This window comes from Allostigmatella hybrida, from assembly GCF_020103775.1.
Lineage (GTDB): Bacteria > Myxococcota > Myxococcia > Myxococcales > Myxococcaceae > Hyalangium > Hyalangium aurantiaca.
Genome location: NZ_JAHXBH010000009.1, coordinates 171,865 through 228,035 on the forward strand (window position 1 = coordinate 171,865; position 56,171 = coordinate 228,035).

Sequence of the window (56,171 nt, forward strand, 5' to 3'; positions counted from 1 at the left end):
TGGAACTCGGTAATCATCCCGCGCATCTCGGACATGAACATCAGGGTCTTCGGCAGCACCACGTCCCGGTGGTACTCGAGCTCCGCGATGGTCAGCCCGCGCGAGGTGCGGCCCGGGTGCCCGGAGATGAACGTCAGATCGCCTTCCTTCACGCCCGACTTGGACCACTTGAAGTAGTGGTTCTGGGGGGCCGGCTTTCCGTCCTGGTAGACGCGCACGAAGCTGACGTCCAGGTCGTACCGGGGGAACTCGAAGTTGTCCGGATCGCCGCCAAAGAAGGCGATGGCGTGCTCCGGGGCGAACACCAGGCGCACGTCCTGAAAGCGGCGGTACTTGTAGAGGTTGTACTTGCCGCCCTGGTAGAGCGTCACCACGTCACAGCGGAGCTGGTCGCTGGTGGCGCATTCCTTCTCGATCTTCGACATCTCGGCCTTGAGCGTGTCGCTGTACTCCTTGCCGGTGCGGCCCTGGGTGGCCGTGTTGAGCCGGTCCGTGACGTCGGTGATCTCCGCCAGCTGGTTGATCTCCATCGCGGGGCACTGGATTTCGTCCGCGAGCGTCTTCGCGTAGAAACCGTTGGCGATGTAGTCCTTCTGGGCGGTGGAGAGCTGCTCGATGCAGCCCCGGGTGCAGTGGTGATTGGTCATCACCAGGCCGTTGGCGGAGACGAAGCTCGCCGAGCAGCCGCCCGCCAGACGCGCCGAGGACAAGCGCACCTTGTCGAGCCACTGGGGCGTGGGCTCGAAGCCGTACTTGGACTTCACCGCGGCGGAGGGGAAATTGTTGTAGGTCCACATGCCCTCGTCGGCGAGCGCGGGGAGCGCTCCCACCAGGGCGGCTACGACGGCCAGATGCCTCATTGCGAAAATCCTTTCCGGCAACGACGGGTGCCGGGCGTTCTGCGGGAACCCATCCAGCCGGTCAAGCGGGGAAAAATTCCCGGACCCGCTCAACGGCCCAGCCGGCCGCCGATTGCCGGGGGCAGTGGGGGCCGCGAACAGGAACCCCCAGCCCCTCGGGTCCGCGAACGCTTAGTTTACATAACGCATCTTATCAGACTCCACGTATGGGCCGTTTCCCGAGGGGAAATCCCCGGTCCTCCTTAGGACTTCTCGGTTCCCGGCCTGGGACGTAGCTTGTCCGGCCTATGCGCCTGGCCCGGTTTGGTTCCCTCATTCTCTGCACCTCGGTGCTTCTGACTGGCTGTCCGGACAAGCCGTCCGCGGGTCCGCAGGATTCCGGTATCGCCCCTGTTGCCGCCCCGGATGCGAACCTGCCGCCCGAGGCCACCGCGTTCACGCTCCGGTATCAGCTCAACGACGCGGGCCTGGAGCCCATCGCGATGACCGTCGATGAGCGGCCCTCCATCGAGTCCACCTCGGTGCTGGAGCTGCGCAGCTCGCGGCCGCTTCGCAATTACCGCATCCGGCTGTTCGACGAGGCCGACCGCGCCATGATTTCCGATGACTCCGTCGAGGAATCCGCGGACGGCGTCGTCTATCGAATCACCCTGCCGAATCCGCTCAAGACCGGCCACCGGTACACCCTGGTCGCCGATGCCCAGACCGGCGCGTCGTTCACGGATGACCTGGGCCGCGAGCTCGAGGATCTCCGCTTCGAATTCCAGGTGGCCGGCGAAAAGGAAAAACCGGCCCCACCGCCCGCGAAGAAAAAGCGCCGGTAATTCGGCTCAGTTCCCGCCCATGGGCAATTCCAAGGCGCCCTGGAGCTCCCGGAGCCGGTTCTGGACGAGCTGCATGTTCCGGGGCCCCATCCGCAGCAAATGCTTCTGGGCGCGGCTCAGCCCCTCCAGCTGCGGATCCGCGTACACGTAAATGGCCCCCCGTCCGGTGACTTCCACGTCGTCCGGAGGCACCGGCACATCCAACAGGTGCTGAATCGCCTGGGCCAGGGTCTGCTCGAAGGAACGTCCCGGCGGCGCGATCTCCACGTAGACCCGGTCCGCCAGCGGCTTGAGTTCCTTCCAGGCGGCCACCGAATTCTGCACGTCCAGCGAGCCAATCACCCGGGCCACCGGATCGTACCGCTCGTAGCTGCTCGGATTGATGGTCGTCTTTCCCTCGTCCTCCACGACCTGGAAGCCCTCCGTGGGCCCCATGAAGGACAGCACCATGCGTGGGCTTTCACCGTCCGAGATGTTGCTCACCGCCGTCGTGAACCGCTGCAGCAGTCCCTCCACGCCCAGCCACTTCGCGAATTCGGGATCCGAGGACAGCGCCGTCATGTTCTGGCGGACCCGGGAATCGCCTTCCTGAACCGAGGGCGGCGGCGCCAAGGGAGCCGCCCCCGCGTCCGCCTGGCCGGATGCCGGCCCGGGAGCTGCGGGAACCTCCGGAGGCGCTGCCGGCGCCTGCCGCAGCACATGCCACGCGCCGGCACCGATGCCCACCAAGGCCCCGAACGCCAGCAAGGCCCCCACGATGCGGGCCCGGGCGGAACCCGGCCGGGGGGGCTCGCCACCGGAGGTCTCTGGTGGACCTCCGGAAAAGGACTGCTCGCTCATGGGACCTCCCGCACTGCGTTTCCCGATGGTGAATCCTCGCTGAGTGCCGGAACCCCCGGCTCCTGGCGGGATTCCCAGGACCCGGAAGTGAACAGCCCCGGTCACCCGTCGCGCAAATCGCGGTCCTGGCGGCGCACCCGCTCGAGCGTCTGCAAGTCCCGCTCGGACGGCCCCAGCTCCAGGATGATCTTGCTGACGTCGTACAGCACGTCCCCCCGGTGGAACACCGGCAGCCGGGGCACGTCCTGGTTCAGGTCGTCCGCGCCCCGGTTGTAGGCCATGTCCATCAGCGTGCGGAGCTGGAACGCGTCGTAGAGGTTGTACTCCACGAGGAACCGCAGGGCCTCCACGTCCGCCCGGGCCTGGTACGCACGCCACAGCAGCACCGCGTCCCAGCCGTTCACGCCCTTGAGGTGCGGCGGCCGGCCGAAGCCCAGCTTGTCCTCGATGTCCTTCAGCCCGCCGCCCATGCCCAGGCGCCGCGTCACGAAGCGCAGATCGATGTGCGCCTCGGGGCTCGGGAAATGCTCGGCGCCAAAGTAGTTCCGCAGCACGGGCGCATCGAAGACGGTGCCGTTGAACGTCACCCACAGCCGCCGCGCCGCGAGCGCCTCGGGCAGCGCGTCCATGTTCCGGCCCTGGATGAAGACGTGCAGGCCCACGCTGTCGAACAGGCAGACCACCGTGGGCACCTGCGTCTGGCTGCCGTCCGTCTCGATGTCGAAGTAGACCGCGTCCCCGGCGAACTCCGGGTACAGCCGCCAGTGCTCCCGGGATGGGAGGAGCTGCGCCAGCGTCCGCAAATCCTTTCGCTCCAGCGCCTCGCGGGCCCGGAGAAGGTACTCGCGCGCCACCTCGTCCGTCTTCTTGCTGATGGCGACGCCGGTGCCCGCGGCCGGGAAGTCGTCCCAGGTCCGGATGCCGTCGGCCCACAGCTCCTTCTCGCGGAACGGCCCGACCCCCGGAATGAGCTGGAACGTCCGAGCGAGCATCACCCCAGGGTCCCCATCCTCCCGGCCACCAGGTCCTCCAGCAGCGGGATGTCCGCCTCGCAGAACGGCAGCGCCCCCATCTCCGCGGGCGTCAGGAACCGCAGCGCGTGGGCGCCCAGCGGCTTGGGCTCACCGGACACGAGCCGGGTGGCGTACAGCACCAGCTCCACCGTGAGATCCGGGTACGTGTGCCGGCCCTCCCACAGCCGCCGGCCCACCTCCAGCGCCACGTCCAGTTCCTCGCGGCACTCGCGGGCCAGGGCCGCCTCGTCCGTCTCCCCGGGCTCGACCTTGCCGCCGGGAAACTCCCAGAGCAGGGCCCGGCTGCCGCCCGGGAGCCGTTGCTGCACGAGGAACCGGGAGCCGTCCTCCGGGTGCGGCAGCAGCGCCGCCACCACCCGGACCGTGCGAGCCACCCTCCCCGTCAACCGCCGCCCCCGCGCAGGTGCAGCGCATAGAGGTAGCCGTTGTTCGACAGGACGTAGGCGTTGGAGCCCATCACCCGGGGCGGCGCGCTGATGCCATCGCCCGGGTTCCATTCCATGCGGGACTTGCCCGTGCGCGGATCCACGAACAGCAGCGCCCGCTGGTTGGCCAGGAGAATCATCCCGCGCGCCAGCACCGGCGAGCGTCCCGCCCGGTCGCCCAGGCTCATGGACCAGAGCAGCCGGCCGTTGTCGCTCAGGTAGGCATCCAGCCGGCCATCCCCGCTGGCGATGACCACCTCGCCGGCCGCCATCACCGACGTCAGGCCGCTCACCGCGTAGTTCCACTCCACATCGCCCGTCTCGGCGTCCAGCGCGTACAGCCCGCCCTGGTAGGACGTGACATAGAGCCGGCCCGCATCGTTGATGACGGGCGTGGAGTCCACGTCCAGGAACTGGGTGGCGCCCGAGGACAGCGCCTTCTCCCACTTGCCGGTGCCTGCCTCCACGTCGAGCGCCACGAGGTACCCGTCCGAGAAGCCCAGGTACACGGTGCCGTCCTTCACCAGCGGGGAGCCCGCGCCGTGAATGGTGAAGCCGGTGGGCGTGTCCCGCCGGTACTGCCAGGCCCAGGTGCCCGTGTCCGCCTTCACCGCGAACAGCGTGTCGCTCTCGGAGGCCACCAGCACCAGCGTCCCGGCGACCACCGGGGTCGTCGCGAGCGCCTCACCGGCCTCGTATTTCCACTTGAGCTTCCCGGTGCGCACATCCAGCGCGTACAGGAAACCGTCCCCCGCGGGGACATAGGCGATGCCCTCGTGCACCGCCGCGCCCGCCGAGAAGCGGTTGCCCGTCTTGTAGCTCCACTCCAGCGTCCCGCCGGGGGCCACGCACCGGATGACGCCATCCCGGGTCAACGTAATGACGCGCCCGGAGTCCGGATCCACCGCCGGGCTGGCCAGCTCGCGCGGGCCATACTCCAGGGCGATCGGCTCGACGAGCGGGGTCCACCAGGCCACCTCGAAGAACTTCGAGGGCGCCTGGCGGGGACTGGACGTCACCGGGTTGCCATACAACGGAACGGAGCTGCACGCGCCGAGCAAACCCACGGCCGCCGCGGCCCCGATCCAACGCTTCCACGCACGCCGCTTCATCATTGCCGAGGGTCTATCCCGCATCCTGCGCGGAGTCAGCGGGCGCCGCCGGGGTGGGCACCTTGACGCCCTCGGCCGCCAGCAGGGCCAGCCGCTCGGTGGACAGCCGCGCCGCGGACGAGGCCGCGTGCTCGGTGGGAATCTTCGCCAGCACCGCCGCCGCCTCGTCCTTCTTGCCCTGGAGGATGAGGATGCGCGCCCGGTGGTACTGGCCCATGCCGGCCAGGAACCCGCCCGAGTTCAGCTTCGCCATCTCGTCGAACGCCGCGAGCGCCGGCTCATACTTCTGCTGCGCCTCGTAGGCGTAGCCCTGGCCCTCGAACGCCGAGGCGCGCAGCGGGTCATTCTGCGCCGCGCCCTTGAGGAACTCGCCGAAGGCGGCGACCGCCCCGTCGTGGTTGCCCAGGCGGTACTCGGCCTTGCCCAGCGGCAGGGCCGCGGCCGCCGCGGCGCGGGTGCCCGAGTGCTCGGCGCGGAACGCCGTCAGGGCCTTCACCAGCGCGTCATCCTGCTCCTGGGCGGTCTTGAAGGGGGCAGGCTCTCCGGGAGCCACGGGCGGCTGCTCGCCCTCGGAGGCCGGGACCACCGGCCGGTCGAGCACCGCGAGCGCCGCGCCCAGCGCCTGGGCCGCCTTCGCCTCGCCGCGCGCGGAGGTGTAGCTGAACAGGGCCGCGCCCAGGCCGCCCACCAACAGCACGCCCACGGCGATGACGACGATCCGCTGACGCTGGACCAGCCAGTCCTCGGCTTCGGCCCCCACACGCTGGAAAGCGTCCGGCTGCTTGAGCTCCTGCTTGGGCTCCTCGGGAGGAATCTTCTCGGGCTTGGCCACGTCGCTGAACCTCTTCTTCTCTGGGGCGAAAGGCGGCGCAATCTACGGAGCGCCCGCCGGGGGTGTCAACGCGAACACTCAGCTCTTCTTGCCCTTGCCCTTCAGGTGGGGCTTCTTGCGGGACTCCCGCTTGGCCTGGCCCGGCCGCGCCCGGAAGAGCAGCCGCAGGGGAACCCGCAAGTCGAACGTCTTGCGAAGCTGGTTGGTGATGTACCGCTTGTACATGTCCGGCACGCGCTCGGGGTTGTTGCACGTGAGGGCAAAGGTGGGCGGCGCCGTGGCCACCTGGGCGATGTAGTACAGGCGCAGGGGCTTGCCGGCGACGATGGGGGCCGGGTTCGAGTCCACCATGTGCTCCAGCAGCCGGTTGAGCTGCGGGGTGGGCGCCCGGTACCGGAACTGCTCGGCCAGCTCCACGGCGATGTCCACCACCTTCTCCACCTTGGAGCCCGTCAGCGCCGAGGTGAAGATGATGGGCGCATAGCCCACGAACTTCAGCGAGTGCTTGAGCGCCTCGCGGTAGGCCTCCTGCCGGCGCTGGTCCGTGCCGATGAGATCCCACTTGTTCACCACGATGACGAGCGCCCGGCCCTTGTCCTCGGCCAGGCCCGCCAGCTTCGCGTCCTGGTCCACCGCGGGCTCGGTGGCGTCCATGATGAGCACCGCCACGTCGCTGCGGTCCATCACCTTGAGCGCCGACACCACGGAGAACTGCTCCACCCGGTGCGCGATGGAGCGCTTGCGCCGGATGCCCGCCGTGTCCGTGAGGATGAGCTTGTGGCCCTTGTAGGTGAGCGCCGAGTCGATCGGGTCTCTCGTGGTGCCCGGCACCTCGCTGGCCACCACCCGCTTCTCCTTGAGGATGGCGTTCACCATGGTGCTCTTGCCCACGTTGGGCCGGCCGATGATGGCCACCCGGAGGGTGCCGTCCTCGGGGAGCACCTCGGCGTCCTCGCCCTCCTGCTTCGGGGGGAGCCGGTCCAGCACCGCCTCCACGAGCTGGGGCACGCCCAGGGCGTGCTCGGCCGACAGGGGCATCACCTCGCCCAGCCCCATCCGGAAGAACTCCGCCGAGAGCGCCTGCATGGCATCCGAGCCGCTGTCGAGCTTGTTGGCGGCCACCAGCACGGGCTTGCCGCTCTTGCGCAACAGCTCCGCCACCGCCTCGTCCGCGGCGGTGAGCCCCGCGCGCCCGTCGGTGACGAAGAGGATGACGTCACACTCCTCCACGGCCAGCTGCGCCTGCTCGCGCACCTGCTTGAGCAGCGAGTCCTTCTCGCCCGGGACGAAGCCGCCCGTGTCGATGAGGGTGAAGGTGCGGTCCCCCCACTGCGCGTCCGCGTAGTGGCGATCCCGCGTCACGCCGGGCTCGTCCTCGACGAGCGCGAGCCTCCGCCCGGCGAGCCGGTTGAACAGCGTGGACTTGCCCACGTTGGGGCGACCGACGATGGCGACCAGCGGTTTCATTACTCGTAACCCAGCTTCTTGAGCCCTTCGGGGCGCTCGCTCCAGCGAGGCTCCACCCGGACCCGGAGCGAGAGATAGACGTGCGCACCCAGCAGCCGCTGGATGGCCTTGCGCGCATCGGTGCCGATGGTCTTCAGCATCTGGCCCTGCTTGCCGATGATGATGGCCTTCTGGCTGTCGCGCTCCACGTAGATGGAGGCGGCGATGCGGATGAGCCCCGCGAGCGGCCCGGGCGGCGAATCCGGCCGCGGCTCGCGCTCGGACTCGTCGAACACCTCCACCAGCACCGCGGTGGAGTACGGGATTTCCTGCCGGCAGTGCCGGAGCACCTGCTCGCGGATGTACTCGGAGACCAGCATGCGCTCCTGCTGATCGGTGAGCATGTCCTCGTCGAAGATGCGCTCGCCCTCGGGCAGGTGCTGCAGCACCACCTGGAAGAGCCGGTCCACCCCGTCCCCCTCCCGGGCGGAGATGGGCACCACCTCCGCGAAGGGGAACTCGGTGCGGTACATGTCGATGAGCGGGAGGATGAGCGCCTTGGGCAGCGTGTCGATCTTGTTGATGACCAGGAAGGTCGGCTTGCCCATCTTCTGCAGCCGCTCGAGGATGGTCCGGTTGCCGGGGCCCACCTCCAGCTTCTCCCCGCCGGGGATTTCCACGACGAAGAGGACCAGGTCCACTTCCTCGGCCGCCTGGAGGGCGGTCTCCACCATGTAGCGGTTGAGCTCGCCCTTGGCCTGGTGGATGCCCGGCGTGTCGATGAAGGCCACCTGGCCCTCCGGGCGCGTCACCACGCCCAGGATGCGGTTGCGGGTGGTCTGGGGCTTGGGCGAGACGATGGCGATCTTCTCGCCCGTCAATTGGTTGATCAGCGTGCTCTTGCCCACGTTGGGGCGGCCAATGAGCGCGGCAAAGCCGCTGCGGTAGGTGTTCGAGGCCATCGGTCTGGAGATGATCTGGGGACCGCCCTCTCGGGAGGCCCCGTGGGACTGCGGCGACTGAGGCTCCCCTGCCCGCCTTCCCGGCGGGCGAGTGACTGCGGAGCCCTGGAGATGGTCAACTTGCGGATACGGATGTCCTGAACGGGCACCTCAGAGCCCTTTACCACCTCGCCGAGGACAGTGTGCCGATTGTTGAGGTGGGGGGTGAACCCCACAGTCCTCCCCGGCGTCTCCTCAGGGCTTGGGGGAAGCCTTCGGCGCGGGCTTCGGCGCGGCCTCCGGGGCCTTGGCGGCGGGGACGAGCCCCTTGGGGGGCTTCTCGCTCAAGTCGATCTGGGTGAGCGTGACGGGCGTCTGCGGGCGGTCCGCGGGGCCGCGGGGGACGTTGGAGATGGCCTCCACCACCTCGTAGCCCTTCACCACCTCACCGAAGATGGTGTGGCGGTTGTTCAGGTGCGCCGGGGTGGAGGTGGTGATGAAGAACTGGCTGCCGTTGGTGCCGGGGCCCGCGTTGGCCATGGCCAGGATGCCCGGCTTGTCGAAGGTGCGGCCGCTCTGGAACTCGTCCTCGAAGCGGTAGCCCGGGTCGCCCCGGCCGGAGCCCAGCGGGTCCCCGCCCTGAATCATGAAGTCCGGAATGACGCGGTGGAACACCGTGCCGCTGTAGAGGGGCTTCTTGGACATGTCCCCCGTGGCCGGGTCGCGCCAGGGCTTCTCGCCGGTGGCCAGGCCCACGAAGTTCGCCACCGTCTTGGGCGCGTCCTTGGAGAAGAGCTTGACGGTGATGTCGCCCTGGCTCGTCTTGAGCGTGGCGTAGAGATCCTTGCCGGCCTGGACCTTCTTCGTCCATTTGCCAGCAGCGGGCTGGGCTCCCGCGAGGGAAGCGGTCAGCAGGAGGGCGGTCGCGAGCATCCGGAACATGGGTTCAGAACCTACTCGCCCCCCTCCCCCCGTCCAAGGGGTTTCACTTCGGGGTGTCGTCCTTGCGAAGCATGTCCAGGGTGGCCCGGGCGGCTGCCTGCTCGGCTTCCTTCTTGTTCCGGCCGGTGGCGCGCGCGTACAGCTCCGAGCCGATGGAGACCTCCACCTCGAAGGTCTTCTCGTGGTCCGGCCCCGCCTCGGCCACCACCCGGTAGCGCGGGGGCACCTTCAGCCGCACCTGCGCGTCCTCCTGGAGCTTCGTCTTGTAGTCCAGGCCGCTGCGCCCCTGGGCCACCCCGTCCAGGGCCTCGGCGAAGTGCTGATCCACCAGCGTCATGACGGGCTCCATGCCCCCGCCCAGGAACACCGCGCCAATCACGGCCTCCAGGGCGTCGGCGAGCAGGGAGTTCTTCTCCCGCCCCCCGGTCATCTCCTCGCCCCGGCCCAGCAGGAGCATGGCCCCCAGCCCCAGCCGCTTGGCGATGCGCGCCAGCCCCTCCTCGTTGACGATGAGGGCGCGCAGCTTGGACAGCTCCCCTTCGGCCGCCAGGGGGAAGCGCTCCATCAACCGGTGGCTGATGGCCAGGTCCACCACCGCGTCCCCCAGGAACTCCAGCCGCTCGTTGTCCTGGAGCCCCGCGTCCCGGTGCTCGTTGAAGTAGCTCTTGTGGGTGAGCGCCGCGAGCCCCAGGTCCTTGCGGAGAAACGGCACCCCGAGCCGGAGCTCCAGCGACTGGACGCGCTCTTGGAGGTTCTGCTTGTCCACGCGCTACTCCGAGAGCTGACTCGCCAGTTCCTCGGCGAGCGCGTAGGGGTCCGCCTGCCGCTCGGCGATGCGGCTGGCCACCTCGTCCAGGCGGCCCCGCTCCCGCTCCAGCCGCCCCAGCGCGCCGCGCAGGAGCCGCTCGCGAAGCAGGGCCACGAACTGCATGGCGGCCCGGGCCCGCTCCCGGTCCCGGCGCTGGCCCGTCTCGTCCAGGAAGAGGCGGTGCTGCTCCACCGCCTCCACCAGCTCATCGATGCCCTGGTTGCGCGCGGCCACCACCTTGAGGATGGGCGGCTCCCACTCGCGCGCGGATGGGGGCTCCTCCACGTGGTGCCCCTGCGCCTTGGCGAGCACCATCCGGTGGTGCGCGTCGTGGTCCATGGCGGGCGCCTTCACCGCGTGGCGCAGCTCCAGCATCATCCGCAGCTCGCGCACCATGCGGTCGGCGCCGTCCAGGTCCGCCTTGTTCACCGCGAACAGGTCCGCCACCTCGAGGATGCCCGCCTTGATGGCCTGCACGTCGTCGCCCATGCCCGGCACCGCCACCACGATGGTGGTGTGCGCCATCTGGGCGATGTCGATCTCGTCCTGCCCCACCCCCACCGTCTCCACCAGGACGATGTCCTGGCCCATGGCGTCCATGACGCGGATGCAGTCGCCGGTGGCGCGCGACAGGCCGCCCAGGTTGCCGCGCGTGGCCAGGGAGCGGATGAAGACCCCCGGGTCCGTGGCGTGCTCCTGCATGCGGATGCGGTCGCCGAGGATGGCGCCGCCGGTGAAGGGGCTCGTCGGGTCCACCGCGAGCACGCCCACGCGCTTGCCCTGCTTGCGGTAGCGGGCGATGAGCCGGTCGGTCAGCGTGGACTTGCCCGCCCCCGGCGAGCCCGTGATTCCGATGATGTAGGCGCGGCCCGTCCGGGGAAACAGGGCCTGCAAGTCCGCCGTGGCGCTCTGCACGCCATCATCGATGTTGCGCATCAGGCGCGACGCGGCGCGGATATCCCCCGCGAGCACCCTCTGGGACAGTTGAGTCGCCGTAGCCAAGCTCACTCCTGTGGCGTGTCCGGGCCGATGAGCTTCACGGCCTCGGGGGGGACCTTCAGGAGGTCCGCCACCAGTTGGACAATGCCGGGGAAGTCATCCAATTCGAAACGCTCCGCCCACACCTTGCCCCGCGAGCCCGCCAGCAGCCCCCGGAAGGTGCGCCCCACCAGCCGCGCCGCGGCGAAGCGGTAGGACTCGCCGTTGACGGTCATCTGCACGAGCAGCTCCAGGTGGCTGCGGGGCGGCACGATGGCCTGGGCCCCGAAGTGCTCCGCCAGCTCCGCGAAGCGCACCAGGCCCCGCGAGGCCAGGGGCGCCGGCGCGGCCCGGGTGGGCGGCTCGTCGAAGAGCGCCACCAGGTAGCCCGCGAGCACCTCGCGCTCGCGGAACTCGGACAGCTCGAAGCGGTGCACGGCGCTGTGCTCCAGCGGCGTGCCCTGGCGCAGCACCTGGCCCACCCGGAAGCCGCCCTGCCGGTCCGCCGCCAGGGTGAAGGTGAAGGCGCCGGACACCAGCTCGGCGGACAGCTCCAGCGTGTCCGGGTTCACCTGCGGGTGAAGCCCCAGGGCGTTGAGCTGCGCGGAGCGGCGCTCGACGTGGAACAGGTGCTCCTCGAAAACTTCCCGCACGAGCAGGCCCAGCTCCCCGGCGCTGGCCACCGAGCGCCAGGGCAACGAGGGCAGGCCCGCCACGGCCGGCGGCGCAAGGGGCGTCAGCCGGTCCGGCCCCACTTGAAAGGTGACGTGGGAGAGGCGCTGGTGGGTGACCGGGTTCTCCGGAGCCACCTGAGGCTCCAGCGTGAGCGTCGCGCGGGCGCCGTCCTCGCTGGTCTCCACCGTCAGTCCGAGCTTCTCGAGCTGGGCTGTGTCCATCCTGGATTAACCCTTGAAGATCTCGCGGGCGATAACGCTGCGCTGGACCTCACTGGTCCCTTCGCCAATCTCGCACAACTTCGCGTCGCGAAGGTAGCGCTCCACAGGGAACTCGCGGGTGTAACCGTAGCCGCCGTGAATCTGCACGGCCTTGTTGCAGGCGCGCGTGGCCGCCTCGGAGGCGAACAGCTTGGCCATGGAGGCCGCCTGGGTGTACGGCTGGCCCTGGTCGGCCATGACGGCCGCGCGGTGGACGAGCAGCCGCGCCGCGTCCAGCTCCGTCTTCATGTCCGCGAACATCCAGCGCAGCCCCTGGAACTCGGCGATGGGCTGGCCAAAAGCGGTCCGCTCGCGGGCATAGCGCAGGGACTCCTCCAGCGCGCCCCGGCCCAGCCCCACCGCCAGCGCGCCGATGGTGATGCGGCCCTTGTCCAGAATCTTCAGCGTGTCGATGAAGCCCCGGTCCACCTCGCCCAGCCGGGCCGAGTCGGGCACTTCCACGCCCTCCAGGATGAGCTCCGCCGTGTCCGAGGAGCGCATGCCCATCTTGCCGTGGATGGGGCGCTGGCTGAAGCCCTTGAGCCCCTTCTCCAGGATGAAGGCGGTGATGCCCTTCTGGCGCTTCTCGGGGCTGGTGAGCGCCAGCACCACGAAGACATCGCCCACGGTGCCCTGGGTGATGAACATCTTGGCGCCGTTGAGCACCCACGCGTCCCCGTGGCGCACCGCGGTGGCCTTCAGGCCGGAGGCATCCGAGCCGGATCCGGGCTCGGTCAGGCCCCAGGCGCCCAGCCACTCGCCGGTGGCCAGCTTGGGCAGGTACTTGCGCTTCTGCGCCTCGTTGCCGAAGACGCGGATGTGGCTCGTCCCCAGGCCGTTGTGCGAGGCGACCGTGAGCGCCAGCGAGCCGTCATAGCGGGCGATCTCCTCGACGGCGACCGCCACGGCCAGGCTGTCCATCGCGGCCCCGCCGTACTCCTCGGAGACCAGCATGCCCAAGACGCCGAGCTGGCCCAGCTCCCGGACCACCTCCATGGGGAACGTCTCGTTCTTGTCCCACTCGCGGGACGGAGCCTTCACCTGGCGCTCGCAGAAGTCCTTGAGGGAAGCCCGGAGGGCGCGGTGGCTTTCAGGAAGTTCGAAGTCCATGGTTTTGAGAGGGATCTCATAGCAGGAGAGCCCCCGGTGAGGGGGTTCCTAACGGGCCCCCTCCCCTTTTCACACCCCGGAGTGTTCGAGCCTTCCTGATGGCAGGAAGCAGAAGCGTCAACAGCCGGACGCTCGCCGGGCCTCAGACCGGGTGAACGCCGTGCTTCTTTTCCTGCCGCGGTGCGTTGCTCCGGGCGTACAGCTCGAAGCGCCGGTCCAGCTCCTGGCGCAGGCGCTCGCCCGGCACCACCTCGTCCACCACCAGCTCGCTGGCCAGCTTGGCGATGTCCACGTCCGCCCGGTACTCGTCCCGGAGCTGCTGCACGTAGGCGGCGCGCTCGGCCTCGGGCTTCTCCTGGATCTTGTTGAAGTACACGGCGTTGACGGCCGCCTCCGGGCCCATGACGGCGATCATCGCCTGGGGCAGCGCCAGGGTGGCACTGGGGGCGAACCCCGGGCCGGACATGGCGTAAAGCCCCGCGCCGTACGCCTTGCGCACCACCACGCAGATGCGCGGCACGCTGGCCTCGGACACCGCGGAGATCATCTTCGCCCCGGAGCGGATGATGCCCGCGCGCTCCACCTTGGTGCCGATCATGAACCCCGGCACGTCCGCCAGGTAGAGCAGCGGGATGTTGAAGGCATCGCACAGCCAGATGAAGCGCGCGGCCTTGTCCGCCGAGTCCACGAAGAGCACCCCGCCCTTGTACTTGGGCTGGTTGGCGATGATGCCCACGGGCCGGCCGCCGATGCGCGCCAGGCCCGTAATCAATTCCTGGGCGAAGAGCTTCTTCACCTCGAACCAGCTCCCCTCGTCGATGAGCTCCTGGATGAGGGCGTGCATGTCGAAGGGCTTGTTCTGGTCCGCGGGGATGATCTCCTCCATCCGCTTGCCGCTCGCCTTGGGGGCCTTGGGCGCCACCTGGGGCGGAAGCTGGCTGAAGTTCTCCGGGAAGAAGGAGAGGTACTGCTTGGCGGCCTCGATGGCCTCCGGCTCCGTCTTCACCAGCACGTCGCCGCACCCGGACACGGAGCAGTGCATCTTCGCCCCGCCCATCTCCTCCAGCGTCACCTTCTCGCCGATGACCATCTCCGCCATGCGCGGGCTGCCCAGGTACATGGAGGCGTTGCCGTCCACCATGATGACCAAGTCACAGAAGGCGGGGATGTAGGCGCCACCGGCCGCCGAGGGGCCGAAGAGCAGGCACACCTGGGGCACGTACCCGGACAGGTGCACCTCATTATAGAAGATGCGCCCGGCGCCCCGGCGGCCCGGGAACATCTCGATCTGGTCGGTGATGCGCGCGCCAGCCGAGTCCACCAGGTAGAACAGCGGGCAGCGCATGGCGCGGGCCGTCTCCTGGATGCGGAGGATCTTCTCCACGGTGCGGGCGCCCCAGCTGCCCGCCTTCACGGTGGAGTCGTTGGCCATGATGGCCACGGGGCGGCCGGCCACCTTGCCCAGGCCGGTAATCACCCCGTCGGAGGGCAGCTCCGGGTCCTCGTTGTTGGCGAGCTTCGCATCCTCGACGAAGGAGTCCGCGTCCACGAGCAGCCGGATGCGCTCGCGCGCGAACAGCTTGCCCGTCTCGCGGTTCTTCGCGTGGTACTTCTCCGCGCCGCCCTTCTCTACTTCGGCGATCTTCTCGAGAAGCTTCTGGTCGTAGGACATGGCTGGGGGCACATAGCAGAAAGGCGCTCGGCTGGCTGCCCCCTCTCTGGAATGTCGCCAGGAAGCCAACGCCCCAGGGCCCGTCTGCCTGCCTGGACAGAAAGACGGTGGGAGGGGATGGCGCGCCCGGCCCCCCTCCCTATTTTCCAAAGACAACGGAGAGCATGACCGGCGGGGCGCGGTGCTCTCAGCATGTGTCAGGCCCTGGAGGGATCACCCATGTTCACGACGAAGAAGGCCAAGATGCTGGCGAAGAGCGGGGTCTACCGCAAGTGGCTGGCGCAGAAGCTGATCAACGACGTGCCGCGTGTCGCCAAGAACAAGTGGGACGACTTCGATCCGGATGAGCTGCTGCACATGGTGGGGCTCACCACCTACAAGCCCGCCTCGACGGGCATCGGCGGCCTGGGCGCGTTCGTGATTGGCGCCGCGCTGGGCAGCGTGGTGGCGCTCCTGCTGGCCCCCAGCCCGGGCGTGGACCTGCGCACCACGGTCAAGGACAAGGCCATGGGCTACCTGAACAAGCAGAACATCAACCTGGGCCAGGAGAAGACCGCCCACGCGTAGGCGGCTTCCCGACAGTCCAAGGCGGACGCGCGAGGGCGGGGGGAAACTCCCGCCCTTCGCCGTTCGAGGGCTGGCATCATGGCGGCATGATGGCCCTTGCGGTGCCCGATGTGCGTCAGCGGCTGCGCTCCATCTTCGGCGGCTCGGTGGGCAACCTCATCGAGTGGTACGACTTCTACATCTACTCGGCCTTCTCGCTGTACTTCGCCAAGGCGTTCTTCCCCAGCGGCAACCCCATCGTCGAGCAGCTCAACACCGCGGGGGTGTTCGCCCTGGGCTTCCTGGTGCGCCCCCTGGGCGGGTGGGCCATGGGGCTCTACGCGGACCTCCGGGGACGACGCGCCGCGTTGACGCTGTCCGTCACGTTGATGTGCCTGGGCTCGCTCGTCATCGCGCTCTGCCCCACCTATGCGCAGGTGGGCGTGGTGGCGCCGGGGGTGCTGGTGCTGGCGCGGCTGCTGCAGGGGCTCTCGCTGGGCGGGGAGTACGGCACCAGCGCGACGTACCTGAGCGAGGTGGCCACCTCACGCCACCGCGGCTTCTACAGCTCCTTTCAATACGTCACGCTCATCATGGGCCAGTTGCTGGCCACGCTGACGTTGCTGCTGCTCCAGCGCCTGGTGCTCACCCATGAGCAGCTCGAGGCCTGGGGGTGGCGCATCCCGTTCGTGTGCGGGGCGGCGCTGGCGGTCTTCGGCTTCTACATGCGCAGGAACATGGTGGAGACGGAGGCGTTCCAGGCGGAGGCGGCGAAGCACCCGGTGCGCAATCCCATGCGGGAGCTGCTGAGCCACCCCCGGGAGATCGCCCTGGTGGTGGGGCTCACCCTGGGCGGCACCCTCGCCTTCTACACGTACACCGTCTACATGCAGAAGTTCCTGGTGAACTCGGTGGGGCTCACGCGGGACCAGGCCACGCTCATCTCGGTGGCGTCGCTGTTCTTCTACATGCTGTTGCAGCCGGTGTTCGGCCTGCTGTCCGACCAGGTGGGCCGCAAGCCGGTGCTGCTGTGGTTCGGGGTGATGGGCACGCTGTGCACGGTGCCCCTGCTGACGGCGCTGACGCGCACGCGGGATGCGTTCACGGCGTTCCTGCTGGTGATGGGGGCGCTGGTCATCGTCTCGGGCTACACGTCCATCAACGCCGTGGTGAAGGCGGAGCTGTTCCCGGCGAACATCCGCGCCCTGGGCGTGGGGCTGCCGTACGCGCTGACGGTCTCCCTGTTCGGCGGAACGGCCGAGTACCTGGGCACCTGGCTGAAGCTGGAGGGCCATGAGACGTGGTTCTTCTGGTACGTCACCGCCTGCATCCTGTGCTCGCTGCTCGTCTACCTGTTCATGCGGGACACGCAGCGGGAGCACCGGTTCGGCTGACGCCGCGGGCTCATTCGATGTCCACGATCTTGTAGAAGGTCTCCCGGTACTCCACCTGGCTGTTCGGGGAATCCTCCGCCCAGCGCTCCCCCTTCCTGCGCTTCGCGAGCCGGAACTCATCCACCAGGAGGAGCCCCTCCGGGAACCCGTACCGGGTCCAGAGCTCGCGCCCGGCGAAGTTCTCGTAGCCCACGAACCACACCTCGCGCCGCGTCTGGAGCCGTTGAATATCCAGCGTCACCAGCGCCCCCGCGCTCACGGCCTCTTTCGGACCGAACTTCCGGGGCTGGAGCGCGTGATACTGACGGCAGGCCCGCTCCACGTTCTTCACCATCCGCCGGTCCACCTCCGGATGCCGGTTCAACTCCGCCAGCAGCTCGTCGTGCGCCAGCCGCAGGGCCTGAATCAACGGCTCCTTGCCACCCACCTTGAGGTTCACCATGTCGAAGACGCTCACAGAGAAGGTTGGACAGGCCCTGGGCCTGGGCGATGCGCACCCTATCACCCCCTTCCAGGCCTCCATCCCCCAGAGCGCCCTGACGGATCTGAAGCAGCGCCTGGAGCTGACGCGCTGGCCCGACCCCGAGACCGTCGAGGATTGGTCCCAGGGTGTGCCCCTGAAGAAGCTCCAGGCGCTCGTCGAGTACTGGCGCACCGGCTACGACTGGCGCCGCGCCGAGGCCCGGCTCAACAGCTTCCCGAACTACCGCACCCCCATCGACGGGCTCGACATCCACTTCATCCACGTGCGCTCCCAGCACGAGAATGCCCTGCCCCTCCTCCTCACCCACGGCTGGCCCGGCTCGGTCTTCGAGTTCTTCAAGTCCATCCCCCTGCTCACGGACCCCACCGCCCATGGCGGCCAGGCGGAGGACGCCTTCCACCTCATCATCCCCTCCCTCCCCGGCTACGGCTTCTCGGGCAAGCCCACGAAGACGGGCTGGAACATGGCGCGCACCGCCAAGGCCTGGGCGGAGCTGATGCACCGGCTGGGCTACACGCACTGGGTTGCCCAGGGCGGCGACTGGGGCGCGGGCGTCAGCACGGCGCTCGCCCACCTCAAGCCCAAGGGGCTGGCCGGCATCCACCTGAATATGCCGTTCGCCGTGCCGGAGAAGCTCCCCCCCGAGAACCCCACCGCCGAGGAGAAGCGGGCCATGGCGCAGCTTCACGCCTTCGACACCGATGGCTCCGGCTACTTCCGCCAGCAGACCACGCGGCCCCAGACGGTGGGCTACGGCCTGGCCGACTCGCCCGCCGGCCAGGCGGCGTGGATCTACGAGAAGTTCCAGATGTGGACCGACAACTCCGGCGAGCCCGAGTCCGTCCTCAGCCAGGATGAGATGCTCGACACCATCACGCTCTACTGGCTCACGGACACGGCGGCCTCCTCCGCGCGCATGTACTGGGAGAACGCCGGCGCCACCTTCTCGGGCGGCAAGCTCGACCTCCCCGTGGGCGCCAGCATCTTCCCGAAGGAGATCTTCCGCCTGCCCAAGCGCTGGGCCGAGCAGAGCTACTCGAAGCTCATCTACTGGAATGAAGCCGAGAAGGGCGGCCACTTCGCCGCGTTCGAGCAGCCCGAGATCTTCGTCCGCGAGCTCCGCGCCTGCTTCCGCCAGCTCCGCGCGCCCTGACGGGCCCCTGGGCCTGAAAAAGCCTGGCGCCCCGGGAGGGACGCCAGGCCTCTGCGGTTCAGCCGCCGGCGGAACTAGGACTTGATGCTGTCCTTCGGCTCCACCGCGCTGCTGGCCACCTGGATGCGCTTGGGCTGCACCTCGGGGCGCTTGGGCAGGGTGAGCGTCAGGACCCCATTCTTCAGCTGGGCCTGGACGTTGTCCCCGTTCACGCCCTCGGGGAGCGTGAAGGCGCGGCTGAACGCTCCGAAGCTGCGCTCATAGGCGTAGAACCGCTCGCCCTCCTCGCGCTTCTCGCTCTCGCGCTTGCCACTCACCGAGAGGCGGTCTCCCGTGAGCGTCACCTCGATGTCCTTCTCGTCCACGCCCGGCAGGTCCGCCTTGAAGACGTAGGCGTCCTGGGTCTCCTTCACCTCGAACGCCGGGACGAAGGGCGCCTGGCCCTGGCGGCCGGCAAACCAGGGGTGGCTCGCCAGTTGCTCGAACGGATCCCAATTCATCAGCTCTTGCATCTGCTGAAAGGGATCCCACTCACGGGTGCGCTGCACGTTGCTTCCATTTCCACGACGAACAGACAGATTGGCCATGACGGTTTCTCCTCTCTGATTCAGGCGGCGAAGCGTTGTGCACCGCCGCCGGCATCCAGACCGTAAAGCAGGTTCGAGACGGTGCAAGCCGCCACGGCTCACTCGAGGCCCTGGAGCCTGGCCTGCTGCCCTCCAACCAGGGGCGCACCCCTGGCAAGGGCCTGGACGGCCGGATATACCTTCCGGTGTGCACCGGTGGCGGATTTGACACCACATGGAACTGAACAGCGGTTAAGAGGGCCGTGCCGCCAAGCGCTCCGCTGTCTCAGGGAGCATCCTCACCTGAGTTCCTGACCGCTCCATGGCCGATCCGATTCCAACCACATCCCGTGGGAAGATGCTGATTCTCGTGGTGGAGAAGGATCCCCACGTGCGCGAGCTGGAGGCGCACTTCCTCGCGCTGGCCGGTTACTCCGTTGAATTCGTCACGGATGGCCTGTCCGCGATGGAGCAGGCCCAGCACCTGCTGCCTGACATCATCATCACCGAGATTCTCGTCCCCAAGCTGGATGGGCTGGCGCTCTGCCGTCAGCTGAAAGCCACCGCCCAGACCCGCCACATCTCCATCCTCATCTTCAGCATCCTGGCGGCCAGTGGCCGCGCCAAGGAGGCCGGCGCGGATGCCTTCCTCATGAAGCCCCTCGCCGAAAACCGGTTGATCACGACCGTGAGGAGCCTGCTGGAGCACCGTTCCCGTTCTCTCGCCGAGACTCCATGACAGCGACGTACAAGCCAGATGCCAAGCTCCCCCCCCCTTCCCGGGAAGGGCTGCCGCGCATCCCCACGGGAACCCCTCAACTGGACGCCATTCTGGGCGGAGGCTTTCCCACCCACTCCATCAACATCCTCCTGGGGGAGCCGGGCAGCGGGAAGACCATCCTCGCCGAGCGGCTCATCTTCGCCAACGCCCAGTCCCCCCAGCGCCCCGTCCTCTACCTCACCACCCTCTCCGAGCCCCTGGAGAAGGTGGTGCGCTACCTCCAGCAGTTCGAGTTCTACGACGAGGAGAAGCTCACCTCGGGCAGCATCATCTACGACTCCATCGCCCAGGAGCTGGAGGCGCAGGGCATCGCGGCCGTGGTGCCCAAGCTGAAGGAGATCATCAAGACCCTGTCGCCCAGCATCATCGTCATCGACTCCTTCAAGGCCATCCATGATCTCAGCGCCTCGGTGCCGGAGATGCGGCGGATGCTGTACGAAGTCTCGGGCCTGCTCACGGCCTACGACACGACGGCGTTCCTCGTGGGGGAGTACAACGAGGCGCAGCTCTCCACCTACCCGGAGTTCGCGGTGGCCGACGGCATGGTGGAGCTGGCCCGCAGGAAGCACGGCACCCGGGATGAGCGGTACCTGCGCGTCCTCAAGCTCCGGGGCAGCAGCTACCTGGAGGGGTTGCACGCCTTCCGCATCAGCGCGAACGGGCTGGAGGTCTTCCCCCGGCTGACGAGTCCCGAGGTCCCCCTCTCCTACTCCCTCCAGGACGAGCGCCTGTCCACGGGGGTGGTGAGCCTGGACACGATGATGCAGGGGGGCGTCCGGGCGGGCAGCTCGACCCTGATTCAGGGCCGGACGGGCTCGGGCAAGACGACGCTGGCGCTCCAGTTCATCCTGGAGGGCCTCCGGCAAGGAGAGCCCGGCCTCTACATCAACTTCCAGGAGAACCCCACCCAGCTGGCGCGGGTCATCCAAGGCTTCGGGTGGGATGTGGCCGAGGCCCAGCGCATGGGGCTGCACCTGCTCTATCACTCCCCGGTCGAGCTGCAGATCGACAGCATCCTCGTGACGCTGTTCCGCACCATCGCGGAGCAGAACATCAAGCGCGTCGCCGTGGACTCCATCGGAGACCTCATCAGCGCGGCGAGCGACATTCCGCGCCTCTTCGGATACCTCTACGCCCTGGTCCAGCACTTCTCGGTGATGCGGGTGGCGAGCGTCCTGACGATGGAGACCACCGGCATGGCGCCCCACCCCCTGGAGGGGCAGATCAGCGCGCTGTCCGACGCCATCCTGCACTTGCAAGTGGAGCGGCTCGGCAACCGATCCGTGAGGACCCTGCAGGTGCTCAAGGCGCGCGGCACGGACCATGACCTGAACGTGCGGGAGCTGCGCATCACGTCCAAGGGCGTCGAGGTGGTGTGACATGCCCAGCCCGCTCCAGCCCGCGGAGAAGCGCCTCCAGCAGTTCCGCAAGCTCACGGAGGTCAGCCGTGCGCTCACCTATGCCGTCTCGCTGGACGAGGTGCTCCGGATCACCGTGGAGCGCGCCGCGGAGTTGCTGGAGACGGACAGGGCGGTCCTCATGCTCACCAACGAGCAAGGGCTCCTATCCGTCCGCGCCTCCTTCGGACTGGCCAAGGCGGCGGCGGAGCGCTTCCGGGAGCCGCTCGATGAGACCCTCATTCACCGGCTCCAGGGGCTCCTGGAGGCCTCCCCGCAGTGCTTCCTCGGCGTCCCCCTGGTGGTCGGCGGCCAGGTCACGGGCATCCTGGCCGTCTCGCTCCCCCAGCCTGTGGCCGACACCGATGAGCAGGAGTGGCTCCTGTCCGCCCTGGCGGACCAGGCGGCCGTGGCCCTGGAGAAGACCCGGCTGGACGAGACGGCGGAGTTCCGCGAGCGCCTCATCGGCATTGTCAGCCACGACTTGCGTGGCCCCATCGCCGCCATCCTGCTCGGGGCCACGTCCGTGCTGCGGCGGGAGGAGCTCAACGAGCGGGATGCCAAGACGATCATGCGCATCCAATCCGCCGCGGAGCGCGCGAGCCGGATGATCCGCGACCTGCTCGACTACACCCAAGCCCGGCTGGGGGGCCGCATTCGCGTGGAGCGCCGGCCCATGGACCTGCACGCCGTGGTGCGCCAGGTGGCCGAGGAGATGGCGATGGCCCACCCCGGGCGGAGCATCGAGGTGAAACAGGAAGGGGATCTCCGCGGAGACTGGGATGTGGATCGCCTGGCGCAGGTGGTGGGCAACCTCATCTCGAATGCCCTCCACTACAGCCCGGAGGGCACCCCCGTGCGCGTGGAGACCGTGGGGACCGCCCAGGAGGCGACGCTCAGCATCCACAACCTGGGGCCGCCCATCCCTGCCCAGCAGCAGTCGAAGATCTTCGAGCCGATGCACCGCGCTTCCGCGGATGTGAACCCGCAGAACCGCAGCGTGGGGCTGGGCCTCTACATCGTGAAGCACCTGGTGAAGGCCCACAGCGGAACCATCGACGTGAAGTCCCTGGAGAACGAGGGCACCACCTTCACGGTCCGCTTGCCCCGCCAGGCGCCTCCGCCGGGCCCCTGACGCCGGAGCCCGGCGGCCTTCCCTAAAAGGTGTAGCCGACGTTGAGCGCGGCGCGGCGCTGGTCGCCGTAGAAGCAGGCCGCCTCGGAGCTGCACGACGACACGTACTCGTCGTCGAGGAGGTTGGAGACGGTGATGGCCGCCCGCCAGTGGCTCCGCTGGTAGTGCAGCCCCAGGTCCACGAGGGTGAAGCCTGGAACCTCCAGCGTGTTGGTCCGGTCCGCGAATGAGCGGCCCGTGGCGCGCACCCCCGCCCCGGCCCCGAAGCCCGCCAGCGCCCCCTCCTGGAAGGTGTAATCGAGCCAGAGCGAGGCCATGAACTCCGCGGAGCCCACCGGCGTCTTGCCCGTCTCGAAGTCCGCCCCGTCGGTGATCTCCAAGTCATAGAGCGACACGGCGCCCAGGACGTCGAGCCCCGGCAGCAGGCTGGTGATGACCTCGAGCTCCACGCCGCGGGAGCGCACCTCACCGATCTGAAGCGAGTTGAAGGCGCCGTCCGTCGTCACGAAGTTCTGCCGCCGCAGCTCGAACACCGAGAGCCCCAGGGTGCTCGCCAGCCCGTCCGGCTGGAACTTCAGGCCCGCCTCCACCTGCTGGCCCGTCTCCGGCTCGAACAGCTCGCCGTCAGCGGTGGTGCCCGCCACCGGGTTGAAGGAGCGCGCGTAGCTCACGTAGGGCGCGACGCCGCTGTCGAAGGTGTAGAGCAGGCCGGCCCGCCCGCTGAACGACTTGACGCTGCCGTCGTAGCTGGCCGCCGGGGTGAGCTGGTTCTCCAGATCCGTGCCCACCCAGTCGTGACGCCCGCTCAGCACCAGGTTCCACCGCTTGGCGAACTGGATCTGATCCTGGAGGTAGACGCCGAGCTGATTCTGGGCCGTCTCGTTGAGCGTGTAGCGGGACTCCGCGGGCGCATAGTCGCCGTAGACCGGGTCCCGCAAGTCGAGCGGCGTGCCCGCCTCGTAGCCCTGCTCGTCCGCGATGCGGTAGTGCTTGTAATCGACGCCCAGCAGGAGCTGGTGGCGCAGGGGCCCCGTCTCCAGCCGCGCCTGCACCTGGGTGTCCACCGTGAACAGGTCCACCTTGGGCACCGTGATGAAGTTGCCCCGGGCGAGCTGCGCCTCGGCCGGATCCCCCGCGTAGCCGACGCCGTAGTAGTTCTGGAAGTCGATCTCCAGGTGGCCGTAGCGCAGGTTCTGCCGCACCGTCCAGGCATCGTTGAAGCGGTGCTCGAACGCGTAACCGGCCAGGAGCTGGTCCCGCTTGAAGTGATCCAGGTCCGGCTCGCTCGTGAACAGGTCCGTGGGGATGCGGCCATAAGGCGCGTCCACGACGGTGCCCACGTAGGGCAGGAAGTTCTGGCCCTTGGTGCGGTCCAGCAGGACGCTGCCGTGCAGGGTCAGCGACGTGCGCTCGCCCGGCTTCCACGTCACGCTGGGCGCGAGGAAGAGGCGGTCGTTGTTCGTGTGCTCGACCTGGGTGCCGCCCCCGCGCCCCAGCGCGGACACGCGGTAGAGAAAGTGCTCGCCCGAGTCGATGGCGCCCCCGGCATCCACCGCCCCGTACCCGTTGCCGAACTCGTTGATGCCCGCCTCCACGTGCAGGAGCGTCTCGGCCGAGGGCCGCTTGCTCACGAGGTTGAGCAGGCCGCCCGGGTTGGTGCCGCCGTAGAGCACCGAGGAGGGGCCGCGCACCGATTCGATGCGCTCCAGCCCGAACGGCTCGAACCGCCACGTGGCGAAGGAGCTGGCGAAGAGCTGCAACCCGTCCAGGTAGTAGCCCGACTCCTGCGCGGAGAAGCCGCGCACCAGGAACCAGTCGTTGCGCGCATCCGCGCCGAACGTCCCCGCCCGCACGCCGGGCGTGTAGCGCGTGGCCTCGGCCACGGACTGCACCTGCTGGGCGTCCATCTGCTCACGGCCCACCACCGAGACCGCCTGGGGCGTCTCAATCAACGCCGTGTCCGTCTTGGTGCCCGCCGCGCTGCGCTCGGCGGTGTAGCCCTCGATGGGGCCCGTGGCGCTCTCCTTCTTCCCCTCCACCCGGAACGTCTCCAGGGTGATGGCGTTCCCCTCCTGCTGCTGTGCTTCCTGCGCTCCCGCTGCCGTGGCCAAGGCCAGCACCGAGACACCCGCGATGCGCCGAGAAAACATGCCTGCTCCTGTTTTTGATTCTTAAAATCGGATTCGGCGCCCTAGCATGGGCATGTTAAGGGTGACAAGCGAATGATCTCCGTGAACAGGTCCGTGGGCGCCGCGATGGAGGTAGCCCTGCGCGTCGTGGCTGCGGCGCTGGGCGGCTTCGCCCTGGCGTACACCGCCACCGCCTTCCTCAGCGTCTGGCTGCCGCTGGCCCGCACCGACCGGGTGATGTTCGCCAGCCTCGCCTCGTTCGCCGTCTATACCGGGGCCATCCTCTATGCCTTCGCCGCCCGCACGGCCTGGCGGGCCTGCTGGGTCCTGTTCGGGCTGAGCGGCCTGCTGGCGCTGGGGGCCTTCCTGCCCAGCGGCATGGGAGCCCGGCCATGAGCCTGCGCCAAGCCATGGCGGGGCTGCACACCTGGGCGGGGCTGCTGGTGAGCTGGCTGCTGTTCACCATCCTCTTCGCCGGCAGCCTGGCCTGCTTCGACAAGGAGCTGACGCGGTGGATGCAGCCCGCCCTGCACCTGTCCACCGGGCCCCGCGCCACGGCCGACCAGGTCCGGGACTGGATGCACCGCCAGGCACCGGATGCCCACGCCTGGTGGATGCGCCCCCCGGGCCCCCGGGAGCCCTGGTGGCGCGTGGGGTATGAGCCCGATGGCGGCCTGTTCCAAGGCTTCGAGCTGGACGCGGTGAGCGGCCAGCCCCTGCCCAAGACCGCCGGGGGGGACTTCTTCTTCACCCTTCACTACGATCTGCACGCGGGCCTGAACGGCATGTACGTGGTGGGAGGGGCCGGCATCCTCATGCTGGTGTCGCTGCTCAGCGGGCTCGTCATCCACCGGCGCATCTTCCAGGACTTCTTCACCCTGCGGCCCCAGGCCACGCGCCAGCGCGCCTGGCTCGATGCCCACAACGTGCTCGGCGTCCTGGGCCTGCCCTTCCACCTGCTCATCGCCTACACGGGCCTGGCCATCTTCGTCTTCACCTATATGGATGCGGGCCTCAAGGTCGCCTACGCGGGCGACGCCGGGCGCTTCCAGACGGAAGTGCAACGCTCCTGGGAGCGGGAGGACATCGGCCAGCCCGCGCCCCCTCCGGTCTCCCTGGACGGGCTGATCGCCGAGGCCCAGCGCACCTGGGGCGATGGGGGCACCGCCGGGTGGATCAGCGTCCACCACCCGGCCGATGCCGCCGCCGTCGTCTCCATCCGCCGGCGCGACGACTCGCGCATCACCGATGATCAGCGCACCGTGTCCTTCGACGCGGGCACCGGGGCGCTGCTGCACGTGCAGCCTCCGTATGATCCGGGCTACCGGCTGTATGCCTGGATGACCGGGCTGCACATGGCGCAGTACGGCGGCCAGCTGGTGCGCGGGCTCTACCTGCTGCTCGGCCTCGCGGGTTGCCTGATGCTCGTGTCGGGGGTGCAGCTCTGGCTGGCCAAGCGCGAGGCCCGGGGTGTCCCCGGCATGGCGCTGGTGCGCGTCCTGAATGGCGCCGTGATGGGCGGCCTGCCGCTGGCGAGCCTCGCCCTGCTCTGGGCCAACCGCCTGGTGCCCCCGGAGCTGCCGGGGCGTGAGGTCTGGGAGGTCCGCGCCTTCCTGGCCACCTGGACGGTGGCCATCGCCTGGGCGGTGCTGCGCAGCCGGGGCGGACGGCTCACCCGGGATCAGCTCGTCGTGGGCGCCGTGCTCGCCCTGGGCCTGCCCCTGGTGAGCGTGGTGCGCGCCCCCCAGGGCCACCTGGGCGCGAGCCTGGCCCGGGGAGACTGGGGGCTGGCGGCGGTGGACCTCTCCCTGCTCGGCACGGGCATTCTGTGCGGATGGCTGAGCTGGCGGCTGAGCCGGCCGAAGGCCTCCGTCTCCGAGCCCTCGTCCCGCCTGGCCGAGGAGGGCGCGTGATGCTGCTGGCGTTCGGCCTCAACTACCTGGCGCTGCTCACCTGCTGCCTGGCGATGGCCCGGCACCACCAGGCCTTGCTGGGCCCGGCCCCCTCCCCCGGGCGTGCCGCCCTGCTCCGGGGCGTGGCCCTGACGGGAACGGCCCTGGCCCTGGGCGTCTGCATCCACCAACAGGGCGGCGAGGTGGGCACGGTGCTCTGGTTCTGCCTGTTGATGGTCTCGGGCCTGGTGCTGGTGGCGCTGCTCGCCTGGCGCCCCCGGTGGGCCCTGCCCCTGGCGGCGGGGGTACCCCTGGCCGGAGGCGCCATCGCCCTGCTGGGCGCGCGCTGAGCGCTACTCGCGGACCTGCTTGATGGACGTGAGGCTCGGGGGGACCGCCGGGAGCCAGTAGTTGGCCGGCGGGGAACCGGGGGTGAGCCAGACCTCGTAGACCGCGCTCGAGGCGGTGCTCGTCCCGTTCTGCGGCGCGTTGGCCTGGATGCCCCCGTAGAACCAGCCGGCGAGCGTCTTCTGGGTGAGCGGGTTGAGGGCGATGATGCCGCCGCTCGTGCGCGCCACGGTGGGGTTCGGAACGAAGAGCGCATTCGAGCCGAGGTACCCCGCCATGGGGGCCGACCGGACGAACTCCGTATGGGAGCCATCCGCGTTGCGCGTGAGCACCGACAGGGTGTTGATGAAGGGAAGCCCGCTGTCGAGGCTCAGCTTCTTCGTCTGGGGGTTGAGGTAGTACAGGCTGATGCCGCCGAAGAAGGCGGTCGTCATCGCCTTCGCGTTCGCGTCGAACATCCGCAGGGTTGCGCACTCGTACTGGCTCATCATCTGCGCGTAGGGATCCAGGACCGGCGTGGCGGTCATGGGGTTGGCCCCGCCCTTCAGGTAGATGGGCTGCTGATAGCCGGTGTTCTCCCCCGGCACGAAGACGCCCCCATACGCGGCCACGAGCGGCGTCGTGCCGTCGGAGTCCAGGACGGACAGGACGTTCAGATCCCTGCGGTGGAATTGATTGCTGTTCGGATCGCTCGGGATGACGTTGAGGACCGCCGCGGTCAACTTGTTCTGGAGCATGCCGAACCACATGGCGGTGAAGCGCTCGGTGTAGACCTGGGACACCGGCCACTTGCCGTAGTCGCCCTCATTGACCGAGTAGAGCCCCTCGAAGTCCTGTCCGAACACGAGCCAGAAGACGTTGCCCACCTTCTGCATGCCACCGCCGGCCACCTTCGCGTAGTAGCCCGTGTCCGTCGGGAGGCCCTTCACCGCGCCCTTCTGCACGGCCTGGCCGCAGGCCGCGGTCGCCTTCTTCTGGACCCTCAGGCAGTCCGTCTGCGCTTGCTGCTGGCACGCGGCCCAGCCCGGTCCCGGCTTGCACTTGCTCGAGGCGGTATTGAAGCACGGCGTGTAGGCCGCCATGCCCGCCGCCGGGCAGTCGTAATAGGTCGAGGTCTGCTGGAGGTACTGGGTGAAGGGCTGGCCGGCCACGATGGCGTTGATCGTCTGATCCACCTGGATCGACGTCAGGGCCGGAAAGGTCGTCATCTGCTGCGTGGCGCTGTTCAGCCCATAGCCCCCGATGACGTACAGCGTGTTGCCGTCCTGGACCGCCGAGGCATTGGTCGTCCCGAGCGCATCGGCGATCGCGGGGGTGGACGGCAGGGGCGCCTGCCAGACCTGCTTCATCACCGGATCCACCACCCAGAGCGTGCGGTTCGCCTGGGACGGCGGGAACGCGTTCGGGGGAGGCACCGTCCCGCCATCGCTCGACTGGGTGAACGCGTGCAGCCCGTTCGTGCGTCCGCCAATCAGCAGCCACCGGCTGGAGGCGGCCGGCGAGCCCTGCGCGTGGACGAGCGAATGGAGGCCCGGCAAGGACGGGAGGGTGATGCTGTTGAGATCGATCGTGTACTGCGGCGGAGTCTGGGCGGACGACGGCGGGGCGAACGCCAGCAACGCCGCGGCCGCGCACCACTTCCAAGGCATGTTCATCGTGGGTGTCTCTTTCAGTTCAGCGGGTTCGCGAACCAGCGAAGGACCATGTCCAGTTCCAGGGGGGAGAGATCCCGCGTCACGGGCATGAACCCCGGGTGTGCCATCGGCAGGGTCATCACGGATCGGATACGGGCGGCGTTGTTCTTCACGGTCTCGTAGTCGCTGAGATCGATCAGGCTCCGCATCGCGGGATAGAGGCGTGCGTACTGCGTGAAGATGCTGGAGATGTTCGCGGACCACGTGGGGGACGCGACATAGGGCGAGTTCTCGAACACGAGCAGCGTCAGGGGCTGGCCCCCGTTGGGCCCCAGCGTGTCCATCGAGCCATCGTGCACGAACAGGTAGAGCTGGCAGTTGAGCGCGCTGCGCCGCTCCTCGTTCTGCTGGGGGCTCAGGTCGTTCGCGGTGAAGTTCAGCGTGGCGCGGCCGTCCGGGCCGGTCTGCACCTGCGCGGGAAAGGTGATCGCCGACATCGGCGTGTTGTTGATCTCGTAGGGCTCACCTTCCGCGTTCATGAACTGGTAGGTGTTGGTGACCGTCTGGACGTTGATCGTCTGCTGGGCGGGGTTGCCGAACACCGTGGCCACCAGCGGCACCTGGGCGGTCGAGGTCACCTCCGTGCCGCTGAGCGAGGAGGAGGACCACGCCGGGGCGCCCTTCTGCATCCGGAGCGCGTTGAAGTCGAGCGAGGCGAAGAGGCCGTTGGTGTTCTCCGCGAGTGCGATCATCGCTCCGGACGCCTTGAGGGGCTTGGGGTTGGGAACCTGGAGGCCCTCCTTGAGCGAGCGGGCGTCCAGTCCCGTCACCGTGCTCTGCAGCTCCGCGGGCGGGTCGATCTGCAACGCCACCGGCGCCTGCGCGAGCGCCTGGAGCTGCTGCGGCGTGAGCGGGATGTCCAGGATGCCGGCCGTCGTGGTGTAGACCTGCGCGAACTGCCCGGGGCTGTTGAACACCTCGCCGATCGTGAGGTTCGCCCCATCCGGGTCGATGACGGCGTTGACCGTGCCGAGGTTGACGAAGGGCCCCCCATAGGGCGCCGAAGTCGGGATGGAGTTGCCCAGGTCCAGGCTCAGGTAACCGTTGCTGACCTGGAACGGCGCGGGGTTGAGCGGCGGAGTGTTGGAGCCGTAGGACTGCTGCACCAGCGCGGCCCCTCCCCACATGCGGCGCTTCGCGAGCACGTGAGCGGGCTCGCCGGGGAAATACGGCCCGATCGTGCCCACCATGCGGCCCGTCGCGAAGTCCGGTGAGGTGAGCGTTCCCTGATAGCCGTCCAGGACGATCTTGATCGACAGTGCGTTGGGGCTCAAGGCGTAGAGCTTCTGCAGGACCGGAGACTTCGTGCCCGCCATCCCCTGCCACTGCACCTCATCGAGGACCGACTGGTACATGGCGCCGGCCGAGGCGATTCCTCCCGCGCCGCCCCCGGAGACGCGCCCCCACACATCGATGATGGTCATTGGCCGGATGACGCCGGTGAGGGATGCGCCGTCAGAGGTGGTGACGGACACCGCCAGGCCGACGATCATCGAGCGGGCTTGCTGATCCGGATCGAGATCCACGAGCCGCCCGTACTGGGGCGTGGGCGGCCCTCCGGTGACGACGCTGAGGATCTGCGCGCCGATGAGGCTGTCCTGCGCGTTCGAGGTGACGAGCGTCCCGAGCTGGGTACAGGCCGCGGTGACGCTCGTCTTCTGGACCTTGAAGAAGGCCTGTCCGTTCTCGTTCCACCAGACCGAGTGGGGGTTCGTGTCGACCGGAGGGTTGTTGTTGTACTGGGCCTCCAGGCTGTAGTTCTCGGTGGAGTTGTTGATGGTGGAGGGATCAGTCCGGAACTGGCCGCTGAAGTGGAACCTCGGGGGATCCATGTAGCTCATGAACAACTCCTGGAATGAGGAAGGACTGTCTCAACTGCGCTTCGTGCCGCGCCGCACCGCCCAGAGCGCGAGTCCGGGGAGCAGGACGATCCCGGCGAACAGCACCAGGAACGAGCCGAGCCGCACGGCGGAGGCCCCCACGGCCGCGTAGGTGGCGCAGATGCCCAGGTTGGCCAGGGCGGTGGTCCCGAAGAAGCGCCGCAGCGGCATGCGGCTGACGCCCGCGAAGACGACGGAGGACTCCGCCAGCACGGGCACGCCCCGCAGGACGAGCAGGAACCAGTGGCCATGGCGTCCAGACAGCCCGGCCAGCCGCCGCACCTCGGCCTCGCCCGCCATGCGCCGCAGGGCCGCCTCTCCGGCCCTGGCGCCCAGCAGGTAGCCCAGCCCGCAGCCCACCATCATGCCTGCCCAGCAGGCCAGCATGCCGCGCCAGAAGCCCAGCAGCGCCCCCGCCGCGGTGCCGAGGAGGCTGGAGGGCACGGGCAGCACGAGATCCGCCGCCAGCAGCCCCCCCAGCACGAGCGCCACCTGCCCATCGGGCGGCCGCGCGTCCAGGAAGGCGCGGGTGGCCACCTCCAGCCGCTCGCCGAAGAGGAAGAAGGGAACGAGAATGGCCGCCAGGAGCAAGCCGCAGAAGACCGTCCAGCCCACCGCCGCGCGCTTGGCGTCCAGCCTCTCCGGGAAGGGCCTCAAGGGCTCAGGCGGCCCGGGAAGGCAGCTTCGCGGCGGACACCATCAGGGCCTGCTCGCGCTCGGCGGGAATCTCCCCCTCCTCCTGGAAGGCGAGGCCCACCACGGCGAGCACCTCGCCCGCCGCGTCGAACACCGGCAGGGCCACGGCGGCCCGTCCGGCCACGGCCTTGGCCCCGGGCTTGATCCGGCCCGTGTCATCCTCCTGGAGGTTGCAGGTCTGCACGGGCGCCTTGCGCACCTGCGCCAACCCCGCCATGCCCTTGCCCCGGGGCACATGGCGCACGGCGGCCACCACCGGGGGCGGGAGGTTGAGGGAGGCCACCAGCTCCAGGTCCTCGCCGCGCTGCACGTGCACCGAGCCCGCCATGGCGCCGTGCGCCGCGGCAAAGGACTCCAGCCAGGACTGATAGGACGTGTTTGCTGAATCCATGGGGTGGTCTCCGTCTCAGAATCCGACGCCGAGGGTGAACGAGGCGCTGGGCTGGAACCGGTTCTGGGGTTTGATCAACGAGGGCGCGGCGCGGAAGTACGCGGCGCTCACGCCCAGCTCCCCCACCAGCTCCAGGCGGGACGAGAGCGGAAACAGGGCCCGGACGGAGGCGCCCAGCTCGGGCCCCGCGGTCTCCACGCCCGTGGGCCCCGTGTCCGAGAAGTCGAAGCCCGCGCCGTCCTCGCCCACCTGGAGCTCGGCGAAGCCCGCGCTCAAGCGCGGCTGGAGCCACCCCAGGCGCGTCTTCCAGGAGGTCAGCGTCAGGTTGGCGCGGAAGTGGGTAAGGGTTGGCTCCGGGTCATGGTGGAGAAACCCCGAGCCGGTGCCACACGCCTCCAGCCCCAGCCGGGCCAGGGGGGACAGCTCCAGGCAGATGCTGGGGCGGCGGCCGGAGGTGGACGCCCCCGCGCGCAGGTTGCCGTAGTTGCGGGGAGGCTCCTCCCTCGCACCCTCGACGGTGCCCACGGGCTCCTCCGCCGCCGCGAGCCCTCCTCCGAGCACGGCCATGAGCCGCAGGCACCGGAACGGAAGCTGGATTCGTCGCATGGGAAGGCCCTGGATGCGAAAGCGAGGGGTTGCTCCCCGCCTTGTAGCTCAGAGACTCCCCGTCCAGCCAGGGCATACGCTCCGTTGAGCGCATCCCCAGGCTCCAGGCGGGCGCTGGATGGATTGATTTCTTCCAGAGAGGGCTCAGGTGAAGAAGTATCGGTCCATGAGCACGCGGCATTTCGACATCGTGGTGATTGGGTCGGGCCCTGGAGGCGAGGGCGCGGCCATGAAGGCGGCCAAGGAGGGCAAGCGCGTCTGCATGGTGGACAACCGCCAACTGGTGGGCGGCGCCTGCACCCATACCGCCACCATCCCCTCCAAGGCCCTGCGCCATGCCATTCAGCGGCTGGTGGACGTGCAGAACGACCACCCCGAGCTGCGCGTGGAGCTGGCCAAGGTCTCCAAGTTCAAGGACATGATGCGCAAGGCCTCCACCGTGGTGGCCCGCCAGGTCCAGCTTCGCACCACCTTCTACGAGCGCAACCGCGTGGATCTGTCCATCGGCCATGGGCGCTTCCTGGACGCGCACACGCTGGAGGTGACGGATCCCCGCGGCGCCAGCGAGCTGCTGTCCGCCAAGTCCTTCGTCATCGCCACGGGCTCGCGCCCCTACCGCCCGCCCAACCTGGACTTCACCCACCCGCGCATCTACGACTCGGACACCATCCTGACGATGAACGAGACGCCGATGACGATGCTCATCTACGGCGCCGGCGTCATCGGCTGCGAGTACGCCTCCATGTTCCGCATGCTCGGCGTGAAGGTGGACCTGGTGAACACGCGCGACCGGCTCCTGTCCTTCCTGGACGACGAGATCTCCGACGCGCTCTCCTACCACCTGCGCGAGCAGGGCGTGCTCATCCGCCACCAGGAGCAGATGGAGCGCGTGGAGCCCACCGACGACGGCGTGGTGCTGCACCTCAAGAGCGGCAAGCGGCTCAAGACGGAGATCTTCCTCTGGGCCAACGGGCGCACCGGCAACACCTACGACATGGGGCTCGACAAGCTGGGCATCCAGACCGACTCGCGCGGCAACGTGCAGGTGAACGACGCGTACCAGACCATCGTGCCCCACATCTACGCGGTGGGTGACGTGGTGGGCATCCCCTCCCTGGCCAGCGCCTCGTATGACCAGGGCCGCTTCGCCGCCACCCACATCGTCGAGGGCCGGCTCGAGCACAAGCTGGTGAAGGACATCCCCAGCGGCATCTACACCAGCCCGGAGATCAGCAGCCTGGGGCGCACCGAGCAGGAGCTAACGAAGCTGGGCGTGCCCTATGAAGTCGGCCACGCCTTCTTCAAGAGCCTGGCCCGCGCGCAAATCACCGGCCGCACCGTGGGCATGCTCAAGCTGCTGTTCCACCGGGACACGCGGGAGATCCTCGGCATCCACTGCCTGGGCGACAACGCCTCGGAGATCATCCACATCGGCCAGGCCATCATGTCCCAGGACGGGCCCGGCAACTCCATCGACTACTTCGTCAATACCACCTTCAACTACCCCACCATGGCCGAGGCGTACCGCGTGGCCGCCCTCAACGGCCTCAACCGCCTGTTCTGAGGCTGGGGGGAGGACTCCACACCGGGATGGGGACAACGCCCCCCACCCGGCCGGAGCGCTGTGGGCTAACCCACTGAAATCCTGAAAAGCATGTTCTGGCGCGGACCTTGCGAAGGGAGGAGCCACCCCCTTCCCCGACACGAGGTCGCCCCGCGTGAGTTCTCCCCACCGCATGCTCGGACTGGCCCGGCTGGTCTCGGCGGCCCTCTTCCTGGGGGGCTGTTTCGGCCAGGCCGAGCTGGATGTCAGCGGCCCCCTCCCCGGTGAGGAGTCCACGAACCCGGGCGGCCCGGAGGCCTCGGACTGCCCCGCGAGCGGCATCGAGCCGGGCCCCTCGCCCCTGCGGCGGCTCACGCGCTTCGAGTACAACAACACCGTGCGGGACTTGCTGGGCACCTCGCTCCAGCCCGCCGAGACGTTCGCCAAGGAAGAGGAGTCGCTGGGCTTCAACAACAACGCCTACGCGCTGAACGTCACCCTGCTCCATGTGGAGCAGTGGATGGAGGCCTCGGAGACGCTGTCCGGCTCGGCGAACCTGGACGCGCTCCTGCCGTGCCAGCCCACCTCCGGCACCGAGGCCGCCTGCGCCCGGCAGTTCATCGAGTCCTTCGGCAAGCGCGCCTGGCGCCGCCCCCTGGAGGCCGGCGAAGTCACCCGCCTGCTCGCGGTGTACCAGGCGGGCCGGGACCGGAAGGACTTCCTCACCGGCATCCGGATGACGCTCCAGGCCCTGCTCCAGTCCCCCTTCTTCCTCTACCGCGTCGAGACGGGGACGCCCTCGGCCCAGGGCGTCTCCACGGTGCAGGTCACCTCCTACGAGATGGCCTCCCGGCTCTCGTACTTCCTCTGGGGCACGATGCCCGACGCGGCGCTGTTCCAGGCCGCCGATGCCGGGGAGCTCGTCACCCCCGCCCAGGTGGAGGCCCAGGCGCGGCGGATGATTGCCGACCCCAAGGCGCGCAAGATGGTGGCCGAGTTCCACCGCCAGTGGCTGAAGCTGGATGAGTTCTCGCACACCACCAAGGACACCACCGTCTACCCCGCCTTCGAGCCCCTGAAGGCGGCCATGCGCACCGAGACGGAGAAGTTCCTCGACTACGTCTTCTTCGACAGCGAGGGCAGCGCCTCGCTGCTGTTCGACGCACCCTTCACCTTCGCCAACAAGCCGCTGGCGGACTTCTACGGCGTCACCGGCCCGGCGGGCAGCGCCTTCGAGAAGGTGACGGTGGACCCCTCCAAGCGCGCGGGCCTGCTCACCCAGGCCAGCTTCCTGGCCAGCCACGCCAAGCCCAACCAGAGCTCGCCCATTCACCGCGGCGTCTTCGCGCGCCAGCAGTTCCTCTGCCAGCAGCTGCCCACCCCGCCGGACAACGTGGGCGCGCCGCCGGACCCCTCGCCGGATGCCACCACGCGCGAGCGCTTCGCCGAGCACACCCGCAGCCCCGCCTGCTCGGGCTGCCACGCGCTCATCGATCCCATCGGGTTCGGCTTCGAGAACTACGACGGCGCGGGCGCCTTCCGGACCCACGAGGGCACCCTGCCGGTGGATGCCAGCGGCAGCGTCACCCAGGCCGGGGACGCGGAAGGGGGCTACGTGGGCGCGGTGGAGCTGTCGCGCAAGTTCGCCCGGAGCACCTACGTGATGGAGTGCGTGGCCACCCAGTGGTTCCGCTACGCCAACGGCCGCGGGGAAACCTCCCAGGAACAGTGCGAGGTGCAGAACCTGAAGAAGCAGTTCGCCCGGAGCGGCTTCAACCTCCGGGAGCTGCTGGTGCAGCTCACCCTGTCCGACGCCTTCCGCTACCGCCAGCCGGCCCCCGCCGCGCAGTGAGGAGAGCCATGATCCGCCAACCCTTGAGCCGCCGTACCCTCCTGCGAGGCCTGAGCGGGGTGGCCATCGCGCTGCCCTTCCTCGAGGCCATGGAGGCCCACGCCGCCGCCCCCGCCACGCCCAAGCGCTTCGTGTTCGTCTTCAGCGCCAACGGCACCATCCCCCCCGCCTGGACTCCGTCCGGGAGCGAGACGTCCTTCCAGCTCGGCCGAATCCTCGCGCCGCTGGAGCCCCACAAGTCCAAGTTGCTCCTGCTGGACAACCTGGACATGGAATCGGCCCACCACGGCCCAGGTGACGGCCACCAGAAGGGCATGGGACATCTCCTCACCGGTACGGAGCTCCAGAACGGGGACATCTTCACCGGGGGTGACTCGGAGAAGGTCGGCTGGGGCGGCGGCATCTCCATTGACCAGGAGATCGCCAGGCGCGTGGGCCAGAACGACCGGTTCCCCTCGCTCCTGTTCGGGGTGCAGACGGGCGGCGCGAACATCTGGTCGCGCATGTCCTACTCGGGCCCGGGCTCGCCGATGCCGGCCGAGGACAACCCGCGCAACGCCTTCAACCGCATCTTCGCCAACTTCAACGCGGACCCCGCGGGGCTGGCCGAGCTGCGCTACCGCCGCCACTCCGTGCTCGACAGCACCCAGGAGGACTTCAAGCGGCTCCGGGCCCAGCTCGGCAACACGGACCTGCAGAAGGTGGATGCGCACCTCACCGCCATCCGGGAGATTGAGCGGCGGTTGGATCTGGAGGACCACGCGGTGGGCGCCTCGTGCGTGAAGCCCGCCCAGCCCGCCACGCTGGACCACACGAAGAACGAGAACTTCCCCGCCGTGGGCAAGCTCCAGATGGACCTGCTCGTCATGGCGCTCACGTGCAACCTGACCAAGGTGGCCACGCTCCAGTGGAGCCGCAGCGTGAGCCAGGTCGCCTTCCCGTGGGTGGGCGTCACCGACCGGCACCACGATCTGTCCCACTTCGGCGACAGCGACGCCGCGGTGCAGGAGAAGATCACGAAGATCAACGTCTGGTACGCGCAGCAGTTCGCCTACCTGCTCACGCAGATGGCCAAGGTCCAGGAGGGAGACCGGACGCTGCTCGACAACACCGCGGTGCTCTGGGGCAACGAGCTGGGCAAGGGCAACAGCCACAGCCGCCGGGACGTGCCGTTCGTGATGGCCGGCAGCTGCGGCGGCTACTTCCGGACCGGGCGCTACCTCAAGTACACCAACGGCTGGCACAACGAGCTGTACGTCTCCCTCCTCAACGCCATGGGCGTGCAGACGAACACGTTCGGCAACCCCGCCTACTGCAAGGGCGCCTTGCCCAACCTCACCTGAGCGTCCACCCGTTAGCGGCCCTTGTAGACCGGGGGCCGCTTCTCGGCGAAGGAGCGCAGCCCCTCCAGCCGGTCCTCCGTCTGGAGGACTTCCTCGTACTTGCGCAGCTCCAGCGCGAGCGCGTCCTCCAGCTCCAGCCCCGTCCCCTCGTCGATGGCGTGCTTGGCCGTGGACACGGCGATGGGCGCGTTGGCCACGATGGCCTCCGCCAGCGAGAAGGCCGTCTCCACCAGGTGCCCCTCGGGGGCCAGCCGGTTCACCAGGCCGATGCTGAAGGCCTCGGCCGCGTTCATCCGCCGCCCGGTGAGGATGAGATCCTTGGCGCGGCCCGGCCCCACCAGCCGGGAGAGCCGCTGCGTGCCGCCGCCGCCGGGGATGATGCCCAGCCGCACCTCGGTGAGCCCCAGCTCCGTGCCGGGCACCGCCACGCGCATATCGCACGCGAGCGACAGCTCCGTGCCGCCCCCGAGCGCCGCCCCGTTGATGGCGGCGATGAAGACGCAGTCGCTCATCTCGATGGCCCGGAAGGTCTTGCGAAGGCCGTCCAGGAAGGCGCGCACCTCCGCCTCGCTCATGCCCGCGCGCTCCTTCAGGTCCGCGCCCGCGCAGAAGGCCTTGTCCCCGGCGCCGGTAATGATGACCACGCGCACGTCCCGGCCGGTGGAGACGCGGGCCACCATCCCGCTCAGCTCCTGGAGCATGGCCCGGCTGATCGCGTTGCGGCGGTCCGCCCCGTCGATGGTCCAGATCTCGATGGCTCCCCGTGCGTCGACCTTGAATTCCGGCATGTGCGCTCCCCTTCCACGCCCCCCGAGGGGGCTCCCTGAACCCTGGCAGCCTGCGGCGTTGGGGCGGACCTGGCAAGGCAGAAGCGGTTAGAGTGAGGGGATGCGCGTGCTCTTCCAACACTCTGTCCGCCTGCCCTCCTGGCTGCTGGTCCTGGGGGGCCTCACCACCCTGGTCCCCCTGGAAGCGCTGGCCCGGGGCGGCGGGGGCGAGAACTACACCCGGGACTCGCCGAGCTACGGGAATGGCGATGGGGACGCGGGGCTCATCTACCTGTTCTTCCGCCTCATCACCTTCGCCTTCCGGTACCCGAAGGTCGGCATCCCGCTGCTCATCGTCGCGGTGGTGGTTTACTACTTCTACAAGCGGAACCTGCACCCCACCGGCGCCACCCAGCGGGCCTTTGAGCGGCGGGAGGCGGAGCAGCGCACCCAGGTGTCGGACCAGGCCGTCCTGGGCTGGGTCCGGTCCCTCAAGCGCAAGGATCCGCAGTTCGAGGCGCAGGGTGTGCTCGACAAGGTGCGTCAGCTCTTCCCGGCGCTCCAGGAGGCCTGGTTCCAGCGGGAGCTCACCCCGGTGCGCCCGTTCCTCTCGGACGCCACGTACCAGCGCTTCAACGTGCAGCTCCAGCTCATGGCCGCCCAGGGCGTGCGCGATGCCATCAGCGACATCCAGCTGCTGGACGCGCGCATCATCGGCCTGGAGCAGAGCGAGTGGTTCGACAGCCTCCAGATCCGCGTCCAGGCGCAGATGCGCGACACGGACGTGCCCGCCTCGGCCTCGGACGAGCAAGCCCTGGCCGCCGCCCGGAGGGTGCCCCTGGAGTCCTTCACCGAGGTGTGGACGTTCGTGCGCAAGCCCGGGGTGGTGACGCGCATCGGCCAGGACGTCTACCAGGGCAAGTGCCCCCAGTGCGGCGCGCCCTATAAAGGAGGGGCGAGCAACGTCTGCGAGTACTGCCAGGCCATCGTCAACTCGGGCAACTACGACTGGACGCTCTCGGAAATCACCCAGGGCATCGAGCACAACCGCTATGCCGCCGCCGTGGACGGCCTGGGCGCCGCGCGCCAGGCGGACCCCGCGCTCAACCTGGAGGTGCTGGAGGATCGCGCCTCGCTGCTGTTCTGGAAGTGGATCGACGCGCAGAGCCAGGGGGACGAGAAGCGCCTGGCGCAGGTGGCCAACACGGAGATCGTCTCCCAGCTCGGCACGGAGCTCTCCACGCTGCGCCAGCAGGGCCAGCGCCGCGTCATCCTGGAGTGCGCCGTGGGCGCGGTGGTGACCCGGGCCCTGGAGGTCCACCCGGACGGCGATGACCGGGCCCACGTGGAGATCCGCTGGAGCGCCCGGCTGGGCACGGCGGCGGCGAACGAGCGGCCCCGGGAGCTGCCCACCGTGCCCCAGCGCTGGGTGTTCACGCTGACGCGCCGGCACGGGGTGAAGACGAACACCTCCAACGGCATGGCCACGGATCGCTGCCCGGAGTGCAACGCGCCCCTGACGAGCAGCGGCGCCAGCGCCTGCGCGTACTGCGGCACGCAGCTCGGCACGAGCGCCCGGGACTGGGTGCTCGCCACCACCCTGCCCTACGAGACCTGGGAGGCCCAGACGCGCTACCGCCGCGTCCCCGGAGCCCAGGCCCCGGTGACGAGCCCCGCGCGGGCCACGGACACCGTGGTGGACGTGCAGGAGCGCGAGCGGCTCCTCTACATGATGGCCTCCATCGCCGCCGCGGACGGCACCGTGGACGCCACGGAGCGCAAGCTGCTCAAGGTGTGCGCCACGCGCTGGAGCATCCCCTGGCAGAACGTGGAGATGGCCCTCAACGCCGGGCAGCCGCTCTTCCAGAGGCTGATGCCCACCAAGGGCAGCCCCGAGGCGTCTGTCTTCATGGACCACTTGGTCCAGATGGCGCTGGTGGATGGCCGCGTGGACATGAAAGAGCGGCGCATGCTGGTCTCCACCGCCATGCACCTGGGGGTGCTGCCCCAACTGGAGTCCATGCTCCGCAAGTGACAGCCCAGTGCGCGTACCGCCGAGGAGGAGCGCTTCAGTCAAAACGGCCTGAACCTGACACGGCTCGCAATAGCTTTATTTCTCGTACTAAATAGAAATAACCGCTTTTCGAGCGTCAGGACCCAGGGGTTTCGAATGCAGCGCAGTCAGGGATGGTTGAAGCAGGTGTGGAGCGTAGGGCTTGGACTTTGGCTGGCCGTGGGTTGTGGGCAAGCCACGGTGGAGACGGAAGAACAGGCGTCGCGCAGCTCGCCGCTCTGGGGCTCTCAGGCGAGGGCCCGTCTCTCCGCGGGGGGGGAACATTCCCTGGCGGTGCGTCCAGATGGCACCGTGTGGGCCGCGGGGGGTAACACCTACGGCCAGTTGGGCGATGGCACCACGAGCAGCCGCTCGGTGCCTGGGGCGGTGCAAGGCCTGAGCGGGGTGATCGCCGTGGCGACGGGCCAATACCACTCGGTGGCGTTGCGCTCGGACGGCACCGTGTGGACCTGGGGGTACAACTACCACGGCCAACTGGGCGATGGCACCACGAGCACCCGCAAGGTGCCCGTGGCGGTGCCCGGGTTGAGCGGCGTGGTGGCCGTGGCGGCGGGCTACTCCCACTCGCTGGCGTTGCTCCCGGACGGCACGGTGTGGGCCTGGGGCTACAACGGCGCCGGCCAGCTCGGGGATGGCACCACAACCCACCGCAAGGTGCCTGGGGCGGTGCCAGGCTTGACCGGGGTGGTGACCGTGGCGACAGGCCAATACCACTCGTTGGCGGTGCGCTCGGACGGCACCGTGTGGACCTGGGGAGACAACGCAAACGGCCAACTGGGCGATGGCACCACGAGCACCCGCAAGGTGCCTGGGGCAGTGCCCGGGTTGAGCGGGGTGGCGGCCGTGGCGGCGGGCTACGCCTACTCGGTGGCGTTGCGCTCGGACGGCACGGTGTGGGCCTGGGGCTACAACAATTCCGGCCAGCTCGGGGATGGCTCCTGGACCGAGCGCAGGGTGCCCGTGGCGGTGCCCGGGTTGAGCGGGGTGGTGGCCGTGGCGGCGGGCTTCGGCCACTCGCTGGCGTTGCTCCCGAACGGCACGGTGTGGAGCTGGGGGGCCAACGCCTCCGGCCAGCTCGGGGATGGCACCACGAGCAACCGCAGGGTGCCGATGGAAGTGCCAGGGTTGAGCGGGGTGATGGCCCTGGCCGCGGGCCAGCACTCCTCGCAGGTGGTGCGCGCGGACGGCAAGGTGTGGGGCTGGGGGTCCAACGCCTCCGGCCAGTTGGGCACTGGCACCACGAGCACCCGCACGGCGCCTGTGGCGGTACAAGGGTTGAGTGAGGTGACGGCGGTGGCGGCGGGCCAATACCACTCGCTGGCGGTGCACTCGGACGGCACGGTGTGGGCCTGGGGGGACAACGCCGCCGGCCAGCTCGGCGATGGCACCACGGGCAACCGCACGGGGCCTGGGGCGGTACCCGGGTTGACGGGGGTGGTGGCCGTGGCGGCGGGCTCTTCCCACTCGCTGGCCTTGCGCTCGGACGGCACGGTGTGGGCCTGGGGGGATAACACAAACGCCCAATTGGGCGATGGCACCACCCTCCCCCGCACGGCGCCGGGGGCGGTGCCCGGGTTGAGCGGGGTGGTGGCCGTAGCGGCGGGCGCCCACCACTCGCTGGCCTTGCGCTCGGACGGCACCGTCTGGGCCTGGGGGGACAACGCCTCCGGCCAATTGGGCAATGGCACCTACAGCAGCCGCACGACGCCTCGGGCGGTGCCAAACTTGAGCGGGGTGGTGGCTGTGGCAGCGGGCAACAACCACTCGCTGGCGGTGCGCTCGAACGGCACCGTGTGGGCCTGGGGGGCCAACGCCTCCGGCCAGTTGGGCGATGGCACCACGACCGGCCGCCCGGCGCCTACGGTGGTGTCAGGCTTGAGCGGGGGGGTGGCGGTGGCGGCGGGCTACGCCCACTCGGTGGCGGTGCGCTCGGACGGCACGGTGTGGACCTGGGGCTACAACACCTCCGGCCAGCTGGGGGATGGCACCACGAGCAACCGCACGGCGCCTGGGGCGGTGCCTGGGTTGACCGGAGTCGCCGCCGTGGAGGCGGGCTACGCCTACTCGGTGGCGGTGCGCTCGGACAGCACCGTGTGGGGCTGGGGGGCCAACGGAGCCGGCCAGCTGGGAGATGGCACCACGAGCAACCGCACGCTGCCTGTGGCGGTGCAAGGGTTGACCGAGGGGGGCATGGTGGCGGCAGGCGACACTCACGCGCTGGCGGTGCGCTCGGACGGCACGGTGTGGGGCTGGGGGTCCAACGGCAGAGGCCAGATCAGCGATGGGGGACCTACCTCCTCCGAGTACGCTCCCACGCTTTCCTTGCTGTACTGAAGGAGGGCCAGGGGCACGCATCCCGTGAGACTCCACCTGACTAGCCAGAGCGGTATTTTTCGGATTAACTGGATTCACCGCTTTTCAAGCGTCAGGACCCAGGGGTTTCCGAATGCAGCGCAGTCAGGGATGGATGAAGAGGATGTTGACGGTAGGGCTTGGGCTTTGGCTGGCCGTGGGCTGTGGGCAGGCCACGGTCGAGACGGAAGAACAGGCGTCGCACCGCTCGCCGCTCTGGAGTTCTCAGGCCAGGGCCCGTCTCTCCGCGGGGGGGGAACATTCCTTGGCGATACGTCCCAACGGGACCGTGTGGGCCACAGGGGATAACACCTACGGCCAGCTGGGCGATGGCACCACGAACAGCCGCTCGGTGCCTGGGGCGGTGCCAGGCTTGAGCGGGGTGGTGGCCGTCGCCACGGGCCAGAACCACTCGGTGGCGTTGCGCTCGAACGGGACGGTGTGGATCTGGGGGTCCAACGCCTACGGCCAGTTGGGCGATGGCACCTCGCTCAACCGCACGCTGCCCGTGGCGGTGCCCGGGTTGAGCGGCGTGGTGGCCGTGGCGGCGGGCCATTCCCACTCGCTGGCGTTGCTCTCGGACGGCACGGTGCGGACCTGGGGATACAACGACTCCGGCCAGCTGGGGGATGGCACCACGACCCACCGCAGGGCGCCTGTGGCGGTGCCGGGCTTGAGCGGGGTGGTGGCCGTGGCGGCGGGCCAATATTACTCGTTGGCGTTGCGCACGGACGGCTCGGTGTGGACCTGGGGGGCCAACCTCTACGGCCAGTTGGGCGATGGCACCACGAGCAACCGCAAGGTGCCTGTGGCGGTGCCAGGCTTGAGCGGCGTGACGGCCGTGGAGGCAGGCCACGGCCACTCGCTGGCGCTGCGCTCGGACGGTACGGTGTGGGCCTGGGGGCACAACCTCTACGGCCAGTTGGGCGATGGCACCACCGTCAACCGCACGGTGCCTGTGGCGGTGCCAGGCTTGAGCGAGGTGACGGCCGTGGCCGCGGGCCATTCCCACTCGCTGGCGTTGCTCCCGGACGGCACGGTGTGGACCTGGGGGTACAACGCCTACGGCCAGCTCGGGGATGGCACCACCGTCAACCGCACGGTGCCTGCGGCGGTGCCAGGCTTGAGCGAGGTGATGGCCCTGGCGGCGGGCCAGTACTCCTCGCAGGTGGTGCGCGCGGACGGCAAAGTGTGGGGCTGGGGGGACAACGCCTCCGGCCAGCTGGGCACTGGCACCACGCACACCCGCACGGCGCCTGTGGCGGTGCAAGGGTTGAGCGCGGGGGTGGCCGTGGCGGCGGGCGCCGCCCACTCGGTGGCGCTGCGCTCGGACGGCACCGTGTGGGCCTGGGGGGACAACTCCGCCGGCCAGCTGGGGGATGGCACCACGGGCAATCGCACGGTACCTGGGGCAGTGCCTGGGTTGAGCGGGGTGACAGCCGTGGCGGCGGGCGTTAGCCATGCGTTGGCGTTGCGCTCGGACGGCACGGTGTGGACCTGGGGGTACAACATCTACGGCCAGCTGGGCGATGGCACCACCCTCACCCGCACGGTGCCCGTGGCGGTGCCAGGCTTGAGCGGGGTGGTGGCCGTGGCGGCGGGCGCCCGCCACTCGCTGGCGCTGCGCTCGGACGGCACCGTGTGGGCCTGGGGGTACAACGCCTCCGGCCAGTTGGGGAATGGCCTCTACAGCAACCGCACGGTGCCTGGGGCGGTGCCAGGATTGAGCGGGGTGGTGGCCATGGCGGCAGGCGACAGCCACTCGCTGGCGGTGCGCTCGGACGGCACCGTATGGGCCTGGGGGTACAACTCCTCCGGCCAGTTGGGCGATGGCACCACGACCAGCCGCCCGGTGCCTGGGGCGGTGCCCGGGTTGAGCGGGGTGACGGCCGTGGCGGCGGGCCTCGGCCACTCGCTGGCGCTGCGCTCGGACGGCACGGTGTGGGCCTGGGGGCTCAACGCCTACGGCCAGTTGGGCGATGGCACCACGAGCAACCGCAAGGTGCCTGGGGCGGTGCCGGGGTTGAGCGGGGGGGTGGCCGTGGCGGCGGGCTACGGCCACTCGCTGGCGCTGCGCTCGGACAACACGGTGTGGGGCTGGGGGGCCAACGGAAGCGGCCAGCTCGGGGATGGCACCTACAGCAGCCGCAGGGCGCCTGGGGCGGTGCCAGGGTTGAGTGGGGGGGCGGCTGTGGCGGCGGGCGACTCTCACTCGCTGGTGGTGCGCTCGGATGGCACGGTGTGGGGCTGGGGGTCCAACGGAAGCGGCCAGCTCAGCGATGGGGGACCTACCTACGACGAATACACTCCCGTTCTCTCCTTGCTGTATTGAGACAGGCCAGGGGCACGCATCCCACCTGCATCCTCAGTACCGCGGCCAGGGGTGCGGGGTGATCCGCGAGCACGACGTGTACTGGCGCCACAACCCATCCCTGCACCTGTCCTGGAAGTAGGCGAAGGAGACCACCCACCTGGGAGGTTGGACGCCGGGAAGCCTATCGGTTAGGTTTCCCGGTTGATGCGTCCTTCCGCCTCCGCGTCTGCCCTGCTTCTCCTCCTCGTGGCTCCCTCGGCCTGGGCCAGGCTGCCGGACGATCGGATCGTGCTCCGGACGCTCAAGCTGTCGGAGCATCCGAGTACCGCCACGCACAACATCCACGTCTCTGGACAGGTGGTGACGGTCCTCCGGTTCGACCAGGAGGTGGACCCCGCCAAGACGAAGCTCCTGGGGTGGGAAGGCCGGTTCGAGCCGTTGCTCGTTGGGAGCAAGAAGGTGGTCATCGAGCCGCTTCGCAACCTCGGCCGTGACGAAGGGGTGCCTCTGCTCGTGACGCTCGTGGACGGGACGGAGATCCCGTTCCTGGTGCGGCCACCCTGGGACAAGCAGGACCTGGGCTGGACGCCCTTCACCGACCATCAGGTCAACGTGTTCAAGGATCCCGACAGCTACAACGCGGTGCTCTTCTCCCTCAACGACGCCCTCCAGCGCGAGAGCGAGCTCCGCGACGAGAACGAGCGGCTCAAGAGGGAGGAACAGTCCATCGACCACGCTTATGCGACGCTCCTCTTCAAGGGGGACGTGAAGAAAACGCCGTTTCGGCGTCAAGCCGTTTACCGTCCGAAGAACGACGGCATGGCCATGGTTGTCGAAATCTTTTCGGGTCCCGGGAAGGCAGCGGTTCTGGTTCACCTGACGAACACTGGCGACGAAGCCCCCTGGACGTTTGATGGTGCCTACGTGACCCGGGACTTCACCAGCCACACGAAAAAACCCTTCGCTCTTCGTATGGATCGGACCGAACTTGCTCCGGGTCAGTCCGGAAAGATCGCGGTCGTGGTGGACGAAAGCGCCTTCGACCAAGAGGGGAAACTCGTCGACCTCTCCCTCCTGATTTTCCGTGGAGATGGGCTCCTTCAGGTGGCCGTCACAATGGATCACACGCTGATTCGGCAGTAGAAATGCCGGTGATGCTCACCCAGAACCGCCTTCTTCTCAGCACGTCCATTCTCCTTGCGGCATCGCTCGGCTGTGCCACGTCTGGTGGCGTGGCGTTGCGTCGGGATGGCACGCCAGGCCCTCAGAAATGTTCCGAAGAAGCCCAAAAAATAATGGAGGCGCTGAAGCTACACGTCGGGGATGCCTCTTTGGTGGAACTTGACGCGAACCAATTGAGGAGCAAGCGCATCACGCTCTACGACGGCCCCATTGAGAGCGTTCTGAAGGAAGAGTTTGGCACGCTTGAGGCGACGACGCGCCTGTACGGACAGGTCTGGACGAGCGGTCCGCAGGTGGTCATCCGCTACTATGAAGCCCACCCTCCAGACAGCGCGAAACTTCCTATCTGCGCGGTGGCCCGGCTCAGCTACGACCAGATGAAGAAACGGCCCGAGTCTCAACCAGGAACCGCCATTCTTGATGGCTCCGTCGCTGCGGCCTACGTCGTCGATGCCTTCAGGTAATGCGCTCTACCAATCCGGAGTGGTCATGGCGTCGGAGGCAGTTCATCCAGGTACGCGAGCTGCTCCTCCGCGGCACGGCGGTATCTTGGAACGACCTCCACAGCCAGCCAGTCGCGGATCTGCTGACGTGCCCCTTCGAGATCTCCAGCATCACAGCCCGCTCCTTCGCACTGCGCAGGGACCGAAGCTCCCTCATCCCTGGTCGAACAGGGAGGAGCGCGGTGGTCGCGGACCAGAGTGCTTTCGAAACAGAGACGGGAGAACTCGTGGATCTCGCCCTCCCGCTCTTCGGTGGGGATGGCCTCCTCCAAGTGATGGTGACGATGGAACGCACCCTCATTCAGAAGTAGAAGTGCCGCTCATGCCCGCCCCCAAAGCACTCCTGAGCACCCTCCTCCTGTCCGCGACGTCCGCCTGCACCACGGCCGGTGGCGTGGCGCTGCGCCCGGACGGCACTCCAGGCCCCCAGGAGTGCCCAGAAGAAGCGCTGAAGGCGATGCGCTACATGAGGCTGCGCGTCGGAGACAGTGCGTTGGTGGAGCTGGATGCGAACCAGATCCGGAGCCGACGCATCACGCTCTACGACGGACCGATCGAGAGCGTCCTGAAAGAGGACTTTGGCACGCTGGAGGGGCCTACCCGCTTGTATGGGCAGGTGTGGACGAGCGGGCCTCAGGTCGTCATCCGGTATTACGAGGCGCACCCTCCGGACGGCGAGAAGATTCCACTCTGCGCGGTCGCCCGGCTGGGGGAGGACCAGATGCGGAAACGGCCCGAGTCGAAGCCGGGAACCGCCATCCTCGACGGTTCGATCGCGGCTGCTTTCGCCGTCGATGCATTCCGGTAGGTTGCGTCCAAACGATAAATCCCTTGCTGAAGACGTGCTTCGCGAACAATCGAAGATTCCTTAAGACCAGTGCTCGCCATGTCTATGACCGATTTGCTCGACGAGATTTCCCGCGAGCACTTTCCATACCCGCCCGCCTCCCCTGAGGAGATTGATACTTTCGAGCAGCGGGTGGGCTGGAAGTTGGACCCTGATCTGCGCACCTTCTACTTACACTGCAATGGGGCAGAACTGATTGAGCGGTTGCCGGACACGCCTTATCGCATTCTTCCACTGACCAAGATCATCCGGGCGCGTGTCTCCATCTACGGCGAGGACGATGACAAGTGGGGACCCGCTTCGACCTACGCACTCTGCGATGTGCAGGATGGCAACTACGTCATGGTAGACGTGGCTCGACAGGAGAACGGCCGTTACCCCCTCTTCGATGGGGATCATGAAGCGTGGCCGGATCCAGCATATTGCAAGCAAATCACCCACTCGTTCGCGAAGTTCTTGGAGCAGATCCTGCGCACCCGGCGAGGTCTCTACTGGCTGGGAATAGCGAGCGCGAAATGAAGACGGACACAGGAGCGCCCACGGGCACGCCTCCCGTGAGCATCAACCGCGGAGATATCTTCTGGCTTGGGCCCGATGACTCAAGGGGTCCTGCCCCGGCCTACTCCCATCCCCACGTGGTGGTTCAGGACGACATCTTCAACCACTCGCGCATCACCACCGTCGTTGTATGCGCGCTGACGTCGAATCTGCACCGGGCCACCGAGCCGGGAAACGTTCTGCTGGAGGTGGGCGAAGGAAACCTTCCCAAGCAGAGCGTGGTGGTCGTCTCGCAGATCTCCTCGGTCGACAAGGCCCGCCTGGGTGAACGCATCGGGTCCCTGTCCAGCACGCGAGTGGACCAGATTCTGGCCGGTCTGCGCTTCCAGCAGGTGTCGTTCTTCAACCGGTAGCTAACCTGATACGCCGCCGTGGACGGCCTGGGCGTGGCGTGCGAGGCGGATCCGGCGCTCAACCTGGAGGTTCTGGGTCGTCCAAGTACGCGAGCTGCTCCTCGGCGGCACGGCGGAATCTCGGGACAACTTCCACGGCCAGCCAGTCGCGAATTTGCTGGCGTGCCCCTTCGAGATCGCCAGCGTCCTGCAGTTCCGCCATCCGGTCCATGGCGCTCTCAAGCCGGTCTGAGGCCTCACGGAGGCGCCCCATGATCTGCCCGAGAAGCGCCCCTGCGCGCTCAGGGCTTGCCAGTGCCTCTTCCGTCTCGGTCTCGCTCATGCCCACGTCAGCGGCGGACCGTCGCAGGAAAGTGCGCATTCCCTCGTTGAGTTCCAGTGGGTGCCCTTGCTGAACACGATGCAGAAAGATCGGGACCAGAGCCCGATCGGAGAGCTTCGGATCGACCTGTCCGCTCGCGGCAACCGACTTGAGCCGGGTCATCTCGCGGAGCATGGCTTCGGCGCGCTCCCGGTACAGCGGTACGACCTCAACGGCGAGCACCTCTTCCATCTGCCTGCACGCACCGTCCAGGTCCCCATCATCCCGGAGGTCATACGCCCGGATTGTGGCCGCGCCGAGTTGGGCTGAGCCCTCACGGATGCGACGCCTGATCTCCCCCAGCAGCGAGGTGGCCGTGGGAACACTGCGTAGAGCGTTCTCTGCGTCGTCTGGAGAGAGCGCTACCTCTTCTGCTGACCGCTGCAAGAGCGCGCGCACCTCGTCCGAGAGTTCGAGCGGTTCACCGCGCTCGATCACGCGCTGTCCTAGGGCGCGAATGGGTTCCCAATCGATCTCACCGGTCATGGTGGCCTTCCGCCCAGATTCTGGCCGGTCCGTGATTCCAGCAGGTGTCGTTCTTCAACCGGTAGCCCCGTTCCACGCGCAGCACGGCCACGGGAACGGGGGCCTGGAGCGGCCTTCCTATTTCAGCGCCGTCACCGCGACCTTGGCGGTCGTGCCGTTCTTCTCGGAATCCTGCGAGTAGGCGCCGAGCTTGAAGTACAGGTCCACGGCACTCCATGACGCGGTGTTGTAGGTGAACGACTTCGACGTGCCGTTGACCGTCACCGTCACCGTGGAACCGGCCAGCTTGATGACGTAGTCGATGTTCTGCCCCAGCGCGATGCCGCTCTTGATGAGGATGCGCTGCTCGCTGTCCCCGAAGTTCTTCTTCACCCCCATCAGGATGTCGCCGTTCGTCCAGCGCAGCTTCAGCAGCTCCGAGCCGCCCGTCTGCTCGCCATGGATCTGGCCGATGATGATCTGGCCCGTGGCGGGCTGCTGAAGCACCTTCATCGACACGGAGAGCGTGCGCGTCACGCCCATGTTCCAGGTGGCCTTGCCTCGCAGCTCCGAGCGGGGATAGTGGGAGTTGGCGGTCGAGCCCGCCCCCGACGGCACCGAGAACGTCATCGCCCCGGTCGAGGCGTCCGTGAAGAAGTACTTGTCCGTGTAGGCGTTGATGGGGTCGACCTGCTTGACCTGGAGCGACCCGTCCAACGTCTGGAGCCGGTAGCCGGACAGGTCGAAGTTCTGTCCCGGCGCCTTGCCCGGATCGAGCGCGGGCCCCGAGCAGGTGCCCGGCCCGTTCGTCCAGATCTCCAGCTCCGACAGGCTGACCCAGGTGTTGACGTCGCTGCCGGTGCTGAGCACCCGCACGTACCGGGCCGCCCGGCCGCCAAAGTTGTAGGGCTTCAGCGCCGCCGTCGTGCCGCTGTTCGTGCCGGTGAACACCGTGCTCCAGGTGCTGCCGTCCGCCGACGCCTGGAGCCGGAGGTTGTACTTGCGCGAATCGCCGTTGTACCAGGCGAGGTTGGCATAGGCGACCTGGTGGCAACTGCCCAGGTCGTACTGGAGCCACTGCTCGCCCTCGCTGGCGTTCGCCGACCAACGCGTGTTCAGCCACCCATCGTTCGCGTTGACCGGCAGGTTGGTGTCACTGCCGCTGGCGCTGATGTTCTCGTCCGGAATGCCCAGCTTCGTTTGCGCGAACGCGGGCACCGACACCAGCGTGGCCGCCGCGGCGATCAGGATGGACTGATGGAGCGTTGGCATGGCTTCACCCTCTCAGCGGATCGAGGAGTCGATGGCGCGCAGCAGGGACTGCTCGCTGGAGCTGCTCACGTCTCCGGCCAGCTCCCAGATCATGATGCCGCCGTACTGCTTGGCCAGCGTGGCCTTGGCGCGCATCGTCGCCAGCCCGTTGTACGAGTACTGGGCCCCGTTCACGTTGAGCCAGTCGGTGGTTGGCGCGTTCGAGTAGCTCGCCAGGATGTCCTTGTAGAGCACGTACTTGCTGCTCGACCCGCCGCAGTTGCCCCAGCAATACCCGTAGAACGGCACGCCGAGGACGATCTTGTCCTTCGCCACGCCCTTGTTCGAATAGAAGTTCAGCGCCGTCTGCGCCTGCGCGTAGCTGGAGTGCTCCCCCGCCCCCGTCCAGGTGCCCGTGTTGTCGTAGGACATGACGGTGATGAAGTCGAAGGACCGCAGCGTCGTGTCCGACATGCCGTGCTGCATCCACTGCGACACGGCCGCCGTCACCGGCAGGCCGCGCGGCCGGGCCTTGGCGATCAGCTTCGCGATGAACGTGTCATACACCGCGCCCATGCGGTCCGGCGCCTCCACGTCCACGTCGATGCCATCCATGTTGTTGGAGACCACGTAGTTGATGATGTGGTCCACGAAGGCATCCACCCGGGCAGGCTGGTAGAAGGGCGCGATCCGGTCATCGCCGCCACCGCCGCACAGCGAGGGGAATACCTTCACGCCCTTGGCGTGCGCGGCGTTCACGAACGTCGCCAGGTCGCTCGCCGGCGCCAGCTGGAGCTGCCCGTTCGCATCGCCCAGGGCGAACGCCAGGTTCACGTGCGTGAGCTTGTCGAAGTCCACCTTGCCCACCCAGCTCGCGTAGGAGCCGTACCAGTTCGGCAGGTAGCCCACGACGCGCTTCCGCCCGGTGGGAGGCGGCGGCGTGGTGCCCCCGGACAGGCCGGAGATGGTCAGCTGCTCCCAGTCGCCGAGCGCGCCGCCGTACGCGAACACCGTGCCGCCGCCGCCGTTCTCCGCGGACACCCAGTGGCCCGTCGTCACCGTCTGCAGGCCGACGATGTCGCCGTTGGCGATCGCCCCGCTGCCGCTCTTCTTGACGATGCGGAACGTCTCCCAGCCCTGACGGTTCGCGCTGGCGGCGTTCAGCGTGGAGCCACCGCCGTTGGCGGCCTGGAAGTACTGCCCCGTGCCCGCGGCGATGAAGACCGAGTCCCCGCTCTCGAGCGCCCCACCGTTGATGTCATCGAGGGTGAACTTCTCCCACGCCTGCGCGGTAGTCGCCGTCGCGGTGACCGCGCCGCCGCCGTTGTTCTGCGCGCCCACGTACCGGCTGCCGAGCACCGTCCTGAAGCTCACCCCGGCGATGACCGCCTGAGGGGCGGTGCCGGTGGCCTCGTCCGGAGCCTCGGGGGCGGTGGCCTCCGGGGCGCACGCGCTCGTGAGGAACAGGGCCGCGCACGCGGCCCGGAAGAATCGCTCTGACTGCCGACGCTGAATCATGGAACCCGCTTGGAAAGGGAGGGCAGGTCTCGCCCTCGCGCCCATAGAGGGCTTTACCGTCCATTTCGGGTTTCCAGAATCGTAACGTTTCGCCCGGAAAACTCTGATTCGATGTTTTTAACAGTTTCTTAGAATGAGGCCGCCGCCTTGCTGGAACGGGCCTGGAGCGTGGCTGACACGCCGAACACCACCAGTCCGCTCAGCGCCAGCCCGGTGCCCACCCACCCCGTGGACGACCAGCCGTAGCCCGCCGAGATGGCGAGCCCGCCCAGCCAGGCGCCCAGCGCATTCGCCACGTTGAAGGCGGAGTGGTTGAGCGACGCGGCCAGGGTCTGCGCGTCCGCCGCCACGTCCATCAACCGCGTCTGGAGGGCGGGCACCAGCGCGAACCCGCAGCCAATCAGGAGCACCGTCACCGCCGCCGCCCCGGCGTGGTGGGCCGTGAACCAGAAGGAGCCCTGCACCACCGCGTTCCACACCAGCATCCCACCCATGGTGGCCATCAACGCCCGGTCCGCCATCCACGAGCCCACGACGTTGCCGAGAATCATCCCCACGCCGAACACCGCCAGCACGGCGGGCACCACGGCCGGACGCATGCCCGCGAGCTCCGTCAGCGCCGGGGTGATGTACGTGTACACGGCGAAGGTGCCTCCCGCGCCCACCGAGCCAATGGCCAGCGTCAGCCACACCTGCCCCCGCGCCAGGGCGCCCAGCTCGCGCAGGGGGCTGGCCCCCTCCACCACTTTCAAGTCGGGCACGAACCGCGCGATGAGCCCCAGCGACACCACGCCGATGCCGCCCACCACCGCGTAGGCCACCCGCCAGCTCAGCTCCTGCCCGAACCCGGTGGCCAGCGGCGCGCCCAGCACGGTCGCCACCGTCAGCCCGAGCATCACCCGGCCCACCGCCCGCGCCCGTCCATCCGGCTTCGCCAGCGCCGCCGCCACCAGCGCCGCCACGCCGAAGAACGCCCCGTGCGGCACACCCGTCAGGAAGCGCAGCAGCGTCAGGGACACGTACCCCGGCGCCAGCGCGCTGGCGAAGTTGCCCGCCGCGAAGGCCGCCATCAGCCCCATCAGCAGCGCCCGGCGCGGCGCCCGCGCGGTGAGCACTGCGAGCACGGGGGCGCCCACCACCACGCCCAGCGCATAGGCGCTGATGAGGTGCCCCGCCTGGGGCGCCGTCACGTTCAGCTCCCCGGCCACCTCGGGCAGCAAGCCCATGATGGCGAACTCGCCCGTGCCGATGCCAAAGCCGCCCACCGCCAGGGCCAGCTCCGCCCAGGCCGCCCTTCCCTGCTCACTCCGCTCCACGCCGTTCTCCTCCGCCGCTGGGATCCCAGCGCTTGCCCGTGACATACCTGGACAGGCGGTCCTCCACGAGCCGCACCCTTGAGCTCCCTCCGGTGGTGACTGCACTCATCAGGGGTGATGTGGGAAGTCACCTCTGCTTCCGCTACCTTGGCTGGAAATTCAGGCACTTGGCGGGCCTCTGGAGGGCTGGGAGGGCCGTGGGAGCGTGGCACGGAAGACGCAATGAGGGATGGCCACGTCCCCCGCAGCCTTGGAGCCTGCCATGATCCGCCGCCGCCCCAACCTCTCGCTGCCCTCGCCGAGCACGCCGCGCCCCACCCCGAACGCGGCGCCCCAGCAGCCGGTGCGGCGGGACGACAACTTCGCCAAGCCGCGCCTGCCGGTGGAGTCCGCCATCGCCCCCGCGCTCCAGCAGGGCCGGCCCAGCAGCACCGCCGCGCAGCGCCTGGATGCGGACGAGTTCCAGAGCCACCCGGAGTACCCGGCATTCAAGAACTCCTTCCAGTCGCTGGGCATGAACGACGCGCAGATCGACAAGACGTGGAACCAGACGCTCAAGGGCGTGATGCTGCAGCAGCGCTACCGCGAGTCGGGCCAGCACGGCCCCAACCCCCACTTCGCGCAGGTGGCCGACAACGTGGCCCCACACCTGAAGATTGAACCGGGCGGAGGGCCGCTCGCGCTGTGGTCCGGCGGGTACGACGTGAGCAAGCACGCCCAGATGAACGGCCACACCACGCTGGAGAGCACCCCCGCGGGCCGGGTCTTCTCAGGGCTGGAGCTGTACCAGAACCCCAAGGCCGTCACGCCGCTGTGGAACCACCTGTCCGAGAAGTTCGTGCAGCAGAACCCCACGGGCGATGCGCACGTCTTCATGCGCACCCATGATCCGCGCAGCACGCTCTACCAGCAGGAGGTGCCCAACCTGATGGCGCAGGATCCGAACCGCAACGTCACCTGGAACCCGCTCCACACCGGCAGCGACGGCAAGCTCCAGGGCATCCAGCCGGACCTCACGCTCGGGGGCAATTCCCGCTATTCGAGCGAGCAGGACGCGCGCACGGCCCTGAAGAACTACGGCACCCAGACGCACGACGAGGGCTTTGGCGCCCAGGTCATGAAGCTCCCGTAGGCGTCCGGCCCTGGGCGTGACAAAAGCCCTCCTGGGAAACCGCTCACCCGTGAGGAGACAGGGCAGACATGATCACCATCAGTGCGTTTCAGTGGGTACCGCCGTTCGCGCAGGGCGTGGTTCGAGACCTCCGGGTGCGCTGGGCGCTGGAGGAGGCCGGGCTGCCGTACCAGGTCCGGCTGATCGACCCCCAGGTCCAGGCCTCCAGCGAGTACCGCGCGCTCCAGCCGTTCGGCCAGGTGCCGATCTACCAGGAGGGAAACCTCACCCTGTTCGAGTCGGGGGCGATCGTGCTCCACATCGCCTCCCGCAGCGAGGTGCTGCTGCCCACCGATGAGGCGGGCAAGGCGCGCGCCATCACGTGGATGTTCGCGGCGATCAACTCGATCGAGATCTACTTCCAGAACCTGGCCGAGATCGACTTCTTCTACCCCGGCCAGGAGTGGGGCAAGCAGCACCGGCCGGACGTGGTGAAGATGATTCAGACCCGGCTGGGAGAGCTCGCTACCTGTCTGGGCAGCCGCGAGTACCTGGAGGACCGCTTCACCGCAGGCGATCTCCTGATGTCGACGGTGCTGCGCATCCTGCGCCACACGGACCTGCTCGACGGCTACCCCACGCTGAAGGCGTACAAGGCGCGCTGTGAGGCGCGGCCCGCGTTCCAGCGGGCGCTCGCGAGCCAGATGGAGCCCTTCCAGCAGCGGCAGGCCTGAGCCTGCCGCCGGGGCCTTCTGGGAACTCAGGAGAAGGCTTCGGTGGCCCAGCCGCCCTGCAGGTAGTGCTGGGCGAGCTGCTCCGGGCTCAGCTCGCGCGTCTCGCCCAGGTGGGTGCGCTCGGTGGTCAGCGCCACCTCGCCCCCGCCCGCGCCCGCGTGCAGGCCGACGCTCAGGTTGTTGCCCTCGGTCACCTTCTCCTGGAGCGTCGTCTTCGTCTGCACGGCGGAGCCCGCCTGCGTCACGGCCTGGCCGATGTCCCCCTCCAGCAGGCTGTCCACGGCGCCGCTCCGGGCGAGATCCTGCGGCTTGGCGGTCATCTCGATCTTCACCTCCTGGCCCGCGCTGCCATTGAAGCCCAGCCCCTTGAGCGAGCCCTGGCGGGAGTCGGTGGCGGTGAGCTTCACCTGCTGCGAGTCCTGCGCGGTGGCCTGGATCTGACGCGCGGCGCCGGAGGGGTCCGTCACGAGCGAGGCGGGATCGAAGTCCTTCGGCAGGTTGAAGCTCTGCTCCAGCTCCACCTTCAGCCCGGCCTTGCCCTCGGCGGACGCGCCCCCGGGGAGGGTCGCCGAGGCGCCGTTGCTGCCCGGGATGTCGAGGCCCGCCGAGGCCCCCACCTGGCCACTGAGCTCCACGCTCTGCTTGAGGGCCACCTTGGACGGGTGGCCGTCCTTGAACTCGACGCGCGCGGTGGCGTCCGTCTTGCCGTTCAGGCTCGCCTTGGCGCCCACGCCCACGACATCGCCCAGCCCCGTGGCGCCCACGCTGCCGGTGAGGCTGCCCTCGGCGCCCAGCTTGAACTCCATGGCGCTCACGTTGTCCTTGAGCGAGGCCACCTCCGACAGGGGATCGCCCAGCACCTGGTTGGCGGCCGCGCCCACCAAGGGGTTGGCCACCCCGGCCCCGGCGGTCACCGCCGCGCGGGAGATGAGGTCCGTGGCCTGCTTGGCCTCCTCGGCCGTGGCGAACTTGAACTCCACCTTGGCGCCCGCGGTGCCATACGCGCTCGCGCCCGCGTCCGCCGCGCCCTTCGCGCCCAGCTTGGCGGCCACGCCGGCGCCGACCTCGCCGTTGACGGACACGGTGTAGCCACCGCCGTCGGCCTCCTTGTTGCGTTTGACTTCCAGCTCGCCCTTGGCCTTGGCGCTCACGAGGGCGACGTTGCCCTCACCGCTCAGGGACACCTTCGCGCTCTCGCCTTCCTTGAGCGAGTCGACCTCCGAGCTGAGCGTGAGCGCGTCCTGGGCGGCGCGCGCCGTCTCCACGGGATCTCGCACCACATCGGCGCCGGTCTGCAGCACGCCGCCGGTGACCTGGTTGGCCACCTTCTGGATCGGGTTGGCCGTGGGGGCGTTCTGGATGGCCTCCCCCAGCGTGTCCAGGCCGTTGGCGGCGATGTCCGTGGCCTTGTCGAGCACCTGGCCGGGGTTCTTCACCGCGAAGTCCGCCGCCCGGCCCAGGGCCTGGGCGGTGTCCTGGAACTTGCCGATCGCGCTCCCGGCCAGCTCCTGCACCTTGTCCACCGTGCCGTTGCCGAGGTCCTGCACCTTGTCCACCGCGCTGCTCGCGGCGTCCTGGGCCTTGTCGACCACGCCGTTGGCGGCCCCCTGCACCGTGTCCACCGCGCCGCTCACCAGGTTCTGGGCCTTGTTGACCACTCCACCCACGGGACCGGGCACCTTGCTGGCCACGTTGCTCGCCAGGTCCTGCACTTTGTCCACCGCGCCGTTGGCCAGGCCCTGCACCTTGTTGACCGCGCCGCCGGCGGCCTTCTGCACCGTGTCCACCGCGCCGTTGGCCAGGTCCTGCGCCTTGTCGGTCACACCACCGACGGCGTTCTTGGCGCCTTCGAAGACGTCCTTGGCCTGCTCCTGCAC

General features: G+C 68.7%; 51 protein-coding genes and 1 pseudogene (2 of these 52 only partly in view). 23 read left to right on the forward strand and 29 right to left on the reverse strand.

Annotated elements, in window-relative coordinates; all coding sequences use genetic code 11:
* A protein-coding gene (locus KY661_RS17505; protein ID WP_225411279.1) for a S46 family peptidase crosses the window boundary here: on the reverse strand, positions 1-860 show its beginning. It extends 1,225 nt beyond the left edge of the window; the window shows 860 of its 2,085 coding nt (coding positions 1-860); it begins with the start codon at positions 858-860; the stop codon falls past the left edge of the window.
* Between the two features lie 287 nt (positions 861-1,147).
* Here KY661_RS17505 and KY661_RS17510 point away from each other — a divergent pair, with 287 nt between their 5' ends.
* Positions 1,148-1,684 carry a hypothetical protein gene (locus KY661_RS17510; protein ID WP_225411280.1) on the forward strand — a complete coding sequence of 179 codons (537 nt, stop codon included), beginning with the start codon at positions 1,148-1,150 and terminating at the stop codon, positions 1,682-1,684.
* A gap of 6 nt (positions 1,685-1,690) precedes the next feature.
* On the opposite strand, the gene KY661_RS17515 is transcribed toward KY661_RS17510, so the two are convergent.
* The 13 genes from KY661_RS17515 to KY661_RS17575 all read right to left on the reverse strand — a co-directional run bounded on the left by KY661_RS17515 (position 1,691) and on the right by KY661_RS17575 (position 14,759).
* The gene (locus KY661_RS17515; RefSeq protein WP_225411281.1) at positions 1,691-2,524 is read right to left on the reverse strand and encodes a DUF3014 domain-containing protein; all 834 of its coding nucleotides are present in this window, start codon (positions 2,522-2,524) and stop codon (positions 1,691-1,693) included.
* Positions 2,525-2,625: 101 nt separating this feature from the next.
* The gene (locus tag KY661_RS17520) at positions 2,626-3,516 is read right to left on the reverse strand and encodes a ribonuclease H-like domain-containing protein (RefSeq protein ID WP_225411282.1); all 891 of its coding nucleotides are present in this window, start codon (positions 3,514-3,516) and stop codon (positions 2,626-2,628) included.
* Complete coding sequence (locus tag KY661_RS17525) at positions 3,516-3,932, reverse strand: (deoxy)nucleoside triphosphate pyrophosphohydrolase (RefSeq protein ID WP_317987274.1); 417 nt, start codon at positions 3,930-3,932, stop codon at positions 3,516-3,518. Before KY661_RS17525 ends, KY661_RS17520 begins: the two co-directional genes overlap by 1 nt.
* Positions 3,933-3,940: 8 nt before the next feature.
* Complete coding sequence (locus tag KY661_RS17530; RefSeq protein WP_225411335.1) at positions 3,941-5,095, reverse strand: outer membrane protein assembly factor BamB family protein; 1,155 nt, start codon at positions 5,093-5,095, stop codon at positions 3,941-3,943.
* Positions 5,096-5,108: 13 nt separating this feature from the next.
* On the reverse strand, positions 5,109-5,927 hold the full coding sequence (locus KY661_RS17535; RefSeq protein ID WP_225411283.1) for a tetratricopeptide repeat protein: 819 nt from the start codon (positions 5,925-5,927) through the stop codon (positions 5,109-5,111).
* 78 nt (positions 5,928-6,005) lie between these two features.
* Entirely contained in the window at positions 6,006-7,394 is a 1,389-nt protein-coding gene (der, locus tag KY661_RS17540) for a ribosome biogenesis GTPase Der (RefSeq protein ID WP_225411284.1), read from the reverse strand.
* The gene (gene era / locus KY661_RS17545; protein WP_225411285.1) at positions 7,394-8,335 is read right to left on the reverse strand and encodes a GTPase Era; all 942 of its coding nucleotides are present in this window, start codon (positions 8,333-8,335) and stop codon (positions 7,394-7,396) included. The genes der and era overlap by 1 nt, the downstream gene beginning before the upstream one ends.
* Positions 8,336-8,569: 234 nt before the next feature.
* Entirely contained in the window at positions 8,570-9,256 is a 687-nt protein-coding gene (locus KY661_RS17550) for a peptidylprolyl isomerase (protein WP_075005458.1), read from the reverse strand.
* A 43-nt stretch (positions 9,257-9,299) separates the two neighbouring features.
* A complete protein-coding gene (gene rnc, locus KY661_RS17555) occupies positions 9,300-10,022 on the reverse strand; it encodes a ribonuclease III (protein ID WP_225411286.1) in 723 nt (240 codons plus the stop codon).
* A gap of 3 nt (positions 10,023-10,025) precedes the next feature.
* Positions 10,026-11,066 (reverse strand): methylmalonyl Co-A mutase-associated GTPase MeaB, encoded by a 1,041-nt coding sequence (gene meaB, locus KY661_RS17560; RefSeq protein ID WP_083423053.1) that lies wholly within the window; start codon positions 11,064-11,066, stop codon positions 10,026-10,028.
* A 2-nt stretch (positions 11,067-11,068) separates the two neighbouring features.
* Positions 11,069-11,938: a hypothetical protein gene (locus KY661_RS17565; RefSeq protein ID WP_225411287.1), complete on the reverse strand. Its 870-nt coding sequence runs from the start codon at positions 11,936-11,938 to the stop codon at positions 11,069-11,071.
* Positions 11,939-11,944: 6 nt separating this feature from the next.
* Entirely contained in the window at positions 11,945-13,087 is a 1,143-nt protein-coding gene (locus KY661_RS17570; RefSeq protein WP_225411288.1) for an acyl-CoA dehydrogenase family protein, read from the reverse strand.
* Between the two features lie 142 nt (positions 13,088-13,229).
* Positions 13,230-14,759, reverse strand: a complete 1,530-nt coding sequence (locus tag KY661_RS17575; protein WP_225411289.1) for an acyl-CoA carboxylase subunit beta — start codon at positions 14,757-14,759, stop codon at positions 13,230-13,232.
* Positions 14,760-14,978: 219 nt separating this feature from the next.
* On the opposite strand from KY661_RS17575, the gene KY661_RS17580 reads away from it, so the two are divergent.
* Both KY661_RS17580 and KY661_RS17585 read left to right on the forward strand, forming a co-directional pair.
* Positions 14,979-15,326, forward strand: a complete 348-nt coding sequence (locus KY661_RS17580) for a YtxH domain-containing protein (protein ID WP_075005463.1) — start codon at positions 14,979-14,981, stop codon at positions 15,324-15,326.
* A gap of 86 nt (positions 15,327-15,412) precedes the next feature.
* Positions 15,413-16,699: an MFS transporter gene (locus KY661_RS17585; protein ID WP_225411290.1), complete on the forward strand. Its 1,287-nt coding sequence runs from the start codon at positions 15,413-15,415 to the stop codon at positions 16,697-16,699.
* A gap of 10 nt (positions 16,700-16,709) precedes the next feature.
* Here the strand turns inward: KY661_RS17585 and KY661_RS17590 are convergent, their stop codons facing one another.
* Positions 16,710-17,141: a hypothetical protein gene (locus tag KY661_RS17590; protein WP_225411291.1), complete on the reverse strand. Its 432-nt coding sequence runs from the start codon at positions 17,139-17,141 to the stop codon at positions 16,710-16,712.
* Between KY661_RS17590 and KY661_RS17595 the strand changes: the two genes are divergently transcribed.
* The gene (locus KY661_RS17595) at positions 17,140-18,336 is read left to right on the forward strand and encodes an epoxide hydrolase family protein (RefSeq protein ID WP_317987275.1); all 1,197 of its coding nucleotides are present in this window, start codon (positions 17,140-17,142) and stop codon (positions 18,334-18,336) included. The two genes, KY661_RS17590 and KY661_RS17595, sit on opposite strands and share 2 nt — an antisense overlap.
* Before the next feature lie 74 nt (positions 18,337-18,410).
* On the opposite strand, the gene KY661_RS17600 is transcribed toward KY661_RS17595, so the two are convergent.
* Positions 18,411-18,923 (reverse strand): Hsp20/alpha crystallin family protein, encoded by a 513-nt coding sequence (locus tag KY661_RS17600; protein WP_225411292.1) that lies wholly within the window; start codon positions 18,921-18,923, stop codon positions 18,411-18,413.
* A gap of 337 nt (positions 18,924-19,260) precedes the next feature.
* Between KY661_RS17600 and KY661_RS17605 the strand changes: the two genes are divergently transcribed.
* The 3 genes from KY661_RS17605 to KY661_RS17615 are packed head-to-tail and all read left to right on the forward strand — an operon-like array spanning position 19,261 to position 22,215.
* Positions 19,261-19,641: a response regulator gene (locus tag KY661_RS17605; RefSeq protein WP_225411293.1), complete on the forward strand. Its 381-nt coding sequence runs from the start codon at positions 19,261-19,263 to the stop codon at positions 19,639-19,641.
* On the forward strand, positions 19,638-21,062 hold the full coding sequence (locus KY661_RS17610; RefSeq protein ID WP_225411294.1) for an ATPase domain-containing protein: 1,425 nt from the start codon (positions 19,638-19,640) through the stop codon (positions 21,060-21,062). The genes KY661_RS17605 and KY661_RS17610 overlap by 4 nt, the downstream gene beginning before the upstream one ends.
* 1 nt (position 21,063) lies before the next feature.
* Complete coding sequence (locus KY661_RS17615) at positions 21,064-22,215, forward strand: GAF domain-containing sensor histidine kinase (protein ID WP_225411295.1); 1,152 nt, start codon at positions 21,064-21,066, stop codon at positions 22,213-22,215.
* 22 nt (positions 22,216-22,237) lie between these two features.
* Here the strand turns inward: KY661_RS17615 and KY661_RS17620 are convergent, their stop codons facing one another.
* Entirely contained in the window at positions 22,238-24,364 is a 2,127-nt protein-coding gene (locus tag KY661_RS17620; protein ID WP_225411296.1) for a TonB-dependent siderophore receptor, read from the reverse strand.
* A 72-nt stretch (positions 24,365-24,436) separates the two neighbouring features.
* Between KY661_RS17620 and KY661_RS17625 the strand changes: the two genes are divergently transcribed.
* From KY661_RS17625 to KY661_RS17635, 3 genes are read left to right on the forward strand one after another with little or no spacing between them, the layout of a single operon-like run.
* Positions 24,437-24,739, forward strand: coding sequence for a DUF3649 domain-containing protein (locus tag KY661_RS17625; protein WP_225411297.1), 303 nt, complete (start codon positions 24,437-24,439; stop codon positions 24,737-24,739).
* Positions 24,736-26,256, forward strand: a complete 1,521-nt coding sequence (locus KY661_RS17630; RefSeq protein WP_225411298.1) for a PepSY-associated TM helix domain-containing protein — start codon at positions 24,736-24,738, stop codon at positions 26,254-26,256. The genes KY661_RS17625 and KY661_RS17630 overlap by 4 nt, the downstream gene beginning before the upstream one ends.
* Positions 26,256-26,585, forward strand: coding sequence for a DUF3325 domain-containing protein (locus KY661_RS17635; protein WP_225411336.1), 330 nt, complete (start codon positions 26,256-26,258; stop codon positions 26,583-26,585). The genes KY661_RS17630 and KY661_RS17635 overlap by 1 nt, the downstream gene beginning before the upstream one ends.
* A 3-nt stretch (positions 26,586-26,588) precedes the next feature.
* Here KY661_RS17635 and KY661_RS17640 read toward each other — a convergent pair whose 3' ends face one another.
* Genes KY661_RS17640 through KY661_RS17660 form a run of 5 tightly spaced genes read right to left on the reverse strand, consistent with a single transcriptional unit; the run spans position 26,589 to position 31,850 of the window.
* On the reverse strand, positions 26,589-28,238 hold the full coding sequence (locus KY661_RS17640; RefSeq protein ID WP_225411299.1) for a hypothetical protein: 1,650 nt from the start codon (positions 28,236-28,238) through the stop codon (positions 26,589-26,591).
* A gap of 14 nt (positions 28,239-28,252) precedes the next feature.
* Entirely contained in the window at positions 28,253-30,118 is a 1,866-nt protein-coding gene (locus KY661_RS17645; RefSeq protein WP_225411300.1) for a hypothetical protein, read from the reverse strand.
* A 30-nt stretch (positions 30,119-30,148) separates the two neighbouring features.
* The gene (locus KY661_RS17650; protein WP_225411301.1) at positions 30,149-30,814 is read right to left on the reverse strand and encodes a TVP38/TMEM64 family protein; all 666 of its coding nucleotides are present in this window, start codon (positions 30,812-30,814) and stop codon (positions 30,149-30,151) included.
* Positions 30,815-30,818: 4 nt separating this feature from the next.
* Positions 30,819-31,244: a GAF domain-containing protein gene (locus KY661_RS17655; RefSeq protein WP_225411302.1), complete on the reverse strand. Its 426-nt coding sequence runs from the start codon at positions 31,242-31,244 to the stop codon at positions 30,819-30,821.
* Between the two features lie 15 nt (positions 31,245-31,259).
* On the reverse strand, positions 31,260-31,850 hold the full coding sequence (locus KY661_RS17660) for a hypothetical protein (protein WP_225411303.1): 591 nt from the start codon (positions 31,848-31,850) through the stop codon (positions 31,260-31,262).
* A gap of 166 nt (positions 31,851-32,016) precedes the next feature.
* On the opposite strand from KY661_RS17660, the gene sthA reads away from it, so the two are divergent.
* From sthA to KY661_RS17675, 3 genes are all read left to right on the forward strand, one after another.
* The gene (sthA, locus tag KY661_RS17665) at positions 32,017-33,414 is read left to right on the forward strand and encodes a Si-specific NAD(P)(+) transhydrogenase (protein WP_075005479.1); all 1,398 of its coding nucleotides are present in this window, start codon (positions 32,017-32,019) and stop codon (positions 33,412-33,414) included.
* Between the two features lie 154 nt (positions 33,415-33,568).
* Positions 33,569-35,245, forward strand: coding sequence for a DUF1592 domain-containing protein (locus KY661_RS17670; protein WP_225411304.1), 1,677 nt, complete (start codon positions 33,569-33,571; stop codon positions 35,243-35,245).
* Between the two features lie 8 nt (positions 35,246-35,253).
* Positions 35,254-36,588 carry a DUF1552 domain-containing protein gene (locus KY661_RS17675; RefSeq protein WP_225411305.1) on the forward strand — a complete coding sequence of 445 codons (1,335 nt, stop codon included), beginning with the start codon at positions 35,254-35,256 and terminating at the stop codon, positions 36,586-36,588.
* 11 nt (positions 36,589-36,599) lie between these two features.
* On the opposite strand, the gene KY661_RS17680 is transcribed toward KY661_RS17675, so the two are convergent.
* On the reverse strand, positions 36,600-37,376 hold the full coding sequence (locus KY661_RS17680; protein ID WP_225411306.1) for an enoyl-CoA hydratase-related protein: 777 nt from the start codon (positions 37,374-37,376) through the stop codon (positions 36,600-36,602).
* 100 nt (positions 37,377-37,476) lie between these two features.
* On the opposite strand from KY661_RS17680, the gene KY661_RS17685 reads away from it, so the two are divergent.
* The 5 genes and pseudogenes from KY661_RS17685 to KY661_RS17705 all read left to right on the forward strand — a co-directional run bounded on the left by KY661_RS17685 (position 37,477) and on the right by KY661_RS17705 (position 45,741).
* Positions 37,477-39,390: a TIM44-like domain-containing protein gene (locus KY661_RS17685; protein WP_225411307.1), complete on the forward strand. Its 1,914-nt coding sequence runs from the start codon at positions 37,477-37,479 to the stop codon at positions 39,388-39,390.
* Positions 39,391-39,525: 135 nt separating this feature from the next.
* The gene (locus KY661_RS17690; protein ID WP_225411308.1) at positions 39,526-41,763 is read left to right on the forward strand and encodes an RCC1-like domain-containing protein; all 2,238 of its coding nucleotides are present in this window, start codon (positions 39,526-39,528) and stop codon (positions 41,761-41,763) included.
* Positions 41,764-42,001: 238 nt separating this feature from the next.
* Positions 42,002-44,113, forward strand: a pseudogene (locus KY661_RS17695) (RCC1 domain-containing protein); the annotation flags it as partial.
* 186 nt (positions 44,114-44,299) lie between these two features.
* A complete protein-coding gene (locus KY661_RS17700; protein ID WP_225411310.1) occupies positions 44,300-45,238 on the forward strand; it encodes a DUF2381 family protein in 939 nt (312 codons plus the stop codon).
* Positions 45,239-45,249: 11 nt separating this feature from the next.
* A complete protein-coding gene (locus tag KY661_RS17705) occupies positions 45,250-45,741 on the forward strand; it encodes a serine/threonine protein kinase (RefSeq protein ID WP_225411311.1) in 492 nt (163 codons plus the stop codon).
* Positions 45,742-45,764: 23 nt separating this feature from the next.
* Here the strand turns inward: KY661_RS17705 and KY661_RS17710 are convergent, their stop codons facing one another.
* A complete protein-coding gene (locus KY661_RS17710) occupies positions 45,765-46,052 on the reverse strand; it encodes a DUF2379 family protein (RefSeq protein ID WP_225411312.1) in 288 nt (95 codons plus the stop codon).
* A 50-nt stretch (positions 46,053-46,102) separates the two neighbouring features.
* On the opposite strand from KY661_RS17710, the gene KY661_RS17715 reads away from it, so the two are divergent.
* From KY661_RS17715 to KY661_RS17725, 3 genes are all read left to right on the forward strand, one after another.
* Positions 46,103-46,588, forward strand: a complete 486-nt coding sequence (locus tag KY661_RS17715) for a serine/threonine protein kinase (protein ID WP_225411313.1) — start codon at positions 46,103-46,105, stop codon at positions 46,586-46,588.
* Between the two features lie 84 nt (positions 46,589-46,672).
* A complete protein-coding gene (locus KY661_RS17720; protein WP_225411337.1) occupies positions 46,673-47,146 on the forward strand; it encodes an SMI1/KNR4 family protein in 474 nt (157 codons plus the stop codon).
* Complete coding sequence (locus KY661_RS17725) at positions 47,143-47,538, forward strand: type II toxin-antitoxin system PemK/MazF family toxin (RefSeq protein WP_225411314.1); 396 nt, start codon at positions 47,143-47,145, stop codon at positions 47,536-47,538. The genes KY661_RS17720 and KY661_RS17725 overlap by 4 nt, the downstream gene beginning before the upstream one ends.
* A gap of 58 nt (positions 47,539-47,596) precedes the next feature.
* Here the strand turns inward: KY661_RS17725 and KY661_RS17730 are convergent, their stop codons facing one another.
* From KY661_RS17730 to KY661_RS17745, 4 genes are all read right to left on the reverse strand, one after another.
* Positions 47,597-48,385 (reverse strand): DUSAM domain-containing protein, encoded by a 789-nt coding sequence (locus KY661_RS17730; RefSeq protein WP_225411315.1) that lies wholly within the window; start codon positions 48,383-48,385, stop codon positions 47,597-47,599.
* A gap of 117 nt (positions 48,386-48,502) precedes the next feature.
* Positions 48,503-49,636, reverse strand: coding sequence for a polysaccharide lyase family 7 protein (locus tag KY661_RS17735; protein WP_225411316.1), 1,134 nt, complete (start codon positions 49,634-49,636; stop codon positions 48,503-48,505).
* Positions 49,637-49,648: 12 nt separating this feature from the next.
* Complete coding sequence (locus tag KY661_RS17740; protein WP_225411317.1) at positions 49,649-51,133, reverse strand: glycosyl hydrolase family 18 protein; 1,485 nt, start codon at positions 51,131-51,133, stop codon at positions 49,649-49,651.
* A 128-nt stretch (positions 51,134-51,261) separates the two neighbouring features.
* On the reverse strand, positions 51,262-52,449 hold the full coding sequence (locus KY661_RS17745; protein WP_225411318.1) for an MFS transporter: 1,188 nt from the start codon (positions 52,447-52,449) through the stop codon (positions 51,262-51,264).
* A 262-nt stretch (positions 52,450-52,711) separates the two neighbouring features.
* Between KY661_RS17745 and KY661_RS17750 the strand changes: the two genes are divergently transcribed.
* A complete protein-coding gene (locus tag KY661_RS17750; RefSeq protein WP_225411319.1) occupies positions 52,712-53,581 on the forward strand; it encodes a hypothetical protein in 870 nt (289 codons plus the stop codon).
* A 68-nt stretch (positions 53,582-53,649) separates the two neighbouring features.
* Complete coding sequence (locus KY661_RS17755) at positions 53,650-54,294, forward strand: glutathione S-transferase family protein (RefSeq protein ID WP_225411320.1); 645 nt, start codon at positions 53,650-53,652, stop codon at positions 54,292-54,294.
* A gap of 26 nt (positions 54,295-54,320) precedes the next feature.
* Here the strand turns inward: KY661_RS17755 and KY661_RS17760 are convergent, their stop codons facing one another.
* On the reverse strand, positions 54,321-56,171 hold the 3' portion of the coding sequence (locus KY661_RS17760; protein WP_225411321.1) for a hypothetical protein. It continues 183 nt past the right edge of the window; only the last 1,851 of its 2,034 coding nucleotides appear in the window; its start codon lies off the right edge, out of view; it ends in the stop codon at positions 54,321-54,323.

Coding starts and splice junctions, on each gene's coding strand:
- KY661_RS17510 (WP_225411280.1), top strand. CDS start 1,148: ATGCGCCTGGCCCGGTTTGGTTCCCTCATTCTCTGCACCTCGGTGCTT.
- KY661_RS17515 (WP_225411281.1), bottom strand. CDS start 2,524: ATGAGCGAGCAGTCCTTTTCCGGAGGTCCACCAGAGACCTCCGGTGGC.
- KY661_RS17520 (WP_225411282.1), bottom strand. CDS start 3,516: ATGCTCGCTCGGACGTTCCAGCTCATTCCGGGGGTCGGGCCGTTCCGC.
- KY661_RS17530 (WP_225411335.1), bottom strand. CDS start 5,095: ATGAAGCGGCGTGCGTGGAAGCGTTGGATCGGGGCCGCGGCGGCCGTG.
- der (WP_225411284.1), bottom strand. CDS start 7,394: ATGAAACCGCTGGTCGCCATCGTCGGTCGCCCCAACGTGGGCAAGTCC.
- era (WP_225411285.1), bottom strand. CDS start 8,335: ATGGCCTCGAACACCTACCGCAGCGGCTTTGCCGCGCTCATTGGCCGC.
- KY661_RS17550 (WP_075005458.1), bottom strand. CDS start 9,256: ATGTTCCGGATGCTCGCGACCGCCCTCCTGCTGACCGCTTCCCTCGCG.
- KY661_RS17565 (WP_225411287.1), bottom strand. CDS start 11,938: ATGGACACAGCCCAGCTCGAGAAGCTCGGACTGACGGTGGAGACCAGC.
- KY661_RS17570 (WP_225411288.1), bottom strand. CDS start 13,087: ATGGACTTCGAACTTCCTGAAAGCCACCGCGCCCTCCGGGCTTCCCTC.
- KY661_RS17575 (WP_225411289.1), bottom strand. CDS start 14,759: ATGTCCTACGACCAGAAGCTTCTCGAGAAGATCGCCGAAGTAGAGAAG.
- KY661_RS17580 (WP_075005463.1), top strand. CDS start 14,979: ATGTTCACGACGAAGAAGGCCAAGATGCTGGCGAAGAGCGGGGTCTAC.
- KY661_RS17585 (WP_225411290.1), top strand. CDS start 15,413: ATGATGGCCCTTGCGGTGCCCGATGTGCGTCAGCGGCTGCGCTCCATC.
- KY661_RS17595 (WP_317987275.1), top strand. CDS start 17,140: ATGTCGAAGACGCTCACAGAGAAGGTTGGACAGGCCCTGGGCCTGGGC.
- KY661_RS17590 (WP_225411291.1), bottom strand. CDS start 17,141: ATGGTGAACCTCAAGGTGGGTGGCAAGGAGCCGTTGATTCAGGCCCTG.
- KY661_RS17600 (WP_225411292.1), bottom strand. CDS start 18,923: ATGGCCAATCTGTCTGTTCGTCGTGGAAATGGAAGCAACGTGCAGCGC.
- KY661_RS17605 (WP_225411293.1), top strand. CDS start 19,261: ATGCTGATTCTCGTGGTGGAGAAGGATCCCCACGTGCGCGAGCTGGAG.
- KY661_RS17610 (WP_225411294.1), top strand. CDS start 19,638: ATGACAGCGACGTACAAGCCAGATGCCAAGCTCCCCCCCCCTTCCCGG.
- KY661_RS17615 (WP_225411295.1), top strand. CDS start 21,064: ATGCCCAGCCCGCTCCAGCCCGCGGAGAAGCGCCTCCAGCAGTTCCGC.
- KY661_RS17620 (WP_225411296.1), bottom strand. CDS start 24,364: ATGTTTTCTCGGCGCATCGCGGGTGTCTCGGTGCTGGCCTTGGCCACG.
- KY661_RS17625 (WP_225411297.1), top strand. CDS start 24,437: ATGATCTCCGTGAACAGGTCCGTGGGCGCCGCGATGGAGGTAGCCCTG.
- KY661_RS17630 (WP_225411298.1), top strand. CDS start 24,736: ATGAGCCTGCGCCAAGCCATGGCGGGGCTGCACACCTGGGCGGGGCTG.
- KY661_RS17635 (WP_225411336.1), top strand. CDS start 26,256: ATGCTGCTGGCGTTCGGCCTCAACTACCTGGCGCTGCTCACCTGCTGC.
- KY661_RS17640 (WP_225411299.1), bottom strand. CDS start 28,238: ATGAACATGCCTTGGAAGTGGTGCGCGGCCGCGGCGTTGCTGGCGTTC.
- KY661_RS17645 (WP_225411300.1), bottom strand. CDS start 30,118: ATGAGCTACATGGATCCCCCGAGGTTCCACTTCAGCGGCCAGTTCCGG.
- KY661_RS17655 (WP_225411302.1), bottom strand. CDS start 31,244: ATGGATTCAGCAAACACGTCCTATCAGTCCTGGCTGGAGTCCTTTGCC.
- KY661_RS17660 (WP_225411303.1), bottom strand. CDS start 31,850: ATGCGACGAATCCAGCTTCCGTTCCGGTGCCTGCGGCTCATGGCCGTG.
- sthA (WP_075005479.1), top strand. CDS start 32,017: ATGAGCACGCGGCATTTCGACATCGTGGTGATTGGGTCGGGCCCTGGA.
- KY661_RS17675 (WP_225411305.1), top strand. CDS start 35,254: ATGATCCGCCAACCCTTGAGCCGCCGTACCCTCCTGCGAGGCCTGAGC.
- KY661_RS17680 (WP_225411306.1), bottom strand. CDS start 37,376: ATGCCGGAATTCAAGGTCGACGCACGGGGAGCCATCGAGATCTGGACC.
- KY661_RS17685 (WP_225411307.1), top strand. CDS start 37,477: ATGCGCGTGCTCTTCCAACACTCTGTCCGCCTGCCCTCCTGGCTGCTG.
- KY661_RS17690 (WP_225411308.1), top strand. CDS start 39,526: ATGCAGCGCAGTCAGGGATGGTTGAAGCAGGTGTGGAGCGTAGGGCTT.
- KY661_RS17700 (WP_225411310.1), top strand. CDS start 44,300: ATGCGTCCTTCCGCCTCCGCGTCTGCCCTGCTTCTCCTCCTCGTGGCT.
- KY661_RS17705 (WP_225411311.1), top strand. CDS start 45,250: ATGCTCACCCAGAACCGCCTTCTTCTCAGCACGTCCATTCTCCTTGCG.
- KY661_RS17715 (WP_225411313.1), top strand. CDS start 46,103: ATGCCCGCCCCCAAAGCACTCCTGAGCACCCTCCTCCTGTCCGCGACG.
- KY661_RS17720 (WP_225411337.1), top strand. CDS start 46,673: ATGACCGATTTGCTCGACGAGATTTCCCGCGAGCACTTTCCATACCCG.
- KY661_RS17725 (WP_225411314.1), top strand. CDS start 47,143: ATGAAGACGGACACAGGAGCGCCCACGGGCACGCCTCCCGTGAGCATC.
- KY661_RS17730 (WP_225411315.1), bottom strand. CDS start 48,385: ATGACCGGTGAGATCGATTGGGAACCCATTCGCGCCCTAGGACAGCGC.
- KY661_RS17735 (WP_225411316.1), bottom strand. CDS start 49,636: ATGCCAACGCTCCATCAGTCCATCCTGATCGCCGCGGCGGCCACGCTG.
- KY661_RS17740 (WP_225411317.1), bottom strand. CDS start 51,133: ATGATTCAGCGTCGGCAGTCAGAGCGATTCTTCCGGGCCGCGTGCGCG.
- KY661_RS17750 (WP_225411319.1), top strand. CDS start 52,712: ATGATCCGCCGCCGCCCCAACCTCTCGCTGCCCTCGCCGAGCACGCCG.
- KY661_RS17755 (WP_225411320.1), top strand. CDS start 53,650: ATGATCACCATCAGTGCGTTTCAGTGGGTACCGCCGTTCGCGCAGGGC.